Below are 56,475 nucleotides of genomic sequence, written 5' to 3' on the forward strand. Positions count from 1 at the left end.
ATGGTCGGTGTGCCCACGACGACCGGAAAGCCCTCTGCCGCCGCCGCCATGGCGCGGGCCTCGGCCAGCGCCTTGGAGCGGGTATAGGCGCCCGGCATCGCCTCGGCCGGCGGCGCCGCCGGCGCCGACGCGGCACCGATCGAGCCGGGATAGTCGAACAGGATGGATTCGGTCGAGCAGTGCAGGAACCGGCGCACCCGCGCGCTGCGCGCGGCCGCCAGCACCGTTTCCGTGCCGAGGCAGTTGACGCGATAGAAATCCTCGCGGTCCGGCATCCACATGCCCGGCAGCCCCGCCAGATGATAGACCTGATCGACGCCGGCCATCGCCTTGCCGACGGTCGCGGAGTCGAGCACCGAGCCCTCGATGTACTCCGCCTCGGCGACCAGATGCGTCGGGCTGCGCACGTCGAGCACACGCACCTCGGCGCCCCGCGCCGCCAGTGCGGCGACCAGGTGATGTCCGATGAAACCGCTGCCGCCGGTGACGAGGACTTTCATTTAGGGACGCGAGCGTTGATCACCTTGAAGCCGGTCCGATGCGAGCCGATCCTGCGACCAGTCCGGCGCGATGAGATCGGCCACCGAGGGCCGGAAGCCCAGCGCCATGTACAATTTCGCCATCACGAACATCGGTCCGAGAAAGAGATGCGCCGGATGATCCAGCAGAGACGGATTATTGCGCTCGAACAGCTTGTGGCCGACCGCCTGCGAGACGAAGCCGAAGATGATGAGCGCGGCAAACAGGGCCCACAGGGCCAAACCATGGACGTGATCTGTAATCATCATGGCCGCAGCAAGGAACAGCACCGCAAAGGCGAGGATGCCTGCTCCGAGCGCGGCATCGAGCAGCAGCCAATAGACCAGGACCGGCAGCACGAGGACGGCGCCGAGGCCGACCCGGACGCCGAACGCGTCGAAATGCCACAAGCTCAGCGGCAGCACCGCGCCGAGGAAAAGCAGGATGATTCCGAGCACATGCATCATGCCGTTGCGCGGATCGCGATGATATTCGACGTAGTCGATCATCTGGCGTCGGAACATGGCATTCATGACAGGCTCGCTCGTCGATGAGATCGACGACCGCTCAATCGGCGGCCGTAAAGACGGGGCTATACCATCAAGCGGCTGCATGGACAAACCGGCAATCTTGCCCGCCTGCGCATGGGGCCGCGCAGCTTGCGAACGGGTTCCATTCGCGTCCGCCGGTGAGAGCGCACCGCTGGACGTCGTTCATAAGGCTGTCGCGGCCGCGCGGCTCCCGGTTCATCGGAAGGACGCAAGCCTCCCCTGCATCAATTGCGGTGCTTGCGGGGTGCGGTCTGCTTGGCCGGGGCGGCCGGGGCAGGAGCGGGCGGCGGTGCCGCTTCTTCGACGGCTTTCGCGACCGTGATGATCTGGATCTGCTGGTTGACTGGGGCGGTCGGCTTGGACGGATCGAGCAGCTGCTCCTCGCCGAGGCCGACCGACTGAAGGCGCTTCACCGAGATCTTGAAGGTATTGGCCAGGATGTCGCGGATCGCGTCGGCGCGGCGCTGGCTCAGGATGACGTTGGACTCACGCTTCCCGTTGGCTTCGATGTGCCCGACGATCAGGAAGGTGTAGGGTAGCAGGTCGGAGTGCACCATGGCGTCGGCGATCCGCCCGACGGTCTGGTAGGATTCCGGCCGCACGATCGGCGTATCCACGTCGAACTGGATGTCGACGTTGAAGGCGGGAAGCGTCATCAGCTCCGGCGCGATCGGCGTCCGCTTCTGCGGCGGTGGCTCGGTGCGGCTGCGGATCTTGGAGCGTTCCTGCGTCTGCTGCTTCAGCGCCGGCAGATCCAGCGTCGGCGCGGTCTCAAAGCGGTTGAGCTGGCGCACGATGTCGTCGCGCGTCACCTCCTGCGCGCGCGCCGTGCCCGCGGTGAGCAGCATCGCGGCCATCGTCCCAAGCAGCAGTGATGTCGCGGTGCGCCGCATCAGCGATACCCCGCCTCGCCCATGGCCTGTTGGCAGCGCGGACTGACACCGCTCGCCGTCACCAGGCACGGGATCGACTTGCTGGTTTCCTTGGTGGAGCCGCCGCACAGCTTGACGATCTCACGCTGGCAGGCATTGGCGACGGTGACCCGCGCAGAAATGCGCTTCTGGATCGCCTCGAACGCCTTGAAATAGGTGGCCTTGCATTGCGGGGACACGACGTCCTGGTTGCGCGACAGGCATTCCTTGAGGCGATTGGAATCGAGATTGACGCCGCGACAATTGGCGGTGATGTCGGCGCCGCAGCTCGACGCGATCAGCCCCGCCGAGTCGCCAAAGCTCATCGTCTGCGCCGCCGAAAGCGACGGTAAACACAGCGCGACTGCAACAACGAAAAGATTGTATCCCCGGACCATGCACGCATCTCATACGACGCGAGCTGCCACGGTCAAGGCCTAACCAAGGCGAAGTGTGAAGTTCGGTTGCGGGTGAGGTTTTTGCCGCGCGCGCCACAGTGCACGCGGCCCCCTTGTCACGCCTTCTGCACGAAGCTGTCGACGACGTGCTTCTCGCCGGCCTTGTCGAAGGCGATGGTCAGCTTGTTGCCATCGATCTTGATGACGTGGCCATAGCCGAACTTCTGGTGAAACACGCGGTCATCGAGTGCGAATTCCGACGTGGTGCCGGTGGATTTCGCCACCAGCTCGCCCTCGATCGTCATCGGCCCGCGCTTGTTGCGGCCAAAGCTGCCGCCGAACGGGTCATGCCCGCCGAACGGCGATTGCGCCTCGCTGAAGCCGCCCTCCGACCCACCGCGTGCTGCGCCGGGGCGGCGCGCCTGGGCGCGCTGCCAGCCGGGAGTCGAATAGCTCGAGCCGAACGACTCGACATTGTCGAACCGCGACGGGCCATAGCCGCCGGCGCCGCCCCATCCCGAGCCGCCCTTGGATTCCGTGATTTCGACGCTGGCCGCCGGCAGTTCGTCGAGGAAGCGCGACGGGATGGTCGTGGTCCAGGTGCCGTGGATGCGACGGTTGGTCGCGAAATAGATTTTCGCGCGGCGCCGCGCCCGCGTCAGGCCGACATGCGCGAGGCGGCGCTCCTCCTCGAGGCCGGCGCGGCCCTGCTCGTCCAGGGTACGCTGGCTCGGGAACAGGCCTTCCTCCCAGCCGGGCAGAAACACGTTGTCGAATTCCAGGCCTTTGGCCGAGTGCAGGGTCATCAGCGACACCGCTTCCTCGTCGGCCGCGCCCTCGCGATCCATCACCAGCGAGATGTGCTCGAGGAAGCCGTGCAGGTTCTCGAACTCCTCCATCGAGCGGACGAGCTCTTTCAAATTGTCGAGGCGGCCGGCCGCATCGGCCGAGCGGTCCTTCTGCCACATCTCGGTGTAGCCGCTCTCGTCGAGCACGATCTCGGCGAGCTCGGTATGTGGCGTCACCTCGCGCTGGGCGCGCCAGCGCTCGAACTGCAGCAGAAGTCCGCGCAGCGAACCGCGCGCCTTCGGCTTCAACTCGTCGGTCTCGACCACCGCCCGCGCGGCCTCGAACAACGGAATGCGGCGCTTGCGGGCGTGGTCGTGCAGCATCTGCACGGTGGCATCGCCGAGCCCGCGCTTCGGCACGTTGACGATGCGCTCGAAGGCGAGATCGTCGGCCGGAGAGTTGATGACGCGCAAGTAAGCGAGCGCATCGCGGATCTCGGCGCGCTCGTAGAAGCGGGGGCCGCCGATGACGCGATAGGGCAGGCCGAGCGTGACGAAGCGGTCTTCGAACTCACGCATCTGGTAGGACGCGCGCACCAGGATCGCGACGTCGTTGAGATGCTCGCCCTTGCGCTGCAGCTCCTCGATCTCCTCGCCGATGCCGCGCGCCTCCTCTTCCGAGTCCCAGGCGCCGGTCACCGTGACCTTCTCGCCCTCGACGTCCTCGGTGTGCAGCGTCTTGCCGAGGCGGCCTTCGTTATGCGTGATCAGATGCGAGGCAGCCGCGAGAATGTGGCCCGTCGAGCGGTAGTTGCGCTCCAGGCGGATGACCTTGGCCCCTGGAAAATCGTGCTCGAAGCGCAGGATGTTGTCGACCTCGGCGCCGCGCCAGCCATAGATCGACTGGTCGTCATCACCGACGCAGCAGATGTTCTTGGGGGGAGCGCCGGAAGCTGCAACGCTTCGGTGGTCATCACCGGGCCGACGCGCAGTGTCGAGACCCGGTGATCCATCTTCTTCCGAAGACGTGATGGATTGCCGGGTCGAGCCCGGCAATGACGAGCCAGCGGAAGACGGCGCCTGCGACAGCAGCCGCAGCCACAGATATTGCGCGACGTTGGTGTCCTGATACTCGTCGACCAGGATGAACTTGAAGCGGCTCTGATACTGCCGCAGCACGTCCGGGTTCTCGCGGAACAGCCGGATGTTCTCGAGCAGCAGATCGCCGAAATCGGCGGCGTTGAGGATCTTCAGCCGCTCCTGATAGCTTGCATACAGCTTGCCGCCCTTGCCGTTGGCGAACACCGCGGCTTCGCCCGATGGCACCTGGGCCGGCGCCAGGCCGCGGTTCTTCCAGCCGTCGATCAGATTGGCGAGCATGCGCGCCGGCCAGCGCTTGTCGTCGATGTTCTCGGCCTGCAGCAGCTGCTTGAGCAGCCGGATCTGGTCGTCGACATCCAGCACGGTGAAGTTGGACTTCAGCTGCACCAGCTCGGCATGGCTGCGCAGGATGCGGCCGGCGATGGAGTGGAAGGTGCCGAGCCAGGGCATGCCCTCGACCGCCTGTCCGAGCATTTCGGCGAGGCGCGTCTTCATCTCGCGCGCGGCCTTGTTGGTGAACGTCACCGACAGGATCTCGCCGGGACGCGCGCGGCCCATGCTGAGGATGTGCGCAATGCGCGTGGTGAGCACGCGGGTCTTGCCGGTGCCCGCGCCGGCCAGCACCAGCACCGGACCGTCGAGCGTCTCGACCGCGTCGCGCTGCTCCGGATTGAGGCCCGCGAGATAACGCGCGCCGCCGCTGGCGGCAGCGCGTGCGCGCGCGGCGATGCCGCCCGGGGCGGGCTGGTGGTCAGGCGCAGGAAATCGGCTCACGCGATTGGGCTCTGTCATCAGCGAATCAGTCTCGTCCCTTTGACGGCATCATACGCCGGCATCAAGGGGTGTGCAGGAAGGAGCCCTCATAGCAGGGATTGACGGTCATATGGGGCCGTGGTCGGCGTTTTACAGCCCTAAATCGGGGCAGACCGAGGCAGTATGCCCGGCTCGCGCGAAATTGGTTCCGGCAAATCGCGAATTTTTACCGGCCGAAACCGCCGGAACCTTTGTTCCCGGCCTCGATTGTCCTGGCAACGGCGCAAGCTCCGCGTCGCTTTGAACCGCAATCGAGAGACAGAGGTCGTGTCATGTTAGGCTGGGTCGTCACCTTCCTGGTTATCGCATTGATCGCCGGCATCCTCGGCTTCGGCGGCATCGCCGGTGCGTCCATCGAGATCGCCAAGATCATCTTCTTCATCGCCATCGTGCTGTTCCTGGTGTCGGCTGTCGTGGGCCTCGCCCGCGGCCGATCCCGCGTGTAGTCGGCCTCATCCCCTGACAATGAGGTCGGCGAAGGGCGCAGTGCTTCCCAGGAGGCGCTGCGCCCTTTGCGTTTCTGATAGCTGCGCTTCTGATCAAGCGGCCGCGGTCAGCGCCACCTGGACCTTGGCGAGCGCGGGATCCAGCGCAACGGAGGCAAGGCGCGGATCGTTGGAGAGCGCGGTCAAGGTCAGCGTTTGATCCTGGACGCGAAAGATCCGGCACAGCGTCGTCGCCTCGGAGGCATCGCGCAGCATGACCGACAGCGGCGCGACATCCTGCTCGCCGCTGACCTTCTCGGCAACCAGCGACAGCCGCGTCGCCGCGGCAGCCAGACGCTCGGTGTGACGGCCGGCCGTGTTGACCGCCAGCGGCAGGCCCTCCTCGTTCGTCAACAGCACGGTCTCGAACCGGCCAACCTCGGCGATCCGGTCGAGCAGCGGCACCAATTCGCGGCGTCGGCCCGGGCGCGCGGCGAGTTGGGCGAGATCCAGCGAAATGCGCTCGCGTTCGACCAGCGGCGCCAGCACGTCCTGGATCGCGCTGCGAAGACTCGTTTCGCGCTCGCTGGCGTCGTGGCTGCTCTGCTCCTGCAACTGGTCGAGGCTCGCCGCCTGCACCTGAACCTGGCGCCGCAGATGCTCGCGCGCAACGGCGCCCTGTCGCGCACCCAACAGATAGCCCGCCGTCAGCAGCAGGATCGCCGCGCCGAGGCCGCTCACGATGGCATAGATGGTCATGGGCGCTTCGCCTCCGTCACATGATCGCAATCGTCGATGCCCGCGATGCGCAGAACCGCCTTGCGGTCGCTTGCGGCGGCCTCCGCATCACCGCGCGCGCTGCCGGCTCCGGCCGCGCGCAGCGAAATCTGCTGCGTGGGGATGCCGTCCTTCTTCAGGAGTTCTGCGACCGCCTTGGCGCGCGAATAGCTCAAGAGCACGTTCAGATCCTCGCTGCCGCTGGCATCGGCGTGTCCCTCGATCAGGATCGTCGCGTCGCCATGCCGCGTCAGCGCCTTCTGCAAGACCGCCAGTGAGCGCTTGATGTCGCCCGGATGAGGGCGGGTGCTGCCGCGCTCGAACGCGATCGCCAGCGGCGCGAAACACTCCGCGGGCGGCTTCGCGGCACTCGGTGACTCCGGGCGAGCCACCGGTGAGATCGGCGGCGCGGGCCGCTCGATCGGGATGGCCGGAGGCGACGGCACCGGCGGAGCAACGATCAGTGCGGGGAGAGGCACGGGCGTTTCTGCCGGCTTCGGCGCCGCTTCGGGGACGATCGTCTGCTGCAGCGGGACAACGGCGACGACCTGCGGCGCAGTGGGCGCCTGCTGCCACAGTGAGACCGCCATCACCGCGACAACCGTGCCGGCAAGGGCGAAGGACGCTGCGAGCCAGGCTGGCGCATCCTCGCCGGCGACGACACATGGATCGGCGCGGGTCAGCGAAAGACGGGCGGCATTCGGGGAGGGCGCCAGCATGTCAGCCTGCCGGGACCTTGAACATCGGCGTGATCAGGTCGATGCCGCATTCGAGGCCGGCGCACCAGTCGATGAACTGCTGTGACATCGCCGCATCGGGAAACAGCGCGCCGTGCTGGGGAGCGATGATCTCGATGTCGAGCGGCCGCACCATCTCCGCCCACGCCCTCATGACGCGGTTCGACACCATGTAGCGGCGGTGGAAGCCTTCCATGTAGCGGATGTGCGCCTTGAAATCGCGCGTGACGATGTAGTCCACGCCGATCGAGGCGCCGAGATCGCCGCTGTAGAGGATCTTCGAGACGGGGTCATAGAGCTGGAAATTGCCCTCGCTGTGCAGGAAATGCGCGGGCAGCGCGTAGAGCTTGCAGCCGGCTAGATCGAACACCATGCCTTGGTCGGGGATCGGCTTCAGCCGGTCGGCGACGATGTGGTCGAAGCCGAAATGCGGCACGAAGCGGGTCCACAGCGAGGAGATGTAGGCGTCGGCATCGGTCGTCATCAGCCAGCCGTTGATCGCGGCGACGATGTCGGGGTCCTGGTGCGACAGGAACAGATATTTCAGCCGTCCGCCCGAGAGCTCGCTGAAGGTCTCGCCGAGGACCTTGGAATAGACCTTGTGGCCGCCGGGATCGAGCAGCATGCCGACGCGGTCGTGAATGATCAGGTGCTGGTTCGCCTGCACCGCGAGGTCGCCGGCGCTGAAATCCTCCAGCAGGATGTTCTTGTGGACGCCGTCGTCATAGAGGACGGTATTGGCCATGAGCTACTCCCGCCGGCGCAGCGCGCCGGCTCAACTGCGGGACGAATGCGAGGACGGTGGCGCTACAGCACCTTCTGCAGCGACCGGACCGCCTCGCGCATGTCGAAGAAGGTGAGGCCGAGCTTGCTGTTCTCGTTGGTCAGCGCGAGCAGCAGCGCGCCGCGGCCGGCGCTGACCAGGACGGCGTAGCCGGACTCGCCGCGGATGATTACTTCCTGCAGATGGCTGCGGCCGAGCTCCATCGCCGCGCGGCCGCCGAGTGACAGCAATGTCGCGGTCATGCCGGCGACCCGCGTCTCCTCCATGTCGGCGGCGAGCACGCTCGCGATCATCAGTCCGTCCTCGGAGATCAGCGCGCAGGCCTCGACGCCGAAGGAGTCGCTCTGCAATTTGCGCAGGACGCGGTTGATCTCATCGAGTCGTGACATCGGCTTCTCCTCGACGGCGGAGCGGGGTGCAAACCTGGAATGAAATTGATGCTGGGTCATGGTGCTGTCTTCGCCTGATGCAATTGAAAGATCGGAAATGTCTTGTTCGGCCGCTTCGCGGCCGGTGTCGGCGTCTGCCGCGTCCGGGGTGGTGAGGGCGCGGGTTTCGAGCGTTTCCACCGCGTCGTCCAGCGCGCGTTGTTCGGCCTTGATGCGCGACCGCGAAACAGGCGGATCCATCGCCTGCAACTGCGTCACCAGCGCCTGGCGTGCCGATTGGTAGACCTCGGCCCGGCGCTCGGCGGAGGAATCCGACAGATTTTCCATCGCGCGGGACAGCAGGATGAAGTAGTCGGCGGTGGTCACGGGGACGGCCTCGCCATCCTCATGGGGTCCGTGCGCTCTGCTCAGCAGGCTTGCGAGGCGTCCCATCGCTCTCTCGTTACTCAACGCAACTAACGGTGCGTAAGTTAGGTCGGTACAAGAGGCGCCGCGAATGATCTGAATCAAATTAACTAAGATCGTGATAGAAAGACGCAGGAGCGCCGTCAAAACAGCTGCAGTCTGCCATCGAGGCGCCGCATCCGTCGCCGTTTCGCCGCAATAGCGGCGCGGCAGCTCGGCATCCGCCGCCGTTGCACCCAGAATCAGCTACGATGCGGGCCGTCCATTGCGGCGCGGGGAGGGCAATGTGAATAAACGAGACTATTTGCAGCGCGACGCGACGGCGCTCGCCGAGGCGGTGAAGGGCAGCGAGGTCAGCGCGGCCGAGCTGCTGCAGCTCGCGTTGACGCAGAACGAGCACGCCCAGCCGAACACCAACGCCCTCTGCATGCTGATGGAGCGCGAGGCCCGGGCCCAGGTGGCGAAGCCCGCGGCCGGCCCGTTCACCGGCGTGCCGTTCCTGATCAAGGACTGCGCCCAGGACTATGCGGGCCTGCCGACCGCCTATGGCAGCAAGGCGCTGTCGGGGATCGTCGCGGCCGAACATGCCTCGGTGGTCCGGCGCTATCTCGAAGCCGGCCTGGTGATCTTCGGCAAGACCAACCTGCCGGAGCTGGCGCTGAAGGGCGTCAGCGACTCCCGGGGTTTCGGCCGCGTCAGCAACCCCTGGAATGCGGCGCATACGCCCGGCGGCTCGAGCGGCGGCGCCGCCGCGGCGGTCGCCTCGGGCGTTGTGCCGATGGCCGCCGGCAATGATGGCGGCGGCTCGATCCGCATCCCCGCCGCCTGCTGCGGCCTGTTCGGGCTGAAGCCGTCGCGCGGGCTGGTCTCGTCGGGCCCGGGCTTCGGCGAATACTGGTTCGGTGCGTCCTGCGAAGGCGTGATCTCGCGCAGCGTGCGCGACACCGCGCGCGCGCTCGACGTCATCGCCGGCAGCGAGCCCGGCGATCCGTTCCTGGTGGCCGAGCCCGGCGTGGTGTTCGCCAACGTGATGGCGCGCGATCCCGGCCGGCTGCGCATCGGCTACACCAGCGCCTCGCCGATCGGCACCGAGGTTCACACTGAAGCGAAGCTCGCGGTCGAGAGCGCCGTGAAGCTGTTGCAGGGTCTCGGTCACGAGGTGGAGGAGGCGACGCCCGAGATCGATGGCGCTGCGCTCGCGACCTCGTTCCTGCATATCTATTTCGGCCAGGTTGCCGCACTCGTGGCCGACGCCCGCGCCAAGGGCGCGAAGCGCGAAGAGTTCGAGCTATTGACGCGCGTGCTGTCGACGCTCGGCGGCGCGATCTCGGCCGGCGCGCTGACCACGCAATTGCTGAAATGGAACGGCTTCGCCCGCGCGCTCGGAAAATTCCATGCGCGCTACGACCTGCTGCTGACGCCGACGCTCGCGCATCCGCCGATCCGGCACGGGCAGGGCGATCCGTCGACCGCCGAGCAGACCCTGCTCGACATGCTCGACCGCATCGGCCTGCTCGGCCTGTTGACGCGCTGGGGTGCGCTCGATGGCATGATCGACAAGATCGCCCGCGACAGCCTGCAATACGTCCCGTTCACGCAACTCGCCAATCTCACGGGAACGCCTGCGATGAGCGTGCCACTGCACTGGACCGCCGATGGCCTGCCGCTCGGCGTGCAGTTCACAGGCCGCCTCGGCGACGAGGCCCGGCTGCTGCAGCTCGCCCGCCAGCTGGAGGAGGCGCAGCCCTGGTTCGACCGGCTGCCGGAGTGGGTGATGCAGAACTGATTGCACATCCGTCGTCGGTCGTGTTCTATTTCAAGTAGATTATTTACGGCGCACGCTTTTTACGGAGCAGCACGAGGTCTTGCCAGGCAACCGAGCGATCGGCCCGTTGCGGCATCGTGAGCTGCATTTTCGACGTATTTGCTTTCAGAGGGGGAGGCCATGAGCGTCAGGGTCTATTTCGCGACCAACCGGCAACCGCTGACCTCCGAGGGATCTGATCAGATCACGGGCTTCAGCTCGGAGCTCGGTCCGGTGAATGGCCTGAACGTCCGGTATGGCCGGGCCGACATCGAGGTGGATCTGACGGCACGCACCTATGCGCTGGTGCCGGGGTCGCTGCATGTCGAGGCGGAGCAGCTGATCTTTCCGCAAGGCTCCCGCGCGGTGCTCGGCAGCGACACGATCTTCGGCGCGCTGCGCAGCGACATGCTCGCAAGGGCGCGGCCGACGATCGCCTTCATCCACGGCTTCAGCAACAGCTTCGTCGATGCGATCGAACGGGCCGGCTGGATTTCGGCCTTCTACGGGCTGAACGCCAACATGTTCGTGTTCAGCTGGCCTTCGATCGCCTCGCCGATCGGCGTGCCCTTGCCCTATGTGGACTATCAGCACGATCGCAGGACCGCGGCCGCCTCCTGCCCGGCAGTGGCGCGAACGCTGCGCCGGCTCTACGACTTTGTCGACGGGCTGCCGGAGAGCGAGCGCTGCAACCAGAGCATCCATCTGATCTGCCACAGCATGGGCGTCTACGTCTTGCGCAACGCGCTGCAGGCGCTGATGCAGCTGCCCGATCCCATTGCCGGCGCGACCGCGTCCGGCAGCGTTCCGGCCATGGTGCGCATGGGCGGGACGCAGCCGTCCCTGACCGGATTGCGCCGCACCTTCGACAAGATCGTGCTCGCCGCCGCCGACGAGGATGCCGACGCCTTCGATGATCCGGCGAAGCTGAAATATCTGCCGCGCACCGCCACCAGCGTCACGGTCTATCACTCGACCAAGGACTGGGTGCTCAACACGCTCAGCGCCGGCACGAAGTTCAACGGGCCGCGCCTTGGGAACGACGGACCCGACAACATGGGCAGCATCAGCGACAAGGTCACCGCGGTCGATTGCTCGGATGTCACCTCATTCGAGCAGGACCCGCAGCAGCACCAGTACTATCGCATCTTTCCGGTGGTCCGCGACGACATCGTCCAGGTCCTGAATGGCGTGCCGCAGAACCAGGTCACCAACCGGGAGCCGGCCGGCTCGGGCCGCTATCGGATTCTGCCGCAAGGCAGTGCCAGAGCCAGCAGGCCGCGGCGAGCCGTCGCGAAAAAGAGGGCCGCCGGCAGCTGATCACCACGCTGCCGATGCTGCCTAACCCGACTTGCGCGGCATCCCGATGGCGCGGCCGAGCCCGTCCGGACGCGGCAGCACGGCATGCGCCTGCAGCACGCGGCCGATATTGGCCTGGATGTCCTGAGGAAACGGCGCGACCTTGCGTTTGGTCATGTCGATATGCACCGACATGTTCTCCGACGTCGCCGAGATCCAGCCTTCTTCGGCATGACGCAATTCCTCGAAGGTGTGCAGCCGCTTCTCGTCGGCGGCGATCAGCCAGACCGCGATCTGCACGGGATCGCCGAGATGGATCTCGCGCAGGTACCGCACGTGGCACTCCGCGGTGAAGGTCGAGCCCTGGCGCTCCGTCATGTAGGCCGGGCCGATGCCGAGCTCGGCCCAAATCTGGTCGATCGCGCGGTCGAACATCACGTTGTAATAGGCCATGTTGAGATGGCCGTTGTAGTCGATCCATTGCGGCTCGATCTGCATGATTGACGACAGGAACGGCCCGCTCGCGGCCTGTGTGGGCACTGCATTATCGCTCATCGGCTCTTCCGTTTGCTCCCTTGACCCTTGTTGCGTCCTTTGCCACGGTCCGCCCAACTTCCGGAGGACAAAGTGGCGACGACGATCCCTCATCACGACCTGAAGCGGCCTGCGCCTGACGCGCTGAAGAGTGCCCTCGATGCGCTAGCCGCCCGCTTCGGCAACAAGCTCATCACCTCGCAGGCCGTGCGCGAGCAGCATGGCCATACCACGACCTGGCTGCCGACGCAGCCGCCGGATGGCGTGGTGCTGGCGCAGGAGACCGCCGACGTCCAGGACGTCGTCCGCATCTGTGCGCCGCTCGGCGTGCCGATCATTCCGTTCGGCACCGGCACCTCGCTGGAAGGGCAGGTCAATGCGCCCGCGGGCGGCATCTGCATCGACATGCGCGACATGAACAAGGTGCTGGAGGTGCATGCCGAGGATCTCGACTGCGTGATTCAGCCCGGCATCACCCGCAAGACGCTCAACGAATATCTCCGCGACCAGGGCCTGTTCTTCCCGATCGATCCCGGCGCCGATGCGTCGCTCGGCGGCATGGCCTCGACGCGGGCGTCCGGCACCAATGCGGTGCGCTACGGCACCATCCGCGAGAACGTGCTGGCGCTGAAGGTGGTGCGCGGCGACGGCGAGATCATCAAGACCGGCACGCGCGCCAAGAAGTCCGCCGCCGGCTATGATCTCACGCATCTGTTCATCGGCGCGGAGGGCACGCTCGGCATTATCTGCGAGATGACCATCCGGCTGCGCGGCATTCCCGAGACCATCGCCGCCGCGTCGTGCTCGTTCGAGACCGTGCGCGGCGCCTGCCAGGCGACCATCCTCGCGATCCAGACCGGCATCCCGATGGCGCGCATCGAGCTGCTCAACGCGGCGCAGGTGAAAGCGTGCAACGCCTATTCGAAGCTGACCCTGCCGGAGACGCCGCTCCTGCTCCTGGAGTTCCACGGCAGCGAGGCCGAGGTCGCCGAGCAGTCGAAGAACTTTGCCGAGATCGCGCGGGAGTGCGGCGGTGGCGACTTCGCCTGGACCACCAGGCCGGAGGACCGCACCAGGTTGTGGCAGGCGCGTCATGATGCCTACTGGTCGGTCAAGGCGATCCGGCCTGGTGTCGGCGTCGTCGCCACCGATGTGTGCGTGCCGATCTCGCGTCTCGCCGATTGCGTCGGCGAGACCGAGGAGGATCTCGCGCGGCTCAACCTGACCTCGCCGATCGTCGGCCATGTCGGCGACGGCAATTTCCATTGCTCGCTGATGTGCGACGTCGACGATGCCGACGAGATGGCCCGCGGCGAGGACTTCATGCATCGCCTCGTCGAACGCGCCCAGGCGATGGGCGGCACCTGCACCGGCGAGCACGGCATCGGCCAGGGTAAGCAGAAATATCTGAAGTCGGAGCTCGGCCAGGAAGCGCTCGATGCGATGCGCGCGGTCAAGCAGGCGCTCGACCCGCAGAACATCTTCAACCCCGGCAAGATCATCCCGGCGGCTTGATCGTCTTCATTGGAGCCGAGCACGTGCCGCAAGCGCGCTGCGCTCCCTCGCCCCGCCCTTGCGGGGAGAGGGTCGGGGTGAGGGGCAGCGGCACGGGAAGTGCTGGAGAGATCCGGACTCTCTTATTTGATCGACTGACTCCGAAGCGCGACTTGGAGTGGCCTTCACTGGCACCACCGGTGCCGTTGCCCCTCACCCCAGCCCTCTCCCCGTGAAGGACGGGGAGAGGGGGCGCAGCGCGCTCGCGGTCAAAGCTCGGCTCCAATGCAGTCTCGCATCTCCCAACAAAAAACGCCGCCGCAACTGAGTGCGGCGGCGTTGTCGTGGTCACGTCAGGCGATCAGCGGCAGACGCGGCGCGGGCCCCACGGGGTCGGGCGCACCCAGCAGGTGCGCGGGCCGTAGCCGTAGTAGCGCGGGCCGTAATAGGCGCGCGGAGCGGGACGGCAGCGGCCCCAGCGGTCGGGGAACCAGCCGGGACCGCAGCCGCCGGCGACGCGCTCCACATTGCTGTCCGGAGCGGCCGGCTGGGCCGGCAGCGTGAAGGCCTGTGCGGCCGACGCGCCCAGCAGGACGGTGGCGGCGAACAGGGCGGAGGTGAACAGATTGCGCATGTGAGTCGCGGTCCTCTCGTTGGTGACGAATCAAAGCAGTCCTTAGACGTCCTCAGACGGGTTTTGGTTTCGCAAGTTTTTCGAGATCGCGAAACCTCGCCCCATTACCACAGCGCATCAGCGAGATGCTGATCGTGCACTGCAGTTCTGCCGGTCCGATGACGCATCGCTGCAGTGTCGTCGTTGGCGTGCGGTGAGTACAGTGTATTTACGGCAAGGCACATGAACGGTGGCTGACATTGTCGCCGTCGTGCCTCGCGCACGCGGCATCATTTGCCGGCCTGCTGCGCCTTCGCATCCTTCAGCGCCGTCTTGCAGCCATCCGAGAGCTTGTCGAACTTGTCGATCATGCATTGCTTGATGCGGCCGCCGCCCGGCGAGATGCCGGCGCACAGCGTCCGCACCTCGCTGCCGCAGGCCTGCCGCACTGCGCCCGTGTTCTGGGCCTGAGCGGCGGTGATGGGAGCAACTATCAACAGCAGCGGAACCAGCTTGCGCATGAGTGACGATCCTTGTCTGTGCCGCAGCCGACGGGCCGGGCGTCGCGAAGCCGGATGTCTCGCCCGCGAACGTTGCGCATGTATGTCGATTGTCCGAGCGCGGCGTAACGGTTTGTATCAGGAGGTCACCGCCCCATCGCCGCCGAGCTTCTGCAGCGCCAGGTCCACGCTGTGGAACACGCGATCGCGCGGCAGCACGTCGTAGAGTCCGAAGCGCTCGAAGGCTTCCTGCGCGCGCAGCGATTCCAGCCGGGCGACGGCGAACACGATGCCGTCCCTGTTGCACAGCGTGATCACCTCGCGCAGCGTCTGCGCGGCGGTGAAATCGATCTCGACCATCGCGCTCGCTTCCAGAACGAGAAGCCGCGGGCTGCGGCGCTGCAGCAGGTGCTGCAGGTCGGCGCGGAAGGTCGCGGCATTGAGGAAGCTCAGCGGCGCCTGGAAGCCGATCACGGCGATGTCTGACAACTGCTCGCCCTTGATCTGCGGATGCGCCGGCCACCAGATCGTCGTCTCCGGCACGCGCTCGAAGGTGATGAGATGCGCGCGCGTGGTGCTCCAGATGCCGTGCAGCAGCGACAGCGTGATGCCGAGCGCCACGCCCTGCTCGATGGGCAGCACCACGATCGCCGCCGCGGTCGCCACGATCAGCAGGAACTCGCCCTTGGACGCGCGATAGATGCTGGCGATCTGCCCCACGCGGATGATGCGCAGCGCCACGAACAGCAGCACGCCGCCGAGCGCGGCTTCCGGCACATGCGCCAGCAGCCGGGCACCGAACAGCACCAGCAGCAGCACGATGACGGCCGCCAGCAGGCCCGCGGCCTGCGAGCGGCCGCCGGTCTCGACCACGATGCCGGTGCGCGGCGGACTGGCATTGACCGGAAACGCGCCGAACAGGCCGGCGAGCAGGCTGCCGGCGCCGGCGCCGAGAAAGTCGCGGTCGACGTCCGCCGGGTGATCGGGATCGGAGGAAAACGAGCGCGTCGTCGCCGAGGTCTGCACCATCACCACGACGGCGATCAGGAAAGCGAGCGGCACCAGCTTGGCCCATTGCTCGGGTCCGATCAGCGGAATCGACGGCATCGGCATGGCGCCCGTGACGCTGCCGATGACCTGCACGCCGTGCGCCTCCAGGCCGGCGGCGATGACGAACAGTGTCGCTGCGACGAGCGCGATCAGCGCGCCGGGAATGCGCGCGCTGATGCGCTCGCAGAGCGTGATGGTCGCGAGCACGCCGAAGCCGATCAACATCGTGGTCCCGTTGGCCTTGCCGAGTTCGCCGGCCATGGCCGCGATGCGCGCCAGCGTCGGCCCGCCCGGCGACGGCAGTCCGAGCACGCCGGGCAATTGCGAGACGATGATGTGCACGGCGATGCCGGCCAGGAAGCCGACCGTCACCGGCACCGACAGCAGGTTGGCGATGCCGCCGAGCTTGAAGCCGCCGGCCAGCACCAGCATCACGCCGACCAGCAGCGCCAGCGCCGCGGCCAGGCTGCCATAGTCGGGCGAACCGCTCGCCGCGAGCAGCGCCAGCCCGCCGGCGAAGATCGGCGTGATCGTGGAATCGGCGCCGCAGGACAGGAAGCGGTTGGCGCCGAACAGCGCGAAGCCGAGCGAGCCCGCGATGAAGGCGAAGAAGCCCGTCTCCGGCGTGAAGCCGCCGAGCTTGGCGGTCGCCATCTGCTCGGGGATGGCGATCGCGGCCAGCGTCAGTCCGGCGGCGAGATCGGCGGGCAGGGCGCTGATGCGCCAGCCCTGCAGGGATCGCAGCAAAGGCCAGAGATGAGGGACGTCGCGGCGCGGCTGCTCGGTCATGTCGATGTCTCCGGGCGCATGGCAGCGGAGCTGCTGATCGGTTCAGGCAAGGTCGCGGTCCCAGGGTGGCTGCGGCGAGAAGGCCTCGCTGACAAAATCGATGAAGGCGCGCACCTTGGCCGAGGGGGTGCGGTCCGGCAGGTACACGGCGTGCACCGCCAGCAGGTCGGACGGCGGCACGTCGAGCGTCACCGGGACCAGCCGGCCGGCGCGGAGCTCGTCACCGACGATGAAGGTGGGCTGATAGATCAGGCCCTGTCCGGCCAGCGCCGCGGCGAGCAGCGCGTCGCCATTGTTGGCGCGCAGATTGCCGCTCACGGTCACGTCGACGATCGCCTTGCCGCCCATGCGCCAGCGCGACGCGCCCGCGGCCGCCAGCGTGTAGCCGAGACAATTGTGGTGGGCGAGATCGGCGGTGATGCGCGGCGTGCCGTGCGCGGCGAGATAGGACGGCGCGGCGCAGATCATCATGCGGCACGGCGCCAGCCGGCGCGCCACCAGGGTCGAATCTTTCAGCGTGCCGATCCGGATGGCGAGATCCCAGCCTTCCTCGATCAGGTCGACCAGCCGGTCGTTGAGGCCGAGCTCGACGCTGACCAGGGGATGGCGCGCGGCGAACTCCGCGAGCAGCGGCGCGATCTGTCGCGTGCCGAAGGCGAGGGGAACGTTGAGCCGCAGCAACCCGCGTGGCTCGGCCCGATCGGCGGCAATCGCGTTCTCGGCCGCATCGAAGTCGCCGAGCACCCGTTCGGCAAACTCGAGATAGCGCCGCCCCGCTTCGGTGATGGTCAGCCGGCGGGTGGTGCGGTGAAACAGCTTGGTGCCGAGCCGGCTCTCGAGCGCGGCGAGGTGCTTGGTCACCATGGTCGGCGACATCTCGAGCATGCGCGCAGCCCCGGACAGGCTGCCGGTGGCGGCGACCCTGGACAGCACCTCCAGCCCGGTCAGGCGGTCGAGCACGACGATTTCACTCTCTGAGTGTGAACTGAATTTCCGTTGTATCGGATTATCGTCTCCTGGGAAATGATCCATAGGGGACGAAAGTCCCATTGGAGGTTTTGATGATCGATTCCCGCACCGCGCCCTATGCCGCCCTTCTTCTCCGCCTGACCCTGGGCGGCCTGTTCCTGGCCCATGCCAGCCTCAAGCTGTTCGTGTTCAGCCCGGCCGGCACCGCGAAGTTCTTCGGCAGCATCGGCCTGCCGCCCGAACTGGCCTATGTCACGATCACCGCCGAAATCCTGGCCGGGATCGCCCTGATCCTCGGCGTTGCCACCCGCTGGGTCGCTCTCGCCGCCGTGCCGATCCTGCTCGGCGCCATCTTCACCGTGCACGGTTCGGCCGGCTTCTTCTTCAACAATCCGAAGGGCGGCTGGGAATATCCGGCGTTCTGGGCCGTCGCGCTCGTGGTGCAGGCCCTGCTCGGCGACGGCGCCTACGCGCTCGGCGCTCTGCGCGGCAATCTCGCCGGCGGCCAGCTGCGCAGCGCGCATTAGCGTCAGGGGCGGTTTTGTCATCCCGGCGAATGCCGGGATCTATAACCACCGGCAGCAATGAGTTGAGCACGCTGGTCGACGGCCAGCCTGCCTCAACCTCCAGGCACGGAGTCTGGGTCCCGGCTCGAGGCCGGGACGACAGTTGTCTGTGAGGCGCGACCTGAGATACCAATCGGAGAGGAGCCAAGCCATGACCCTGCCCAGCATCTTCCTGTCGCACGGCTCGCCGATGCTGCCGCTGACGGCCTCGGCGGCGCGTGATTTCCTTTCAGGCCTCGGCAACAGCCTGCCGCGGCCGAAGGCCATCCTCGTGATTTCGGCGCATTGGGAGACCGACATCCCCGCCGTCAACGTCGTCGCCGCCAACGAGACGATCTACGATTTCTACGGCTTCCCGCCCGAGCTCTATCAGTTGCGCTATCCCGCCCCGGGCGCGCCCGATCTCGCCCGCGCCGTGGCGGAACGGCTGCAGGCTGCCGGCCTTCCGGTCGGCGTCGACCGCGAGCGCGGTCTCGATCACGGCGCCTGGGTGCCGCTGCTGCTGATGTATCCGCAGGCCGATATTCCCGTGGTGCAGCTGTCGATCCAGACCGAGCAGGGCCCGGCGCATCATCTCGCGCTCGGCCGCGCGCTGGCCGGCTTGCGCGACGAGGGCGTGCTGATCATCGGCAGCGGCAGCTTCACGCATAACCTCGGCGAGTTCCGCAAGCGCAGGCTCGACATCGACGATCCCGCGCCGTCCTGGGTGGTCGACTTCGCCGACTGGGTCCACCACGCCGCGATCGAAGGCCGCATCGACGATCTCGTCAACTACCGGACCCTTGCGCCGCATGCGCGTGACAACCACCCGACCGACGAGCACTTCCTGCCCCTGTTCGCCGCGCTCGGGGCAGCCGGTGCGAACGCCCGCGTCGAGCGCCTGCACAACAGCGCCAATTACGGCGTGCTGCGCATGGACGTCTATGCGTTCCATGGCGCCGACGAGGCGAAGGCTGCGGCGTAGACCGTCGGACTGATTAGTTGGACATCTCACTCCACGACGTCATTCCGGGGCAATGCCGCAGGCCTTGAACCCGGAATCCCGACATTGGCTTGCATCCTTCTTTAGCTCGAGTTTCCGGGTTCGATCCTCCAAACGCGACTGTGTTTGTAGGATCGCCCAGGACTATCGCATATGGCGATCGCAGTTTTGCGTTCGTTTCTCACCACGTCGTCATGGCCGGGCTTGTCCCGGCCATCCACGTCGTCCGGCGTGCTGAGAACGACGTGGATGCCCGGGACACGCCCGGGCATGACGGAGTAACTAACTTGCGGGTTCGTTTGCTGCGACGGCCTAGAATATCCATATGCGACACCCCTGGGGAATGACGAGAGGGTGTTGCTTGCCCGTCGGGTTACTATGTCGCAGCCGATTTCCCTTGTGTCGTCGGGCAAATCACCACGATCCTCTCGCACATCCCGTCTCACTGAAGGGGCGTTGCGCGCGATCGTCACGACACGCGAGGCGGGGAGCGGTGGCCGCGAGAGCTCGCAGCATGTCCTGATGGGTGTGCGGACGAACGAGCCTCTTGCGGACGTGAAGTCGCAGCGTGCTGACACCCCGATGCTGGTGTCCCGCGCAATGCGTAAGCATTGTCGCGAATGGTGGCCAACAAGCCCGGCGCACCAGGCAGACTGCGTATAAGCGTGAAGACCATCGCGCAGGGAGGGCCGGGCGTTCTCGGCCAGACCTGTGGTACCTGCCGCCTGCATTTGTTTGAGCAGGCGGGCCACGGGCGCGGCCAGCGCCCGGCCTTCCCTGCGCCCTTCTGTTTCGAGGGCGATCCATTGGCAGAGCTCGGACGCTCCCGGCGCCGCGAGGAGCGCGAGGTCATGACCGCAGCGCCCACCACACATTCGGTGTCGTCCCGGCCTTGAGCCGGGACCCATACCCACCGAATGTCATGAGACGCGTTACTGCCAGCTACGTTCCTCGTGAGATCACGCGGTATGGGTCCCGGCGCGGAGGCCGGGAAGACACCCGGGAATGAGGATAGTGCGCCGCACACATGACCTTCGAGGTAAATGACACGCCGGACGCCTGCGCAGAAAGTCCTTGACCCCTCCACACGCAAATGATGCGAAGGGTGCACCAGGGAGTGAAAACAACAACAATGCGCCTGCCGTTCTATTATGGCTGGGTCATCGTCGCCGTGACCTTCGTGACGATGGCGATCGGCGTCAATGCGCGCACCGCGTTCTCGCTGTTCTATCCGCCCATTCTCGCCGAATTCGGCTGGGACCGCGGCGTCACCGCCGGCGCGTTCTCGTTCGGCTTCGTCGCCTCCGGCATCGTCAGCCCGCTGATCGGACGGCTGATGGACCGCACCGGGCCGCGCGCGGTGATGGAACTCGGCGTCGCGCTGATGGGCGGCGGGCTGCTGCTGGCGCCGCTGACGACCCAGCCCTGGCATCTCTATCTCACCATCGGCGTGATGGTCGGCGCCGGCAGCGTCTGCCTCGGCTATTCCGGCCAATCGCTGTTCCTGCCGAACTGGTTCATCCGCCGCCGTGGGCTGGCGATCGGCATCGCGTTTGCGGGAGTCGGGATCGGCTCGATGACCCTGCTGCCCTGGGTGCAGCACATGATCGCGCAGACCAATTGGCGCACCGCCTGCACTGCGATGGGCATCGTCGTCCTGGTCGTGCTCGCGCCGATCAATCTGCTGCTGCGCAAGAAGCCGGAGGAGATGGGCCTGCGCCCCGATGGTGACGCCGCGCCGCTTGCCAATGCGGCGAAGCCCGTCTCGAACATCGTCGATGCCGCCTGGGCCGGCATCGACTGGACCTTGTCGCGCGCGCTGCGCACGTCGCGGTTCTGGTGGCTCGCGCTCGGCTACTTCTTCGGCCTCTACGTCTGGTACGCCGTCCAGGTGCATCAGACGAAGTACCTGCTGGAGATCGGCTTCAGCTCCAACGTCGCCGTGTGGGCGCTCGGCGCGGTCAGCCTGCTCGGCATTCCCGGCCAGATCGCCCTCGGCCATCTGTCCGATCGACTCGGCCGCGAGGCCGTGTGGGGTCTCGGCTGCCTTGGATTTGCGATCTGCTTCGCGGCGCTGATCGCGCTGAAGGCATCGCCGTCGCTCGTGCTGGTCTATGTCATGGTGGCGACGCAGGGCGCGCTGGGTTACGGCATCACGTCGGTGATGGGCGCGGTCGTGCTGGAGATCTTCCAGGGCGCGCAATTCGGCAGCATTTTTGGCACATTGATGTTGATCGGTCTGTGCGGTGGTGCCGCAGGCCCATGGGTCACCGGCGTGCTGTATGATCTCACGGCCAGCTACACGCCGGGCTTCGCGATCGCCTTCGTCGGCGCGTTCGTCTCGGCCGCCGCGATCTGGATCGCCGCGCCGCGCCGGGTGCGTGTCGTGGCCGGACAGTTGCACAGGTTAAAGACGGCGGTAACCGCATAATATGTGATCTGATCGACTTGCCATCGCCGCGCGGCCGTGAACCAATCGGCAAAACGCCGGGAGAGGGACCCCATGAACGAGCATGTCCAGGCCGGCAAGCCCGCGCCGCTGTTCAATCCGCTGTCGCCGGAGTTCATCCGGAATCCGTATCCATTCTATCAGCAGCTCCGTGACAACGACCCGATGCATCTGACGCCGTTCGGCTCGTACCTCGCCAGCCGGCATGCGGAGTCGAGCCTGGTGCTGCGCGACAAGCGCTTCGGCAAGGACTTCGTCGCCCGCTCGATCCGCCGTTACGGTCCGGAGATCATGAACGAGCCGGTCTTCCGCAGCATGAGCCATTGGATGCTGCAGCAGGACCCGCCCGATCATACGCGGCTGCGCGGTCTCGTCGCGAAGGCGTTCACCGCGCGTCGCGTCGAGGACATGCGGCCGCGCATTCAGGAGATCGTCGATCGCACGCTGGACGAGATCATCCCGCGCGGCAAGATGGACCTGATCGAGGATTTCGCGTTCAAGCTCCCGGTCACGGTGATCTGCGACATGCTCGGCATCCCCGAGGAGCATCGCGAGGCCTTCTACAAGAGCTCGCGCGAGGGCGGCCGGCTGCTCGATCCGGTGCCGTTGTCGAAGGCGGAGATTGCCGAGGGCAATGCCGGCAACGCGGTGTCGAAGGCCTATTTCCAGCACCTGTTCGAGCTGCGCCGGAAGAATCCGGGCGATGATCTCACCACGCAACTGCTGCAGGCGGAGGAGGACGGCGCCAAGCTGTCGCACGAGGAGCTCACCGCCAACATCATCCTGCTGTTCGGCGCGGGGCACGAGACCACCGTCAACCTGATCGGCAACGGCCTCTTGGCGCTGCATCGCAATCCCGATCAGCTCGCGTTGCTGAAGGCGCGCCCGGAGCTGATCACCAACGCGATCGAGGAGTTCCTGCGCTATGATTCCTCGGTGCAATTGACCGGGCGGGTCGCGCTCGAGGACATCGAGGATCTCGGCGGCCGTCGCATCCCGAAGGGCGAGACCGTGCTGTGCCTGCTCGGTTCGGCGAACCGTGATCCGGCGGTCTATCCCGACCATCCGGAGCAGCTCGATATCACCAGGCCCAACGTGAAGCCGCTGTCGTTCGGCGGCGGCATCCACCATTGCCTGGGGGCGCAGCTCGCCCGGATCGAGGCCGAGGTCGCGATCGGAACCCTGCTGCGGCGGCTGCCGGAGTTGAAACTGGACGACGCGGACAACCCGGACTGGCGGCCGACCTTCGTGCTGCGCGGGTTGAAGCGGCTTCCGGCGCACTGGTAACCATGTCCGTTAACGGAGTTGTGCAACGCCCCCGGAAAGACCGACAGCGCTGTGACTTCGCCATACTTAATCCTATATGATTGGGCGTTCCGGCATCGAATTTGGCGTGGCGGCGGCCGCACTGGTTATTGGACGCCGGAGCGTTGTCCTTTGAGGGAGACCCCGTGCAGACGACCCTGCTCGGCTTGGCGATTGCCTTCATCCTTGCGCTCCTTGCTGCGCTGATCGGCCCGTACTTCGTCGACTGGAACCAGTTCCGGCCGCAGTTCGAGGCCGAGGCCGGCAAGATCATCGGCGTGCCCGTGCGGGTCGCCGGTGCGCTGGACGCACGGCTGTTGCCGACGCCGACCCTGCGGCTGCGCCAGGTCACCTTCGGCGGCGCCAATCATCTGGGCAAGCTGCGCGCCGACAAGCTCGACGTCGAGTTCAGCCTCGGCGACCTGATGCGCGGGGAGTGGCGGGCGAACGAGCTGACCATCGGCGGCATGGCCGCCGATCTCGGCCTCGACGCCAAGGGCCAGGTCGACCTCCCGGCCGCCTCCGGCCGCTTCAACCTGGCCGCGCTCGCGATCGACCGCTTCAACCTGACCGGCCGCGTCGCCCTGCACGACGCCGCCAGCCGTTCCACCCTGGAGCTCACCGACATCGTCTTCTCCGGCGACGTCCGTTCGCTCGCCGGCTCGCTTCGTGGCGACGGCGCAGTGTCGATCCGGGGCGGCCGCTATCCGTTCCGGGTGTCGTCCAGCCAGGACAAGGACTTGAGCGGCCTGCGTGTCCACCTCAACATCGACCCGGGCGAACGCCCGGTCGTGGCCGACATCGAGGGCCTGATCAGCTTCCCGAACCGCGCGCCCAAATTTGAGGGCGCGTTGACGCTGTCGTCACCACTGAAGGAGCAGGGCGACAAGGACAAGCCGGCCGCGGGGGCCAAGGAGCCTTCCAACAAGGAGCCCGCCGCGAAGCAGGCTCAGCAGACGAAGACCACGCCGTTCGATCAGGCCGGCGGGACCCCGTGGCGCATCGCCACCAAGATCGTCGGCGATCCTGCCTCGGCCAAGCTCGACCAGATCGAGGTCACCTTCGGCCAGGAGGATCGCTCGCTGAAATTCACCGGCGGCGGCGAGGCTCGTTTCGGGGCGGCGCCGACGCTCAAGGCGTCACTGTCCGCGCGGCAGCTCGATGCCGACAAGCTGCTCGCCGGCGGCGAGGAGGTGAAGGACCGGCGGGCGATCGCGCCGGCGCGGGTGCTGCCGGCGCTGCGCAATTGGATCGCGCAGCTGCCCACCCTGCCGCTCCCGGCCAATGTGCAGTTCACGACCGAGCAGATCATGCTCTCCGGCCGTCCGGTGCAGAACTTCACCGCCGACCTTCACAACGAGACCACGGCCTGGAGCCTGGAGAAGGTCGATTTGCGCGCGCCGGGCTCCACCCGGCTGACCTTCCGCACCATCGGCATCTCGACCTCGGTGACCTCAGGCTTCACCGGCGCGCTCGACCTGGAATCGGCCGAGCCGGACGCGCTGGTGGCCTGGCTGCAGGGACGTAGCGACACCAGCTACCGAACGCAGCGTCCGCTGCGCGTCCGCGGCGATCTCAACGTCGCGCCGGAACGGGTCGCGATCGACAGCCTCAAGGCCGATATCGACGGTGGCTCGGTCGACGGCCGCGTCGCTCTGATCAATCGTCCCGGCGGCGCCGGCTCGCGCTTCGAGGCGGCGCTGAAGGGCGACCGGCTGGATCTCGATGCGGCCATGGCGGTGACGCGCTCGCTCGTCGGCGTGACCGGCGAATGGCCGGCCGAGGCCAGCGTGGCGCTGGATGTCGGCCGCGCCAAGCTCAGCGGCCAGGAGCTGCGTCCGCTGGCGGCGCGCTTCTCCTACGATCCGAAGACCATCGCCATCGATCAGATCAAGTTCGGCCAGAGCGGCGGTGTGACGACCGAGGGCTCGGGCCGCTTCGATCGCACTGACGCGACCGGGCGTCTGATCGTGACGTCGATGGCGGCGTCGCTGAAGGAGATCACCGCGCTGGCGCAGCCCTTTGCGCCGCAGATCACGGCGCGCTTCGATGCGCTCGCCACGCCTGCGGGGGCCGCGCGGCTGAAGCTGACCTTGGATCTGGCAAAGGATCCGGCGAATGCCGATCGCAGCCAGGCCAAGGCCGTGCTCGATCTCGACGCGCCGCAGTTGAAGGGCTCCGCGACACTGACGGCCAAGCCGCAGGCGGCAGCGCTGCGCAGTTTCGAGGTCGATGCGATCGACCGGACGGAATTGGGCCTCGAGGGCAGGTTGTCGTCGGAGCAGGGAGCTGCGGTGCTGGCGCTGCTCGGGCTCGACCGCATCGCGGCCGTCGGCAGCGGCCCGGCTGATTTCCAGGCCAGCGTGACCGGCAGCTGGCGCGCGCCGCTGCGGATGAATGCCAAGCTGTCGGGGAGCGGCCTCGACGGCGACGCGCAGGGCATCGTCGAGCCCTGGGGCGACAACACCAAGGCCAACGTCAATCTGCGTCTGCGCAGCGCCAATCTGGCGCCGCTGCTCGGCCTGAAGCCGCAGGACAATGCGGCCCAGAACATCAGGCTGTTCGGCCGCCTCGGCTTCTCCGGCAACCGGCTGACGCTCGACGACATCGACAGCACCGTCAGCGGCGCGCGGCTGCGCGGCCGGCTCGCGGCGACGTTCGACGACGACAAGCAGATCGAGGGCGAGCTCGGCCTCGACACGCTCGACGTGCCGCAGGTGTTTTCGGTGCTGGTCGGCGCGGCTGGGCGCGAGCCCGCGGAGCCGCTCGGGGCCGGTCTCGTCAAGGGCTGGCGCGGACGGGTATCGTTCCAGGCGCTCAGCGGCGCCGTGCTGAGCGGCGCCGATCTGCGCCCCCTGGGCGGCGCGATCAGGAGCGACGGCCAGTCACTGACGATCGAGAACCTCAAGGGCAAGCTCGGCGGCGGCGAGGTCATCGCCACCGTCGAGGCGCGCCCCAATGCCAATGGCCTCGTGCTCAACGGGCGCGTCGAGCTTTCCGGCGTCGACGGCAACGCATTGCGCTATCGCAATCTGAAGATGCCCGCCGGCAAGGTCTCGGCGCAGATGACGCTGGCCGCCGAGGGCCGCAGCGTGCAGGGTCTGGTCAATGCGCTCTCCGGCAACGGCACCGTGACGCTGGACAATGCCGCCATTCCGAATCTTGACCCCAAGGCGTTCGATGTCGCGCTGCGCGCGGCGGACGCGGGACAGCTCGGCGATGACGGCAAGCTGCGGCAGGTGGTCGAACCGGCGCTGGCCTCCGGCAATCTGTCGGTGCCGTCGGCGCAGATCCCCTTCATCATCCGCGACGGCCGGGTGCGCGTCGGCGCGACGACATTGGAGGCGCAAGGCGCGCGCGCCATCGTGTCCGGCGGCTTCGACATTCCGGCCGATCAGGCCGACATTCGCGCCAGCCTGAGCTCCAATACCGTCGGCAATGCCAACAGCCGGCCCGAGCTGCAGCTGTTCGTGGTCGGCACGCCCGATGCGCTGACGCGCGCGCTGGACGTCACCTCGCTGTCGTCCTGGCTCGCGGTGCGCGCGATCGATCGCGAGACGCGACGGCTGGATGCCATCGCGCGCGGCGAGGTGCCGCCGGCCTATCCGTCGTCGACGGCCTCGCTCCCCGGCGCGGGTGATGCCAATGCGGCCGTGCCGGCGACACCGGATGTGCCGCTGCCCGGGCGCGATCCGCGTCGCGACCCGCGCGCCAAGCTTGGCGGTCCGCGCGCCGCCGTGCCGCCCCTGACGGCGCCGCAATCCGCGCCCGCGGCGGCACCGCCGGCCTCCGCTCCGCAGGGGACGAGCGTGCCCCCCGTGGCGGCGAGCCAGTCTCAGCTCGCGCCGCTGCCGCCGCCCGTCGAGGTCAAGCCGGCCCCGGGCGTGCTGCCGCCGCGCCCGCGGCCGGTGCCGCGTCCGCCGATGTCGCTGACGCCGCCGGGCAGCCCGTGATCTCCGGCCTGCGGGAGCCGCGCCGATGATGACGCTGCGCCAGGTCGAAGTCATCCGCGCGGTGATGGTGACCGGCACCATCAACGGCGCCGCGCGGCTGCTGAAGGTTTCCGCGCCAGGCGTCAGCCGGCTGGTGAAATACACCGAGCGCTCGCTCGGCATCCGTTTCTTTCAGCGCCAGAACGGACGCTACTTCCCGACCCCCGAGGCGCAGAACATCTTCGAGCAGATCAACAGCGTCTACGAGAAGGTCGACGACCTCAGCTACATCATCTCCAATATCGGCCGCGGCGCGCTGTCCGAGCTCCGCGTCGGCTCCGTCCCAAGCATTTCCCAGGTGATGGTGCCGCGCGCGATCGAAGGCGTCCGCCGCCGCTACCCAGACTTGGGCATCGACATCAACATCCTCAAGATCGAGGAGGCGATCGACTACCTGATGCTGGGCAAGGGCGAGTGCGTGGCGATGAGCTACCGGCTCGATCATTCGGGCCTCGAATTCATGCCGCTGGCCTCGGGCGAGCTGTTCTGCATCGTGCCTCCGGGCCATGAGCTTGCCGGCCGCAAGCAGGTGTCGGCGGCGGAGATGACGCGCTATCCGCTGATCGGCATCGATCCGAACGATCCTTACGGCCGCATCATGGCCGAGATCTTCGCGCGCAACAAACTGAGTTACAACATCTCGATCAAGGCACGCTTCGGCACGACGGTGTGCGCGCTGGTGAAAGCCGGACTCGGCATCGCCGTGATCGACCAGTTCACCGTCGCTCATGGCGGCTATCCCGGCATCGAGCTGATCAGGATCGCCGAGCCGACGCGCTTCGATACCTACATCGCGGTCAAGCGCGGCACGCCGCTGTCGCTTTACGCGGAGCATTTCATCGACTGCCTGCGCACGGAGATGCGCGCGCTCGAGCCGGGCCGCCGGCCGGCGGGGAAGCCTGCGAAAGCCGCCGCCGGCAAAAGATAACATGATGTTAGGTTCGGCGGATATTTGGGTAATTGTGTTAGGCGCGGGACGCGCTATCGTCCGCTCCGTCATTCATCGCTCCCGCGGCGATCGCGCGAGCAGCAGCAGAGACTGAAGCGAACGTGCCCGATCTTTCCGCGCTCAAAGCCCGCAAATTCCTGACCGGCTTGATCGGTGCCCCGATCGCGCATTCGGCCTCTCCCGCCATGCACGAGCATGCCGCGGCGGTGCTCGGGGTGCGCTGTCATTACCAGCTGATCGAGGTCGCCGGCGCCGACCGCGCAGGCCTCGAGATGCTGCTGCAGGGCGTGCGTCGGATGGGCTTCGCCGGTGTCAACGTGACCTATCCCTACAAGGAGGCCGTCGTCGAACTGCTCGACGAACTCGCGCCGAAAGCGGCGGCGATGGGCGCCGTCAATACCGTCGTGGTGCGCGATGGCCGGCTGATCGGCCACAACACCGATACCACTGGCTTCGAACGCGCCGTGGCGCCGCTCGTCAGCCAGACCAGCCGCGGCGTGGTGGCGCTGATCGGCGCAGGCGGGGTTGGCAAGGCGATCGCCTTCGCACTTGCGAACCTCGGCGTTGCCGGCCTGCGCATCTACGATACTGATCGCGTCCGCGTCGAGAAGCTCGCGAGCCTGCTGCCGGCTGGCACGATCGCGACAGTCGTCGGCAGCGTCGAAGAGGCGCTGCAGGGTGCCGTTGGCGTCGTCAACGGCACTCCGATCGGGATGCTGCCGAACCGCGGTACGCCGGTGCCGGATCACTTGCTGCGCCCCGATCTATGGGTTGCAGATGCCGTCTATTCACCGTTGTGGACGCCGCTCCTGAAGGCCGCGAAGGCAAGAGGAGCTCAGGTCCTGCTTGGGCGCGAACTCGCGATCTATCAGGCTGCCGACGCCTTCGAGCTGTTCACCGGGCTGGCGCCGTCAACCGAAGCAATGGGCGCGGCCTTCGACAATCACATGGCGGAGAGATATCAGGCGGTTGACGCCGCCTGAGCTGGCCGCCAATACGCGGCGGAACAATTCGTTCAAGCAAGAAACGCAAACAAGCGTTGCGAAGCAGAGGAGGAAACAACGTGAAATCGATCATCCTGGCTGGCCTGTGCTCGGCCGTGCTGCTGTCCGGAGCCGCCTACGCGCAGTCCGGCGCTCCCATCAAGATCGCCAACGTCGCCGAGCTTTCCGGCGGTGGCGCCACCGTGGGCAACAACTGGAAGAACGGCATCGACCTCGCCGTCGAGGAGATCAACGCCAAGGGCGGCATCCTCGGCCGCAAGATCGAGGTCAGCCATGCGGACTCGCAATCGAACCCCGGTGTGGCGCGTGCGCAGGTGCAGAAGGCGCTCGACAACGAACCCTACGTGCTGCTCGGGCCCGGCTATTCCGGCTCGGTCAAGGTGACGGCTCCGCTGGCGGCGGAAGCCGGGATTGCGCAGATCATGGGCGGCGAGGCGGCCGAGCTGACGCAGGCCGGCAACAAGTTCCTGTTCCGGACGTCGTTCGGCCAGCAGTCCTCAATGCCGAAGGTCGCGAAGTACATCAACGACGAGCTGAAGGCGAAGTCGGTCGCGGTCGTCTGGGTCAACAACGATTTCGGCCGTGGCGGACGCGACGTCATCACCAAGGAGTTCAACCGTCTCGGCATCAAGGTCGCAGCTGATCTCTCGACCGAAGCCGGCCAGGCCGACTTCGCGGCCGACGTCAGCAAGATCAAGGCCGCGGCGCCGGACGCGGTCTTCATCTACGTCAACGAGGAAGAGAGCGCGCGCATCCTCAAGGAGATCAAGCGCCAGGGCGTGACCGCGCCGCTGATCGGCGAGACCACGCTGGTCGGCCAGAAGGTCATCGAGCTCGCCGGCGACGCCGCCAACGGCGCCCGCGGCCATGTCGGCCTCACCACCGACGCGCCGGTCGAGGCCGTCAAGGCGTTCCGCGACCGCTTCGTCAAGAAGTACAACTACGTGCCCGACCACAACGGCCTCAAGGGCTATCTTGCGATCTACATGGTCAAGGCGACGACCGAGAAGATGGGCAAGGTCGACTCCAAGGGCTTTGCCGATGCTCTGCATGGCTTCACCATCAAGACCTCGGCCGAGCCGAACATCCTGATGGACGTCACCTTCGACCAGAACGGCGACATCGATCGCCAGGGCTTCCTGGTCGAGGTCGTCGAAGGCAAGCAGGTCGTGAAGCAGGTGCTGCCGAAGCTCAACTAGGGACAGCGGTGGATCGGCGGTGCGGGTGGGGATGCCTGCGCCGCCGTCAACCAAAGGGCTCACGGGGAAACCATGTCCAATCTGCTCGACCTGATCGTGGCGGGACTCGCCACCGGCGCCATCTACGCGCTCGTTGCCCTCGGCTTCACCTTGCTGTGGCAGACCTCGCAGACCATCAACTTCGCCCAAGGCGAGTTCGTGATGCTGCCGGCCTTCCTGATGCTCGCGGTGATGCATGTCGGCGCACCGTTCTGGCTGGCGGTGCTCGTCGGCATCCTGCTCTCCGCGCTGCTGCTCGGGTTGGGCTTCAAGTTGCTGCTGGTCGATCCGATGCTGCGCCATGGCGTGCTGCCGCTGGCGATCGCCACCATGGCGCTGGCGATCGGGATCAAGGAGGCGGTGAAGCAGTTCTTCAGCGCCGAGGCCTCGCCATTTCCGTCGATCGTGCCGGTCGGTGATGTCACGATCCTCGGCCGCGCGATCTCGCTGCAGAGCCTCGGCGTGCTCGCGGTCGCGATCCTGGCCGTCGTTGGTCTCACAACGCTCTTGAACCGCACCTCGCTTGGCCACCAGATGCAGGCCGCGGCCCAGAACCCGACCGTGGCGCGCATCATCGGCGTGCCGGTCGAGCGCATGATCCTGCTGACTTTCCTGATCAACGCCGTGCTGGTGGCGCTGGCGTCCCTGTTGATCACGCCGATCTATCTGGCGAAGTTTTCCAGCGGCGAGGTGCTGGGGCAGGCGGCCTTCATCGCCGCAATCGTCGGCGGCTTCAACCAGGTGCGCGGCGCCATCGCCGGAGGCCTCCTGATCGGCGTCGTCGACAACCTCGCCGCCGCCTATGTCTCGACGCAGTATCGCGCGGCCGTTCCGATGATGCTGTTGATCCTGGTGATCCTGTTCCGGCCGCAGGGCCTGCTCGGCCGGGCCGAGGAGCGCACGGTATGAGCAAGCACAGCAGACTGCTCCTCGCCGCTCTGGCCGTCGTGGTCATCGCCGGCCTCATCATCATCCCGATGAACTTCAACCGATACGGTCTCTACATCCTGAGCCAGTGGGCGGTGATGACGATCGCCGCGATGGGACTCAACCTGACGCTCGGCTATGCCGGCCAGGTGTCGCTGGCGCAGGGTGCCTTCGTCGGCATCGGCGCCTATGGCGCGGCGATCCTGACCACCCATGGCTGGCCGCTGATCGCGGCGCTCGGGTTAGTCGTCGTCATCTGCTTCATCGTCGGCTGGCTGCTCGGCTATCCCGCGCTGCGCGTGCAACATCATTATCTCGCCTTCGTGACGCTCGCCTTCTCAACCTTGATGTTCCTGGTGTTCCGCAACGAGAGCTGGCTGACCAACGGCATCTACGGCATCAGTAACATTCCGCGTCCCGAGGTCCTCGGGTTCCCGACCCGCAAGCCGCTGCCGTTCTACTATCTGTGCCTCGGCTCGCTCGGTCTGGTGACGCTCGCGATGTGGTGGCTGATCCGCTCGCCCTGGGGCCGTGCCTTCATGGCGCTCCGTGAGAACCCGATCCGGGCGCAGTCGCTCGGCATCGACACCCGGCGCTATACGCTGATGGCGTTCGCCATCGGCTCCGTGCTCGGCGGCATCGCCGGCGTACTCTATGCGCCGCTGACGCAATATGTCGATCCCGTGCCGTTCAACCTGCAGCTCTCGCTGGATCTCCTGATGATGGTGATCGTCGGCGGCTCCGGCTTCATGCTCGGACCGTTCCTCGGCGCCATGATCGCCGTGCTGCTGCCGGAGTGGCTGCGCGTCGCCGAGGGCTACTACCTGATGCTCTACGCGATCGCGGTGATCGCGCTGCTCATCTATTCGCCGACCGGCATTCTCGGCATTCTCGACCGTTATCTCAGCTCTCGCCGGACGCAGGCGGCATCTGCGCTGCGCGCGGCGGCGCAATCCAAGCTGGAGGCGGCGCAATGACTGCAGTCCTCGACGTTCGTGACGTCAAGAAGAGCTTCGGCGGCATCACCGCCGTCGACGGCGTCAGCTTCGACGTGCAGGAGGGCGAGATCCTCGGCCTGATCGGCCCCAACGGCTGCGGCAAGTCGACCCTGTTCAACTGCATTCTCGGCCAGCTCGTGCCGAGCGCGGGCGAAGTGCGGGTCGACGGCAAGCTCGTCACCGGGCAGCGGCCAGCGGAGCTCAACCGCCTGGGCGTCAGCCGTACCTTCCAGCTGCTCCAGGTGTTCCCGAAACTGTCGGTCCGCGACAATCTCGTTCTTGCGGGACAGGAGCATCGCGGCAGCATGCTGTCGCGCCTGTTCGGACCGTCGGACGCCGGCCTCACACCGACGGCCGATCAGATGATCGGCTTCTTCAAGCTGGAGCACCTCGCCAACGAGCCGGCCGGCGGCCTGTCCTATGGCCAGCAGAAGCTGCTCGATGCCGCCATGGCCTTCATGGGCGGCCCGCGCCTCGTGCTGCTCGACGAGCCCGCGGGCGGCGTCAATCCGACCATGCTCGGCGATCTCAAGGAGCGGCTGATCGCGATCAACCGCGAGCGCCGCGCCACCTTCGTCGTGATCGAGCACAACATGGAGTTCGTCATGTCGCTGTGCTCGCGCGTCATGGTGATGGCGGAGGGCAAGGTGCTGGCGATCGGCAAGCCCGACGAGATCAGGGCCAATCCGGCCGTGATCGAAGCCTATCTCGGCCACTGAGGGGAGGCGCGCGTGAGCGACACCATTCTCGACGTCCAGAATCTCGTCGGAGGCTACGGCAAGATGACGATCCTCAACGGCACGACCTTCTCGGTGCCGAAGGGATCGATCACTACGGTGATCGGCCCGAACGGCGCCGGCAAGTCGACCGTGTTCAAGGCGATCTTCGGCCTTTTGAAGCTGCGCGAAGGCAAGGTCATCTTCAAGGGCCGCGACGTCACCGGCTTGAGCCAGCGCGCGCTGCTCGGTGCCGGCATCTGCTACATCCCGCAGGGACGCAACATTTTCGGCGAGCTGTCGGTGCGTCACAATATCGAGCTCGGCGGCGTGGCCGCGCCGGCGAATATCGATCTCCCGGCCCGGGTCGAAGCGGCGCTCGACGTCTTTCCGGTGCTGCGCAAGAAGGCCGACCGGCAGGCCTCGACATTGTCCGGCGGCGAGCAGAAGCAGTTGGAGATCGCGCGCGGGCTGCTGCTGGAGCCGCAGCTCGTGCTGATTGACGAACCATCGATCGGGCTGTCGCCGCTGATGGTGCAGCAGACCTTCGACATGCTCAAGCAGCTGCGCGACCGCGGCGTCTCCGTGTTGCTCATCGAGCAGAACGCGCGCTCGGCGCTGGAGATCTCGGACTACGGCATCGTGCTCGAACTCGGCCGCACCCGCATCGTCGACAAGGCTGATCGCGTGCTCGCCGATCCACGCATCGGACAATTGTTCCTGGGCGGCGCGATGGAGGAGACAGCGGCATGAACAAGCGCTCGATCGCAACGGTCTCCATCTCAGGCGCGCTCGACGAGAAGCTCAAGGCCATCGCTGCCGCGGGCTTCGATGAGGTCGAGATCTTCGAGAACGATCTCGTCGCCTTCGGGATGCGGCCGCGCGAGATCGGGCAGATGTGCCGCGATCTCGGGCTCACGATCTGCGCCTACCAGCCGTTCCGCGATTTCGAGGGCATGCCGGAGCCGCAGCGCGCGCGCAATTTCATCCGCGCCGAGCGCAAGTTCGACCTGATGCAGGAACTCGGCACCGACCTGCTGCTGATCTGCAGCAGCGTCTCGCCGGCCTCGCTCGGCGGCATCGACCGCGCCGCCGCCGATTTCCACGAGCTCGGCGAGCACGCGGCGAAGCGCGGCCTGCGGGTCGGCTACGAGGCGCTGGCCTGGGGCCGTCATGTCCATGACTACCGCGATGCCTGGGAGATCGTGCGCCGGGCCGATCACAAGGCGATCGGCGTCATCCTCGACAGTTTTCACGCGCTGGCGCCGGCGCTGCCGACCAACGCGATCCGTGCCATTCCCGGCGACAAGATCTTCCTGGTGCAACTCGCTGACGCGCCGAAGCTCGAGCTCGACGTGCTGTCCTGGAGCCGCCACTTCCGCAGCTTTCCGGGGCAGGGCGATCTGCCGGTCGGCGAGTTCATGGAAGCCGTCGCCGCGACCGGCTATTCTGGGCCGCTGTCGCTCGAAATCTTCAACGATCAGTTCCGCGCCGGCTCGGCGCCGCGCACCGCGCTCGACGGCATGCGCTCGTTGCTCCTGCTGCAGGACGATCTCGTTGGGAAGATGCCAGCCGCGGCGGAGCCGCGGTTCGAGCCCCGCGTCAAGAGCCACGGCATCGGCTTCGTCGAGTTTGCCGTCAGCGAGGACAAGGCGGGTTCGCTTGCGAATTTGTTTGGCCAGCTGGGCTTTCGCAAGACCGGGCAGCATCGCAGCAAGGCGGTGCAGCGCTGGTCGCAAGGCGCCATCGAGCTCGTGATCAATTTCGAGCCCGCGAGCTTTGCGCATTCGCATTACGTCACGCATGGGCCCGGCGTCTGCGCACTTGCGCTGGATGTCGACAGCGCCGATCGCGCCATGGCGCGGGCGCAGTCGTTGAAGACGCGGACCTTCACGCAACCGGTCGGGCCGGGGGAACTCGAAATCCCGGCGATCCATGGCGTCGGCGGCAGCCTCTTGTATTTCCTCGACACGCATGGCCGTCACTGGGACGTCGACTTCGAAGCCGTCGCCAGTGACAAGGCGACCGACCGTCTCTTGGCGGTCGATCACATTGCTCAGTCGATGCCGCACGAGGAAATGCTGTCCTGGCTGCTGTTCTACGCCGGGCTGATCGACTTCTCGCGCCTGCCGCAGATGGAAATCGCCGATCCCAGAGGCCTCGTGCAGAGCCAGGCGATCGTCAACGGCGATCGCAGCCTGCGCTTCATCCTCAACGGCTCCACCGCGACCCGCACGCTGTCGTCGCGCTTCATCTCTGAGTTCTTCGGCTCCGGGGTGCAGCACATTGCGTTTGCCTGCGACGACATCTTCGCGTCCGTGGCTGAGATGCGCGCCCGCGGCGCGGGCTTCCTCGACATCCCGGATAATTACTACGACGATCTCGAAGCCAAATACGACCTTCCGCCCGAGACCATCGCGGCGTTGCGCGCCAACGAAATCCTCTACGACCGCGACGGCGACGCCGAGTTCTTCCAGGTCTACACCCACATCTTCGAAGAGCGCTTCTTCTTCGAGATCGTGCAACGGCGCAACTACCAGGGCTTCGGCGCGCCCAATGCCGCGATCCGCCTCGCGGCGCAGGCGCGCGAGGTACGGCCCGATACGATGCCGCGGCTGTAGCTCACGGCTCCGGGCTGATGCCCGGCAGCCGTGCGATCTCCTCGGCGAGATAGTCGATCAGCAGCCGCACGCGCGCGATCCCGGCGCGCTCCGGCACGATCAGCATGTTGAGGGGAGTCGACGGCAGACGGTGGTCGGGCAGAATGACCGTCAGCCTGCCGGCCGCGATGAGGTCGTCGACCAGCCAGGCATGGCTGCCGCCGATGCCGCGACCGGCCAGCACGGCCTCGCGAACGCCCAGCCCGTGATTGGTGCGGAAGCAGCCCCTGAACGGCACCTCGTGGCGAGCGCCGTCGGGTCCGATGACCACGAGCACCTCGCTCCCTGCGACATTGGTCATGCGGATGCCGTCGTGGCCAATCAGCTCCTGCGGCGTGCGTGGTGTGCCGCGTCGCGCCAAATAATCGGGCGAGGCGACCAGAAGCCGGTGCGAGTAGCCGAGCGATCGCAGCTTCAAGGAGCTGTCTGTGAGCGGCGCCAGGCGCAGCGCGATGTCGATGCCTTCGCGCACGAGGTCGATGCGCTCGTCGGTCAGGTTGAGATCGATCGCGATGTCCGGATAGCGATCCTGGAAGGCGAAGGCGAGCCGGGTGATGTGAAGGATGCCGAACGCCGCCGTGCATGAGATGCGGATGGTGCCGGCGGCCGCGCCCTGGGTGCCGCGGGCCTCGTCGCGGGCCTGTTCGATCTGGCGCAGGATCTGGACGCAGCGCGCGTAGTAGCGGCGCCCCTCGTCGGTCAGGGTCACACGCCGCGTGGTGCGGCTGAGCAGCGGCACGCCGACGGCGTCCTCCAGCTCCTGGAGGTGACGCGAGACGGTGGATTGGCCAATCCCTAGCTCGCGGGCCACGCCCGACAGGCTCCCGCGCTCCGCCACGCGGACGAAGCTGCGCATGTTGACCAGGCTGACGTCCGATTTATCCATTAAATGGCATAATCTTATCGATCCACACCGTATAGTGGATGAGTGGCTGCGGGTCTATGTCTTGGCCGGTTCCAGCAAAGGATCGACACCATGAACGTCCTGCTCGTTTTCGCCCACCCTGAACCGCGCTCCCTGAACGGCGCCCTGCGCGACGTCGCCGTCGCAGAGCTCAAGGCCCAGGGCCATGAGGTCCGGGTTTCGGATCTTTACGCGATGGGTTGGAAATCCGCCGCCGACCGCGCTGACTTCCCGCATTTGCCGCCCGATGCCCGCCTGAACGTTGCCACTGCGTCAGGCGAAGCCTTCAAGACCCATACGCTCACCGACGACGTCAGAGTCGAGCAGGACAAGCTGCTCTGGGCCGACGCCGTCCTCCTGCAGTTTCCGCTGTGGTGGTTCACGATGCCCGCGATCCTCAAAGGCTGGGTCGACCGGGTCTATTCCTACGGCTTCACCTATGGCGTCGGCGAGCACAGCGACAAGCGCTGGGGCAACCGCTATGGCGAGGGCGTCTTTGCCGGCAAGCGCGCGATGCTGGTCGTCACCACGGGCGGCTGGGAGGAGCACTATTCGGCGCGCGGCATCAACGGGCCGATCGACGACCTGCTGTTTCCGATCAACCACGGCATCCTGTTCTATCCCGGCTTCGACGTGCTGCCGGCCTTCGTGGCGCACAAGGTGAACCGGCTCGACGAAACGGGCTTTGCTGATGTCGCCGAGCGGCTGCGCGGCCGGCTACAGACGCTCTTCACCGATCAGCCGATCCCGTACCGGCGGCAGAACCACGGCGACTATCTGATCCCGTCGATGCAGCTGCGGCCAGAACTCGGCACGTCCGACGCGCGCGGCTTCGCGCTGCATGTCGATGATCGGCACTAACGTCCGATGGCGCGGGCTCAGCCCGCGCCCATCGCCACGGCGATGTGATAGGTCGCGAACGCCGCCGCATAGGCGAGGGCGAACATGTAGAAGAACGTCACGGCCATCCAGCGCCAGCTGCCGGTCTCGCGCCGGATCACCGCAAGCGTCGAGGCGCATTGCGGAGCGAAGATGTACCAGGCGAGCAGCGCCAGCGCCGTGGCGAGGCTCCATTTGGTCGCGAGCACCTGGCCGATCTGCTCGGCCGCTTCCTTGCCGCCTTCGATCGCATAGACGGTGCCGAGCGCGGCGACGGCGACCTCGCGGGCGGCCATGCCGGGCACCAGCGCCACCGCGATCTGCCAGTTGAAGCCGACCGGCGTGAGCAGGGGAGCGAGCGCCTGGCCGATCATTGCCGCGAGGCTGTAATTGATCGAAGGTTCGGTCGCGCCCTCCGGCGGCTGCGGGAACGAGGCCAGAAACCAGATCAGCACCATCATCGCGAAGATCGTGGTGCCGGCGCGCTGCAGGAACATCTTGGCGCGGGTGTAGATGCCGATCGCGATGCCGCGCAGCCGCGGCAGCTTGTAGTCCGGCAGCTCCAGCATGAACGGCGCCGGCTGGTAGTCGCGCATCATGAAGAACTTGACCAGGAACGACACCAGGAGCGCGCTGATGATGCCCGCCGCATACAGCCCGAACATCACGAGCCCCTGCAGATTGAACAGACCCCAGACCTTGGTCGGCGGGATGAAGGCCGAGATGATCAGCGTATAGACCGGAATCCGCGCCGAGCAGGTCATCAGCGGCGCGATCAGGATGGTGGTGAGACGGTCGCGGCGGTTGTCGATCACGCGCGTCGCCATGATGCCGGGGATGGCGCAGGCGAAGCTCGACAGCAGCGGGATGAAGGCGCGGCCGTGCAGGCCGGCGCCACCCATGATGCGATCCATCAGGAACGCGGCGCGCGCCATGTAGCCGAAATCTTCCAAGAGCAGGATGAACAGGAAGATGATGATGATCTGCGGCAGGAAGACGATGACGCTGCCGACACCGGAGATCACGCCGTTCTGCAGGAAGCTCTGCAGCAGGCCTTCCGGCAACTGGTCATGGACGAGCCCGCCGAGCGCGTCGAACGCCGCAGACAGAAGCTGCATCAACGGCTGCGCCCAGGCGAACACGGCCTGGAACATGATGAAGAGGATCGCGAACAGGATGAACAGGCCGCCGACCGGATGCAGCGCGACCGCGTCGATGCGGCCGGTCCAGGTGTCCGGGCGCTCCGGCAGGCTGACGGTGGAGGCGATGATGCGGTCGGCCTCGCGCTGGGTGGCGCGCAGCTCCGGCACGGTCAGGGGCCGCCAGGTGTTCGCGCGCTCCGTGCTGGCGGCCGCCGCCTGGGACAGCAGCTTGTCGGTGAGCTGCAGAAGGTCGTCGGTGCCGCCCTTGCGGACCGCAATCGAGGTCACGACCGGGACGCCCAGCGCCTGCGACAGAGCGGCCACGTCGACCGTGACGCCGCGCCGCTTGGCGATGTCGAACATGTTGAGCACGAGCGCCAGGGGGCGGCCCGTGCTCTTGAGCTCGAGCAGCAGGCGGATCGTCAACCGCAGGTTGGTGGAATCGGCGACGCACAAGACCAGGTCGGGCAGAACCTCGCCCGTGGCGCGTCCAAGCACGAAATCCCGGGTGATTTCCTCGTCAGGGCTGCGACCGCGCAGCGAATAGGTGCCGGGCAGGTCGACCAATGAGACCTGACGGCCCTGCGGCGTCACGAAGGCGCCCTCTTTGCGCTCGACCGTGACTCCGGGATAGTTCGCGACCTTCTGACGGCTTCCCGTCAGCGCGTTGAATAGGGAGGTCTTGCCACTGTTGGGTGTCCCCACCAGGGCCAGATGCAGCAGAGGGCTTTCCATGACGACGCTTTCCGCGGCCTATGCCACGATGACGGCCATGGCCTCGCGCCGGCGGACCGCGACGGTGATGTTGTCGACACGGACGGCAATTGGGTCGCGCCCGACGATCCCCTCATGAAGGATCTCGACTCGAGCGCCCTCGACGAAGCCGAGCTCGATCAGCCGGCTTTCCAACTCGGTGTCCGGCAGCGACGACTTGGCGCCACCGGCAGCAAGATGCTGGATGGTTCCGGTATAGCCACGCCGGGCCAGACCGAGCGGCAGAGGCGGCCGTGTATCGCAGATTTCGCTCATAGCCTGTATTTTCAATCGCGTGCCAAGAGGTCAAGCGCGGCATGCACAATGCCGCCGCTTCTTAGAGCGATTTTAAACAGACTGAGCCGACCGGCCTCTGATCTGCCTCAAGGAGCGGCTGCGGAGGCCGTGTGCCGGCTGTCCACGCTGCCCTTCGGCTCGATGCCCGACGAAGCCGCGGCGCGGCTCTTGAAGTGGTCGAGCACGAACAGGCGGATCGCCGACGACAGGTTGCCCTGCTGGCGATTGTTGTCGATCTCTCCGACCAGCTCGGACAGGGTCATGTTACGGAGACCCGAAATCTCCTTCATGCCGTTCCAGAAGGCCTCTTCCAGGCTGACGCTGGTCTTGTGACCTGCGACCACGATAGAACGTTTTACGACGGGCGACTTCATCACGCGTCCTCGCCATTGATACGATGTTGATCGAGTAATTCGTTCGCGCGCTTGTCGCGTTGGGCGTCAGTTGCGCGTTCGGACTTCGTCCTGCCGAAGCGAGCGCGGTTGCCTTCGGCGACCTTCGCTGCCTGATCGCGCTCGACGCGCTTTCTGAATCGCTTCAGGTTGATGACGTCCCCCATGCTTGCTCCAATCATTTATGGCATCGAATATCGCGAGGAGAGCATGCGCCCTGCGCAGATGAGCCTGCGCGTTCTCCAGACAATCACGTTATCGCCCCCTGATAGTTCGATAGCCATTCGCATCGTTGCGAGCTGGTTGTGTACTCACCAAACGCAGCAGAACTTGTAGTCGAGACTATCCTTTAGGGGTTAACAGCGAGAATTGCATCACCCCCCGTAGTACTACGGGACTACCGTCAAGATCGTCCGGGGCGCGTCATCTGCTCTGGCTGCACGAGGCGGTCAAATTCATCTGCGGAAACGAAGCCGAGTCGCGTCGCTTCTTCTTTCAAAGTCGTGCCGCGCTGATGCGCCGTCTTCGCCACTTTGGCGGCGTTGTCGTAGCCGATCTTCGGCGCCAGCGCCGTGACCAGCATCAAAGAGCGCTCCATAAGCTCGCGAATCCGCATTTCGTCGGCTTGAATGCCGATCACGCAATGTTCGCGGAATGAACGTGCGGCGTCACCTAGTAATTGTATGGACTGCATCATGCAATGTGAGAGCAATGGTTTGTAGACGTTCAATTCGAAATGGCCCTGGCTTCCGGCCATGGTGATGGCCGTATGATTCCCGAACACCTGACAGCACACCATGGTCAGCGCTTCGCACTGAGTCGGGTTCACCTTTCCGGGCATGATCGAGGAGCCGGGCTCGTTTTCGGGGAGAATCAGTTCGCCTAGCCCCGAGCGCGGGCCGGACCCGAGAAAGCGGATGTCGTTCGCGATCTTGAACAGGCCGGCGGCGGCCGCGTTGAGCGCTCCATGCGCGAACACATAGGCGTCGTTGGATGCCAGCGCCTCGAACTTGTTGGCCGCGGAGGTGAACGGCAGGCCGGTGATGGCAGCGACATGCCTCGCGAACAGGGCGGCGAATTTCGGATCGGCATTGAGACCGGTGCCGACAGCCGTGCCGCCCTGGGCCAGCGGCAAGAGGTCGCGCGCCGCAATCTCGATCCTGGCGATGGCGCTCTCGACCTGGGCGGCGTAGCCGGAGAATTCCTGACCGAGAGTCAGCGGCGTGGCATCCTGCGTATGGGTGCGGCCGATCTTGACGATGCCTGCGAACGCCTCCTGCTTGGCGCGCAGGCTCGCCAGCAGCTCCGACAGGGCTGGCACGAGATGTCCCGCGATCGCACGGGCGGCCGCGATGTGCATGGCGGTGGGAAAGCAGTCGTTGGACGACTGGCTCATGTTGACGTGATCATTCGGATGCACGGGCTTCTTGGTCCCGCGCTCGCCGCCCATGAGCTCGCTGGCGCGATTGGCGATCACTTCGTTGAGGTTCATGTTGCTCTGGGTGCCGGAGCCGGTCTGCCAGACAACGAGCGGAAAATGATCGTCGAGCTTGCCGTCGATGATCTCCTGCGCCGCCTGGACGATGGCCTCGGCCATGCGCGGCTCGAGCAGGCCGAGCTCCTGGTTGGTCTTGGCTGCCGCCATCTTGACCAGCGCCAGCGCGCGCACGACGCCCATCGGCATGCGGTCGTGACCGATCCGGAAGTTCTGGCGGCTGCGCTCGGTCTGCGCGCCCCAATAGCGGTCGGCGGCGACCTCGATCGGACCGAAGCTGTCGGTCTCGGTGCGCGTCGGTGAATTAGCTGAATGTGCCATGAAGCATGCCCATGATTGGTCACGAACCGGCGCTGGCCGGTTCAAGCATGCTCAATCTAGTGATCCGCCGGCCGTTCCGCGCGCGGCGAATCCGCCTATTTCTTGCGGAAGCGGTCCAGCCGGACGACCTCGGCGCCTTCGCCTGGCGCAGCCGGCGGCTGCGGCGTGTCGTCGGTGGGCTCGGCTGCGGGTCCGGGCAGCGGCGCAACGACCGCCGACGGGGCAGGTGCCGCGGGCAGCTTCGGCGCGGCCGGCGTCTCCGCGATGGCTTCCGACGGCTCGAACTGCAGTCCGAACTGCACCGACGGATCGAAGAAGCTCTTGATGGCGTGGAACGGCACGACCAGCCGCTCCGGAATGCCGCCGAACGACAGGCCGACCTCGAACCGATCCTCGGTGACGACGAGATCCCAGAACTGGTGTTGCAGGATGATCGTCATCTCCTCAGGGTATTGCGCCAGCAGCCGTGGCGAGATCTTCACGCCCTCGGCCTTGGAGACGAAGGTGATGAAGAAATGATGCTCGCCGGGAAGCCCGTGGGCTGCGGCATCGCTCAACACCCGGCGCAGCACCCCGCGCAGCGCGTCGCGTGCCAGCACATCGTATCGAATATGATCCGTCGCCATGATCGGTCCTGTATCGTGATCGGCCGCGCCCGAATGGTCCGATCGCCGCGCCTCTCCGGCAGCGGCATCCGCGACTCGTACCCGGCCAATCGTACCCCGCATTGGTGCCGAGGTCAGCAGCCCATGCGAATCCGCAGCCAGATATGGGAACGCCTAGAAGCTGGCGGAAGTCCGGTCAACGCAGGAATGGACGGCACGGTTGCCAAAAACCTGGGGACGGCGTCGCCGGGGCAGGGAGGCCGAAGAAAAATGAAAGTGGAGGCTTCTGTTGCCAGGTGCCTCCGAACCCCGCCTAACGGAGCTTAACCCGTTAGGACTTTAAGGTGGTCTTTCAAACTGCGTTACGCAGCCTGAGCAACCGGAGCAAAGTTGTCGTTGGCAACTATTGCAGTAGCCCGATAACGGCGGAACAATACCGGGAAAAAGCTCGCCCTTTACGCCCTCGTCGATCCTATTTCGCCCCCGCCGAAACCCGTCGAACGGACGGGCTTTGGTGGAGGCGCCGGGTACCGCCCCCGGGTCCGAATGGTTTATTTCGACGGCGATTTATTTCCATAGCCGGCAAGCCGGCACACCCAATATAGGCTGCCTGCTGCCCGCTGCACAGGGTCGAAAAGGCGCAGCCCGCGACAAAAATGTGGGTCGTTGCGGGGAACCTTTCGATCGCGCTTGGCAGCCCCAAATTTGTGCCTCTAGATGGCCGGATGCCCTCCGATCCCGCGGTCTCCGTCTCGCCTGCCGACACACTCAAAGAGCCGCCCAGTCTCCGTACCCTGTTCTTCGCATTCGCAAAAATGTCGCTGTCGGGATTCGGCGGCGTGCTGGTGTTTGCGCGGCGAGCGATCGTCGACGAGCACCGCTGGATGACGGCTGAGGAATTCAACGAGACCTTCGCGCTCTGCCATTTCATGCCGGGGCCGAACATCGTCAATCTCGCCATGGTGTTCGGCGCGCGGCTGCGCGGCATCGCCGGCGGGATCACCGCCTTCGCCGGCCTGCTGCTGCCGCCGATGCTGCTGATCACCTGTCTGGCGGCGGTGTATGATCATTTCGAGCACGCGGACGTCCTGCGACGGGGACTCGCCGGCGTGTCCTGCGCGGCGGTCGGTCTGCTGGCGTCGGTGGTGTTTCGCATGCTGTTGCCGCTCCTGAAGAAGCGCGACCTGCTGGGGCTTGCGGTGATGGCCGCCGTTTTCGTCGCCATCGGAGTGACGCGGTTACCGCTCCAGGAGGTGCTGCTGGTCGCGGTGCCGCTCAGCATCCTCGTCACCTTTGCCAAGGCGCGATGGGTGCGATGAGCGGCGACGACAATCCGCTGGCCCAGCTGTTCTGGACCTTCGCGCTGATCTCGCTGTTTGCCGTCGGCGGCGCAGTGGCCGCGATTCCGGAGTTGCACCGCGTTGCCGTCGACGTCCGTCACTGGATGACGGACAAGCAGTTCGCCGATGTATTCGCGCTGTCGCAATTGTCGCCGGGGCCGAACGTCCTGATCGTCGCGTTGATCGGCTATTCTGTCGCAGGCGTGGCGGGTGCCGCAGTCGCGACGATCGCGATGTGCGGCCCGACCGCCGTGCTGTCCTATCTCGTCAGCCGCTGGCTCGGGAACGCGCGTGACGCGCGCTGGCCTGCGATGCTCCAGGCCGCGCTCGTACCGCTGTCGATCGGCCTGATGGCGGCGAGCACGTGGATCCTGGCGCAGGCCTCCGACGACAATTGGCGGGCCGTGGCGCTGACGATCGCCGCCGCCGTGGTGGCATCGTCGACACGACTCAATCCGCTCTGGCTGTTGGCTGCGGGCGGCTGCCTTGGTTTTGCTGGCCTTCTCTAGGGAAAGTCGCTAGGCAACATGAAGATGTCCGGCGGGGACTGATCCGGACCGCTGCGCGAGAACAATGACGGCCGCCAAGGCCGATCGGGGAGGACGAGGGACATGGCCGATACGACGGGCCAGCTGTCGGGCGGGGCGGCGACGGTGCCATCCGCGCGCAGCACGACTGGCGCATTGATCATTCTGGTCCTCGCCTTCGCTCCGCAAATCATCGAAATGCTGATCGGGTTCGCCGGCTTCTTTCTGCCGGTCTCCGGCCGCGGTCCGATCCAGGCGCTGACGGCCCACGCCTCGGCGCTGGGCGCTGCTCTTCCCAGCCTGGCGCAGCAATATGCCGCAGGCGGAAAGACCTCGCTCGGCTCCGACAATCTGCTGGCCCTCATCTACACCTATCCGCTGCTCGCGGTGGCGCTGTTCACCCTCCTGGTCCGTCCGCGCGCGCCGCAGGACTATTTCGGCGGCGTCGTGCTGATGGCGATCGCGCTGTTCGCGCTGTGGGCCTCGAGCGACCTTCAGGGCATGCGCGGCTTCTCGTTCGGGGCCGGCACCGCGCCGCGCATGTTCGGACTGCTGCTGCTCGCACTGGGGGCGGCGGTGGCCGCGATCGGCGCCTTGACGCCGGGCCCGCAGCTCGCGGCCTATCACTGGCGCGGACCGCTGTTCGTGTCGCTCGCGATCCTGACCTTCGCTGTCTCCATTCGTCCGCTCGGCCTGTTGATTGCGGGTCTCGCGAGCTTCCTGATCGCGGCGATCGGGAGTCCCGAGACGCGCTGGCGTGAGACGCTGATCGTGGGCGTCTGCCTGACCGGTGGATGCGCGGTGCTGTTCCCCTACATCCTGGGGCTGCCGATGCCGCTTTGGCCGCGTTTCCTGCTGCAGTGAGGGCGTGATGGACCTGTTTGCAAATCTCGCTCACGGTTTTGCTGTCGCGCTGTCGCCGATCAATCTCCTGATGTGCCTGATCGGCGCACTGGTGGGGACGCTCGTCGGCGTCCTGCCGGGCATCGGCACCATCGCCACCGTGGCGATGCTGCTGCCGATCACCTTTGGTCTTCCGCCGGTGGGCGCGCTAATCATGCTGGCCGGCATCTATTACGGCGCGCAATATGGCGGCTCGACCACGTCGATCCTGGTCAATATTCCCGGTGAGGCCACGTCAGTGGTCACCGCGCTCGACGGCTTTCAGATGGCGAAGCAGGGCCGCGCCGGTCCGGCCCTGGCCATCGCTGCGATCGGTTCGTTCTTCGCCGGCTGCGTCGCCACTGTGCTGATCGCGATCCTCGGCGCGCCGCTCACCAAGCTCGCGCTCGCATTCGGCCCGGCCGAGTACTTTTCACTGATGGTGCTCGGCCTGATCTTCGCGGTCGTGCTGGCGAAGGGCTCGGTGCTCAAGGCGATCGCGATGATCGTGCTCGGCCTGCTGCTGTCGATGGTCGGCTCCGACATCGAGACTGGCGTCTCACGGATGGCCTTCAACATTCCCGAGCTCGCCGACGGACTCGGCTTCGCCACCGTCGCGATGGGCGTCTTCGGCTTCGCCGAGATCATCCGCAACCTCGATGCCGGCGCGGAGATGGACCGCGACCTCGTGCAGAAGAAGATCACGGGCCTGATGCCGACGCGCAAGGATCTCAGCGATTCCACGCCGGCGATCCTGCGCGGCACGGTGCTCGGCTCGATCCTCGGCATCCTGCCGGGCGGCGGCGCCGTGATCGCGTCGTTCGCGGCCTATACGCTCGAGAAGAAGCTGGCGAAGGATCCGTCCCGGTTCGGCCGCGGTGCGATCGAAGGTGTCGCGGCACCGGAGAGCGCCAACAACGCGGCGGCGCAGACCTCCTTCATTCCGCTGCTGACCCTCGGCATCCCGCCAAATGCGGTGATGGCGCTGATGGTGGGCGCGATGACCATTCACGGCATCGTGCCGGGTCCGCAAGTGATGCAGAAGCAGCCTGATCTGGTCTGGGGCATGATCGCCTCGATGTGGATCGGCAATCTGATGCTGATCATCATCAATCTGCCCATGGTCGGCATCTGGGTGCGGCTGCTGCGCGTGCCGTACCGGCTGATGTTCCCCTCGATCGTGATCTTCTGCGCGATCGGCATCTACTCGGTGAACAATTCGCCAGTCGATGTCGTGCTCGCCGGCGCCTTCGGCCTCGTCGGCTATTGGCTGATCAAGCACGATTTCGAGCCGGCGCCGCTGCTGCTCGGCATGGTGCTTGGGCCGCTGATGGAGGAGAATCTGCGCCGAGCGCTCTTGATCTCGCGCGGCGACTGGTCGGTGTTCCTGACCCGGCCGCTGTCCGCCGTGCTGCTCGCGATCGCCGCGGGTCTCTTGGTGCTGGCGGTCTTGCCGACGCTGCGCCGCAAGCGCGACGAGGTGTTCGTCGAAAGCGAAGGCTGACCTGCGGCGGCACGCCGCAGGCGGAAGTCGAATCGACCTCGGACAAGACGCTGTGATGTAGCTATCACGAGCGAAAGGCCCGCAGCTGAGCGGGCCCCGAGGGAGGAATTCGATGAGCTGGTGCAGTCGTGCACTTTCGATCGGTTGGCTGGCGGCCATCGCCGGCGTCGTTGCCGGGCTCGGGGTGTCCACGACACCCGCCAAGGCGCAGAACTATCCGGCGCGCAGCATCACGATGATCGTACCGTTCGCGGCCGGCGGCCCGACCGACGTGATCGCGCGCATCGTCACCGCGCACATGGCGCAGACGCTGGGCCAGAGCATCATCATCGAGAACGTCGTCGGCGCCGGCGGCACCACTGCCACGACGCGCGCGGCGCGCGCCGCGAATGACGGCTACACGCTGATCACCGGCCATATGGGCACTCATGCCGCCGCGGTGCCGCTCTATCCCAAGCTCGCCTATCATCCGGAGAAGGATTTCGAGCCGGTGGCTCTGCTCGCGGGCACGCCGATCCTGATCCTGGCGCGCAAGGATTTCGCGCCAAAGGACACCAAGGAGTTCGTCGACTACATCAAGGCCAACAGCGAGAAGGTCAACGCCGCTCATGCCGGCGTCGGCTCGGTGTCGCATGTCTCGTGCGAACTCCTGAACTCGATCCTCGACGTCAAGCCGGTCGGCGTGCCCTTCAACGGCACGGGTCCCGCGATGAACGCGCTGGTCGCCGGTCAGGTCGACTACATGTGCGACCAGATCGTCAATGCCGTGCCGCAGATCAACGCCGGCACCATCAAGGCCTATGCGATCGCGACGCCGGAGCGCAATCCGGCGCTGCCGAACGTCCCGACCACCACGGAGGCGGGGTTACCGAAGTTCCAGGCCCAGGCCTGGAACGCGATCTTCGCGCCCAAGGGCACGCCGCCTGCGATCGTCGCCAAGCTCAACGCGGCCGCCGCCAAGGCCCTCGAGGACGAGGGCGTGCGCAAGCGCCTGCTCGAGCTCGGCAGCGTCATTCCGGCACCGGCGGACCGGACCCCGGAGGCGCTGGGGGCGCTGGTGAAGGGCGAAGTCGTCAAATGGAGCGCTGTGCTGAAGCCGGCGACCTAGCCTTCAGGCCGATGGCCAGGGCAGAGGGCGGGACCGCAGGGTTCCGCCCCTTGTCATTCGGGGCGCGGCGGCCGACATTTTTCAGGGTATAATCGGCAACCGGGCCGAGTCGAGGCTAGGGTCCGGCGATCCCCGCCGTTAAATTCGCCGCCTTCCGCGAAAGGCCGCCAGCGCGCACCATGCACCAGTATCACGACCTGCTCGAACGCATCCTGTCCGACGGCGCCGAGAAGCACGACCGCACCGGCACCGGCACCTATTCCGTGTTCGGCCACCAAATGCGCTTCAACCTCGCCGCCGGCTTTCCATTGGTCACGACCAAGCGGCTGCCGCTGAAGGCGATCGTGCATGAGCTGTTGTGGTTCCTGAAGGGCGACACCAACATCAAATATCTGCACGACCACGGCGTCACCATCTGGGACGAGTGGGCCGACGCCAATGGCGATCTCGGTCCGGTCTATGGCTACCAATGGCGATCCTGGCCGACGCCGGACGGCGGGCATATCGACCAGATCAGCCATGTCATCGACATGATCAAGCGCAATCCGGATTCGCGCCGGCTGATCGTCACGGCGTGGAATCCGGCCGACGTCGAGAAGATGGCGCTGCCGCCGTGCCACTGCCTGTTCCAGTTCTACGTCGTCAACGGCAAGCTGTCGTGCCAGCTCTACCAGCGCTCGGCCGACGTCTTCCTCGGTGTGCCCTTCAACATCGCCTCCTATGCGTTGCTGACGATGATGGTGGCGCAGGTGACAGGATTGAAGCCGGGCGAGTTCGTGCACTCCTTCGGCGACGTGCATCTTTATTCCAACCACGTCGAGCAGGCGCGCCTGCAACTGACCCGGGCGCCCCGGCCGCTGCCGACCATGACACTCAATCCCGACGTGAAGGACATCTTCGCCTTCCGCTACGAGGATTTCGCGCTCGCCGGCTACGACCCGCATCCGCACATCAAGGCCGAGGTCGCGGTCTGACGCATGCCGCTGACAATCCGTCCTGCCCGGCCTGACGACATCGGCACCGTGCTCGCGCTGATCCGCGAACTCGCTGACTACGAGAAGCTCGCGCATGAGGTCGTGGCGACTGAGGCCGATATCGCCGGCGCGCTGTTCTGCGACCACCCGAAGCTGTTCTGCGATCTCGCGGAATGGAACGGCAGCGTCGCGGGCTTCGCGGTGTGGTTCGTCAATTTCTCGACCTTTGCCGGCAGGCCCGGCATCTATCTCGAAGACCTGTTCGTACGTCCGGTGTTCCGCCGCAACGGCATCGGCCAGGCGCTGCTCGGCCATCTCGCCAAGACCTGCGTGGAGCGCGATTACGCGCGGCTGCAATGGTCCGTGCTCGACTGGAACGCGCCGTCGATCACCTTCTACAAGTCGCTCGGCGCCGAGCTGATGGACGACTGGACCCTGTGCAAGGTGACGGGGGCGTCGCTGGCGCAGCTTGCGGAGAAGGCGCCGTGATCGAGATCGTGTTCGTCGTCGCCATGGCCGAGAACCGCGTGATCGGCGCTGATGGCGCGATCCCGTGGCGGCAGAAGAGCGACATGCGGCGCTTCAAGGCGATGACCATGGGCCGGCCGATCGTGATGGGGCGCAAGACCTTCTTGTCGTTCCCACGCCGGCCGCTGCCGGGCCGCACCAACATCGTCATCACCCGCGACACAGCGTTTCGCGCACCCGGCGCGATCGTGACCCACGGCATCAACGAAGCGCTCACCATCGCGCGGGGTGATGCGCTGCGGCGTTCAGCCGCGGAGATTGCGATCGTCGGCGGCGCCGAGATCTATGCGGCGACGATGCCGGTCGCCGACCGGCTGGAGATCACGGAGGTGCACGCGACCCCTCCGGGCGATACGCTGTTTCCGGTCATCGATCCCGCCCAATGGACCGAGGTGGCGCGGGAGCGTCATCCTTCGGGGCCCGACGATCAGGCCGAATTCTCCTATGTGACCTATCGCCGGATCCGCTGATCGTGCGAGGCTGCGGGGCGCTGCGGCTGCCGCATCAAGACCATCCGTTAATGATGACGTCGCGTTATCAGGTCGTATGGCGGTTTCGGGGGCGCGGCAAACGGGCGCTTCCGGCCCTGTTTACATTGACAAAACCCGGTTCGGGCTTAGCTGGAGCGCTACGTTGTAAGGGGCGGGCCCGTCCCTTATAACCCGGCCGCCGACGGGGGCCGGCGTTTGGGCAGTATCAGCCTCTCGGAGGAGATCGATCGATGGCGTGGAAGAATCAGGGCGGAGGCCCGTGGGGTCAGGGTCCCAAGGGGCCCTGGGGCTCGGGACCGCAACCGGTCGGTCCAAGGCCGCCCGACCTGGAAGATCTTCTGCGGCGCGGCCAGGATCGGCTGCAGCAGTTCGTGCCGGGCGGCGGCTTCGGCACCGCGGGCATCCTCCTGATCGTGCTCGGCGCGATCGTCATCTGGTTGGCCTCCGGCATCTACCGCGTACAGTCCGAGGAGCTCGGCGTCGTGCTGCGCTTCGGCAAGTATGTCCGCGATGAGCAGCCCGGCCTGCGTTATCACCTGCCTTACCCGATCGAGACCGTGCTGCTGCCCAAGGCGCTGCGCGTCAACTCGATCTCCATCGGCATCACCGCCGGTGATGACGGCCGGCGTGGCGGCCGCGGTGGTCGCGACGTGCCCGAGGAGAGCCTGATGCTGACCGGCGACGAGAACATCGTCGACGTCGACGTCACCGTGCTCTGGCGCATCAAGCCGAAGGGCGCCGCCGACTTCCTGTTCAACATCCAGAACCCGGAAGGCACCGTGAAGGCGGTGGCCGAGAGCGCGATGCGCGAGGTGATCGGCCGCTCCAACATCCAGCCGATCCTGACCGGCGCCCGTACCGTGATCGAGCAGAACGTGCAGGAGCTGATGCAGAAGACGCTCGATAATTACGGCTCGGGCATCCAGATCACCCAGGTGCAGATGCAGAAGGTCGATCCGCCGGCCCAGGTCATCGAGGCCTTCCGCGACGTCCAGGCGGCCCGCGCCGACCTCGAGCGTCTGCAGAACGAGGCCCAGACCTACGCCAACAAGGTCGTTCCCGATGCGCGCGGCCGCGCCGCGCAGATCCTGCAGGTCGCCGAAGGCTACAAGGAGCAGGCGATCGCCGAGGCCAAGGGCCAGAGCGCGCGCTTCCTGAAGGTCTATGACGAGTACAAGAAGGCTCCCGAAGTGACCCGTGAACGGATCTATCTCGAGACCATGGAGCGCGTGCTCGGCGGCTCGGAGAAGCTCGTGCTCGACAGCGGCGCCTCCGGCGGACCCGTGCCGCTGCTGCCGCTCGGCGATCTCGCGCCGCGCCGTCAGGCGCCGGCCGCTCAGCAGGGAGGCGTCCGATGAGGTCCCCCGTTGCAGGCATCGTCGCGCTGATCGCGGTGCTCGTTATCGTCGTCGTCGGCTACAGCTCGCTGTTCACCGTGGCCCAGACCGAGCAGGCGCTGGTGGTGCGGTTCGGCAAGCCGGTCGACGTCGTCACCCAGCCCGGCCTGAACTTCAAAGCGCCGTTCATCGACAACGTGATCTCGATCGACAAGCGCATCCTCGACCTCGAGAACCCCTCGCAGGAGGTGATCGCGTTCGACCAGAAGCGTCTCGTGGTTGACGCCTTCGCGCGCTACAAGATCAAGAACGCGTTGCAGTTCTACCAGAGTGTCGGCTCGATCCAGACCGCTAACGTCCAGCTCGGCACCTTGCTCAACGCGGCGCTGCGCCGCGTGCTCGGCGAGGTCACCTTCACGCAGGTCGTGCGCGACGAACGCGAGGGCCTGATGCGCAAGATCCGCGATCAGCTCGACAAGGAGGCCGACGCCTACGGCATCCAGGTGGTCGACGTCCGCATCCGGCGCGCGGACCTGCCTGAGGCCAACAGCCAGGCCGTCTACAAGCGCATGATGACCGAGCGGCAGCGCGAGGCCGAGGAGTTCCGCGCGCTCGGCGGCCAGAAGGCCCAGGAGATCCGGTCCAAGGCCGATCGCGAGGCGACTGTCATCGTCGCCGAGGCGAACTCGCAGGCCGAGCAGACCCGGGGCGCCGGCGACGCCGAGCGCAACCGGCTGTTTGCCGAGGCCTACGGCAAGGACCGCGACTTCTTCGCCTTCTACCGCTCGATGACGGCGTATGAGAACGGCCTGAAGTCTGGCGACACCCGCTTCCTGCTGCGGCCCGATTCGGAGTTCTTCCGCTACTTCTCCAACCCCACGGGGAAGTCGGGTGCGGAGACGCCATCGACCGCTGCCAGCAGCTCGACCGCGGCTGCTGCGGTGCCGGCTCCCAAGCCGTGATGGTCTTGGCTGCGGCCGATCCGGGCGAATAAGAGTTGACACGGACGGGGCGAAGCCGTTGCTTCGCCCCGCTTGATATCAAGAAGGTCGAATGGGAGGTCCGGGTCCGATGAGGTCCATTGCTTTTTCCGATTTCCTCATCGGATTGGGTATCCTGTTCGTGCTCGAAGGCCTGATGTTCGCGGCCAGTCCGGACTGGATGCGGCGGGCGATGAAGACGGCGATGGCCACGCCCGACAATGTGCTGCGCGCCGTCGGCATCGGCTCGGCGGTCGCGGGCCTCGTCCTGATCTGGGTGATCCGGCGGCCGATCTGAGCGGCCGAAGGGCGGCCGGTCCGCTCCCGTCCCCGGCAGACAGGAACGCCGGCCGGGCCCGGTCATTGCCGTTCGCCGCCCGGCCAACGCCATTGTGAGGCGATGGCTGCGCCATTTTGCCGTATTAGGTCGCCCTCAATGATGAATTCGGTGGTCCGATCCGGCGTGCTTGCGTCGTCGCCCGGTTCCGGCGCACTGTACCGTTGAATTCGCCGCTTTTTCTGGAGATCCGCCCGATGACCGCAACGCTTGCTTTCAGCCGTCGCCTGCGTCCCGTCCTGGCTGCGGCCGTCCTCGCCGCCGGCTGGGCGCTGGCGCCGATGCCGGCGTCGGCGCGCGGTCCGGAGGGGATCGCCGACGTCGCCGAGAAGGTGATCGACGCCGTCGTCAACATCTCGACCTCGCAGACCGTTGAGGCCAAGGGCGGTGGCTCCTCCGAGGGCCGCAACGCCAATCCGCAGGTGCCGCCGGGCTCGCCGTTCGAGGAGTTCTTCGACGACTTCTTCAAGAACCGCCGCGGCGGTCCGGGCGGGCGGGGTGGCGCCGACAACTCGCCGCGCCGCACCAACTCGCTCGGCTCCGGCTTCATCGTCGACGACTCGGGCGTGGTCGTCACCAACAACCACGTCATCGCCGATGCCGACGAGATCAACGTGATCCTCAACGACGGCACCAAGATCAAGGCCGAGCTGGTCGGCGTCGACAAGAAGACCGACCTTGCGGTGCTCAAGTTCAAGCCGCCGCGGCAGCTCACGGTCGTCAAGTTCGGCGACTCCGACAAGCTGCGGCTCGGCGACTGGGTGGTCGCGATCGGCAACCCGTTCAGCCTGGGCGGCACCGTCACCGCCGGCATCGTCTCGGCCAAGAACCGCGACATCTCGTCGGGGCCCTATGACAGCTACATCCAGACCGACGCCGCCATCAACCGCGGCAATTCCGGCGGTCCGCTGTTCAACCTCGATGGCGAAGTCATCGGCGTCAACACGCTGATCATCTCGCCGTCGGGCGGCTCGATCGGCATCGGCTTCGCCGTGCCGTCCAAGACGGTTGCCGGCGTCGTCGATCAGCTCCGCCAGTTCGGCGAGCTGCGCCGCGGCTGGCTCGGCGTGCGCATACAGGGCGTCACCGATGAGATCGCCGAGAGCCTCAACATCAAGCCCGCCCGCGGCGCGCTGGTCGCCGGCGTCGACGACAAGGGCCCGGCCAAGCCGGCCGGCATCGAGCCCGGCGACGTTGTCGTCAAGTTCGACGGCCGCGACATCAAGGAGCCGAAGGACCTGTCGCGTATCGTCGCCGATACGGCTGTCGGCAAGGAGGTCGACGTCGTCGTGATCCGCAAGGGCCAGGAGCAGACGTTGAAGGTCAAGCTCGGCCGGCTCGAGGACAATGAGAAGGTGCAGCAGGCCGCGATCAAGAAGGACGAGCCGGCCGAGAAGCCGGTGACCCAGAAGGCGCTCGGGCTCGATCTCGCCGCGTTGTCGAAGGACCTGCGGACGCGCTACAAGATCAAGGACAGCGTCAAAGGCGTCGTCGTCACCGGCGTCGACCAGTCCTCCGATGCCGCCGAGAAGCGGCTGTCGGCCGGCGACGTCATCGTCGAGGTCGCGCAGGAGGCGGTCACCTCCGGCGCCGACATCAAGAAGCGCGTCGATCAGTTGAAGAAGGACGGCAAGAAGTCGGTCCTGCTGCTGGTGTCGAACGCCGACGGCGAGCTGCGGTTCGTGGCGCTGAGCTTGCAGTAAGGGCGCAGTCGTTCGTTCCGGACACGGCTGCGTAGGGTGGGCAAAGGCGCGCCCACGCTGCGCGCGTGATGCGCCGAGCCAGCTCGCGCCGTGCCCACCATTGCCGTCCGCGATCGCGGAGAGACGGTGGGCACGCGTCCGCCCCTTCGGGCGTCCGCTTTGCCCACCCTGCGGCGCTCAAACTCCGCTGTCGTCCCGGCCTTGAGCCGGGACCCATACCCCCAGGGAGCGGTTTGGGGCAGGCGGGTTATTGGCATTTTGCCCATCACATCCGCTGCGGCGTATGGGTCCCGGCTCAAGGCCGGCACGACGATTGAGGAAACATCCGATTCACATCTCAAACAGCGCAGGCGAAGTTATCAGTTGGACGACATGCGATCGCATTCTCGCGGCTGATATCGCCCGAGGTCTGCCATCGCTCGTCCCTCGCGAACATGCAGAGGGCGCAGGGAATGCCGGGTGACAGCCTCACCCATGGCCCGCCTGCGGAAAAAAATGCAGGCGGCAGGTACCACAGGCAAAGCCGGAACACGCCGGCATTCCCTGCGCGATGGTCTTCACGCTTATACGCAGTCTCCCTGGTGCGCCGGGCTTGTTGGCCACCATGCCGCGACAAGGCTTGCGCCTTGCACGGGTGATACCAGCATCGGGGTATCAGGACGCTGCGACTTCACGTCCGCAGCCAAGCCGTTCGTCGGCGCGTCCGAAGACACGCTGCGGCTCGGTCGCGGCCATCGCATCCCCGCCTCGCGTGTCGTGACGATCGCGCGCAACGCCCCTCTGCGATGAGGCGGGATGCGCGGAGATAAGCATGATTTCCGAAAAATAGCAAGCTGATTATTTTTAGCAGAATGACGTTGCCGCCAGGCGTCTGATGGGCCCTGGTGCAGGCGGCTGTGCACAGCCGGAGAGGCCGCGCCACTCCGCGAGGCGGAGCGCGCGGCCTGTCTCATGGACGTGTCGCGGAGCTGCGATCAGTTGCGCGCGTTGCCGATGGTGGCCGGCGCGAGGGCCGCGCTGCGGCGGTGGGGCGTGAGAACCGCGAGCTGCAGCGGCGTGGCGGGCATGCCCGCGCGGGTGAGATCGGCAACCGGGGCCTGCTCTTCGGCGCCGGAGGCGCCAACGACGGCGAGCTGATGCGGCGTAGCTGGGATCGAGGCGACTTCGAAGGTCGGACGCTCGTCCGCGAAAGCGGCGCCGGCGGCGAGCGAAACCGCGAGAACAGCCGCGGTGGCGAAGGTCTTGGTCAAGGTCATCGAGGGGTCCTTTGGATACGAGGATCGATTGCGTCACGCGCAACCGTGGTTCGTTTCCTTGGACGCTCCCTCAAGACGTTTTCGCTTTTAGGTTATACGCGGGGTGTTTGACAATTCATTGATTGTTGATGGAAGCGAAAAGGCAGCTTGGTACCAGTATTCATGCGATCGTCGAATGAGGTGATCTGCGATCTGAAACGACGCGGCATGGTGTTGCGTGGGCGCGCGCTGAAATGAAATAAAACTCTACGGTTGCAGCAAGTGATGTCGCAAGCGCTCGGCAGACCGCATGCGACTCGTCTAATGGGCCTGCGACTTTAGGCGTTGGATGTGGCTCCACCATTGCGAGCGCGGCGGTGACTGCCCAGCTCGCTCGACGACCAACAGTGTCGTCCCGGCCTTGAGCCGGGACCCATACTCCGCGGCCGTCGCAATGAGCGCTATGTCAACTACGCGCTTGCCTCGAACTATACCCTGTGGCTCTGGGTCCCGGCTCAAGGCCGGGACGACGGCGGAGTTTGCCGCTGCCGCATACGCAATCTCGCATCAGGTCAGTGCGCAACCACCACCTCCCCGTCCTTGCGAGCGCAGCGAAGCAATCCAGGGCTGCGCGAGGACTCTGGATTGCTTCGCTACGCTCGCAATGACGGTTTGGGCAAGCAGCTCGCGTCACTCTCCGCCGTCATCGTCCGCGAAGGCGGACGATCCAGTACGCTGGGACGGTCGTGATCGACCCGAGGCGCCGCGGCGTACTGGATGCCCGCCCGCGCGGGCATGACACCGAGTTTTTGCCGCACATGCTTTGCCGTAGCCAGCATGAGCGCAGCGACATGCGGGTCTCACGAAAGATGCAGGAGACCCTGGGTCGCTGCGCTCGCAATGACGGTGGAAGGGGCGCGGCGTCCTCGCTTGCGCTTATTGGTATCAATCCACGAACTGATCGCGCGTGTAGCCTTGGGCGTAGAGCAGGGCGGTGAGGTCGCCGTGGTCGATGCGGGCGGAGGCGGCGGCGGAGACGGCGGGCTTGGCGTGATAGGCGACGCCGAGGCCGGCCGCCTCGATCATGCCGAGGTCGTTGGCGCCGTCGCCGACCGCGAGCGTGTCGATCTCGTCGACGTCGAACGACTCGCGCAGCTCGACCAAGGTGGCGAGCTTGGCGTCGCGGCCGATGATCGGCTCGCGCACCTCGCCGGTCAGCTTGCCGGCGTCGATGACGAGCTCGTTGGCGCGGTTCTCCTGGAAGCCGATCTTGGCCGCGACCGCATTGGTGAACAGCGTGAAGCC

53 protein-coding genes and 1 other RNA gene (2 of these 54 running past the window's edge) are annotated in these 56,475 nt (G+C 66.3%); 30 read left to right on the forward strand and 24 right to left on the reverse strand.

The annotated features are described in order from the left end of the window. From ACQR1L_RS25560 to ACQR1L_RS25580, 5 genes are all read right to left on the reverse strand, one after another. Positions 1-500, reverse strand: partial view of an NAD-dependent epimerase/dehydratase family protein gene (locus ACQR1L_RS25560; protein ID WP_434860680.1) — the beginning only. The gene continues 526 nt to the left of window position 1, outside the view; only the first 500 of its 1,026 coding nucleotides appear in the window; it begins with the start codon at positions 498-500; the stop codon falls past the left edge of the window. Further along, a complete protein-coding gene (locus tag ACQR1L_RS25565; RefSeq protein ID WP_434860681.1) occupies positions 501-1,052 on the reverse strand; it encodes an Mpo1-like protein in 552 nt (183 codons plus the stop codon). A gap of 242 nt (positions 1,053-1,294) precedes the next feature. Next, positions 1,295-1,963 carry an OmpA family protein gene (locus tag ACQR1L_RS25570; RefSeq protein WP_434860682.1) on the reverse strand — a complete coding sequence of 223 codons (669 nt, stop codon included), beginning with the start codon at positions 1,961-1,963 and terminating at the stop codon, positions 1,295-1,297. Then, positions 1,963-2,379 carry a hypothetical protein gene (locus ACQR1L_RS25575; protein ID WP_434860683.1) on the reverse strand — a complete coding sequence of 139 codons (417 nt, stop codon included), beginning with the start codon at positions 2,377-2,379 and terminating at the stop codon, positions 1,963-1,965. Before ACQR1L_RS25575 ends, ACQR1L_RS25570 begins: the two co-directional genes overlap by 1 nt. A 116-nt stretch (positions 2,380-2,495) precedes the next feature. Then, a complete protein-coding gene (locus ACQR1L_RS25580; RefSeq protein WP_434860684.1) occupies positions 2,496-5,060 on the reverse strand; it encodes an ATP-dependent helicase in 2,565 nt (854 codons plus the stop codon). A gap of 293 nt (positions 5,061-5,353) precedes the next feature. Here ACQR1L_RS25580 and ACQR1L_RS25585 point away from each other — a divergent pair, with 293 nt between their 5' ends. Beyond that, positions 5,354-5,527 carry a DUF1328 domain-containing protein gene (locus ACQR1L_RS25585; protein ID WP_006614063.1) on the forward strand — a complete coding sequence of 58 codons (174 nt, stop codon included), beginning with the start codon at positions 5,354-5,356 and terminating at the stop codon, positions 5,525-5,527. Between the two features lie 93 nt (positions 5,528-5,620). Here ACQR1L_RS25585 and ACQR1L_RS25590 read toward each other — a convergent pair whose 3' ends face one another. From ACQR1L_RS25590 to ACQR1L_RS25605, 4 genes are all read right to left on the reverse strand, one after another. Further along, on the reverse strand, positions 5,621-6,265 hold the full coding sequence (locus ACQR1L_RS25590) for a hypothetical protein (protein ID WP_434860685.1): 645 nt from the start codon (positions 6,263-6,265) through the stop codon (positions 5,621-5,623). After that, positions 6,262-7,002: an OmpA family protein gene (locus ACQR1L_RS25595; protein ID WP_434860686.1), complete on the reverse strand. Its 741-nt coding sequence runs from the start codon at positions 7,000-7,002 to the stop codon at positions 6,262-6,264. The genes ACQR1L_RS25590 and ACQR1L_RS25595 overlap by 4 nt, the downstream gene beginning before the upstream one ends. Position 7,003: 1 nt before the next feature. Continuing rightward, on the reverse strand, positions 7,004-7,765 hold the full coding sequence (locus tag ACQR1L_RS25600; RefSeq protein WP_434860687.1) for an MBL fold metallo-hydrolase: 762 nt from the start codon (positions 7,763-7,765) through the stop codon (positions 7,004-7,006). A gap of 62 nt (positions 7,766-7,827) precedes the next feature. After that, positions 7,828-8,625, reverse strand: coding sequence for a roadblock/LC7 domain-containing protein (locus tag ACQR1L_RS25605; RefSeq protein ID WP_434860750.1), 798 nt, complete (start codon positions 8,623-8,625; stop codon positions 7,828-7,830). A gap of 259 nt (positions 8,626-8,884) precedes the next feature. Between ACQR1L_RS25605 and ACQR1L_RS25610 the strand changes: the two genes are divergently transcribed. Together ACQR1L_RS25610 and ACQR1L_RS25615 are read left to right on the forward strand one after the other, a co-directional pair. Continuing rightward, a complete protein-coding gene (locus tag ACQR1L_RS25610) occupies positions 8,885-10,384 on the forward strand; it encodes an amidase (RefSeq protein ID WP_434860688.1) in 1,500 nt (499 codons plus the stop codon). A gap of 159 nt (positions 10,385-10,543) precedes the next feature. Further along, positions 10,544-11,722: an alpha/beta hydrolase gene (locus tag ACQR1L_RS25615; RefSeq protein WP_434860689.1), complete on the forward strand. Its 1,179-nt coding sequence runs from the start codon at positions 10,544-10,546 to the stop codon at positions 11,720-11,722. Between the two features lie 21 nt (positions 11,723-11,743). Here the strand turns inward: ACQR1L_RS25615 and ACQR1L_RS25620 are convergent, their stop codons facing one another. After that, positions 11,744-12,256 (reverse strand): thioesterase family protein, encoded by a 513-nt coding sequence (locus ACQR1L_RS25620; RefSeq protein WP_434860690.1) that lies wholly within the window; start codon positions 12,254-12,256, stop codon positions 11,744-11,746. Between the two features lie 72 nt (positions 12,257-12,328). Between ACQR1L_RS25620 and ACQR1L_RS25625 the strand changes: the two genes are divergently transcribed. Beyond that, on the forward strand, positions 12,329-13,750 hold the full coding sequence (locus ACQR1L_RS25625) for an FAD-binding oxidoreductase (protein WP_434860691.1): 1,422 nt from the start codon (positions 12,329-12,331) through the stop codon (positions 13,748-13,750). A gap of 340 nt (positions 13,751-14,090) precedes the next feature. Here the strand turns inward: ACQR1L_RS25625 and ACQR1L_RS25630 are convergent, their stop codons facing one another. The 4 genes from ACQR1L_RS25630 to ACQR1L_RS25645 all read right to left on the reverse strand — a co-directional run bounded on the left by ACQR1L_RS25630 (position 14,091) and on the right by ACQR1L_RS25645 (position 17,641). After that, a complete protein-coding gene (locus ACQR1L_RS25630) occupies positions 14,091-14,363 on the reverse strand; it encodes a GCG_CRPN prefix-to-repeats domain-containing protein (protein ID WP_434860692.1) in 273 nt (90 codons plus the stop codon). Positions 14,364-14,632: 269 nt separating this feature from the next. Then, positions 14,633-14,863 carry a hypothetical protein gene (locus ACQR1L_RS25635; RefSeq protein WP_434860693.1) on the reverse strand — a complete coding sequence of 77 codons (231 nt, stop codon included), beginning with the start codon at positions 14,861-14,863 and terminating at the stop codon, positions 14,633-14,635. 117 nt (positions 14,864-14,980) lie between these two features. Beyond that, positions 14,981-16,681, reverse strand: a complete 1,701-nt coding sequence (locus tag ACQR1L_RS25640; RefSeq protein WP_434860694.1) for a SulP family inorganic anion transporter — start codon at positions 16,679-16,681, stop codon at positions 14,981-14,983. Positions 16,682-16,723: 42 nt separating this feature from the next. Beyond that, the gene (locus tag ACQR1L_RS25645; RefSeq protein ID WP_434860695.1) at positions 16,724-17,641 is read right to left on the reverse strand and encodes a LysR family transcriptional regulator; all 918 of its coding nucleotides are present in this window, start codon (positions 17,639-17,641) and stop codon (positions 16,724-16,726) included. A 101-nt stretch (positions 17,642-17,742) separates the two neighbouring features. On the opposite strand from ACQR1L_RS25645, the gene ACQR1L_RS25650 reads away from it, so the two are divergent. The 13 genes from ACQR1L_RS25650 (at position 17,743) to ACQR1L_RS25710 (ending at position 35,397) form a co-directional block, all read left to right on the forward strand. Then, positions 17,743-18,177 carry a DoxX family protein gene (locus tag ACQR1L_RS25650; protein ID WP_434860696.1) on the forward strand — a complete coding sequence of 145 codons (435 nt, stop codon included), beginning with the start codon at positions 17,743-17,745 and terminating at the stop codon, positions 18,175-18,177. 190 nt (positions 18,178-18,367) lie between these two features. Further along, the gene (locus ACQR1L_RS25655; RefSeq protein ID WP_434860697.1) at positions 18,368-19,180 is read left to right on the forward strand and encodes a DODA-type extradiol aromatic ring-opening family dioxygenase; all 813 of its coding nucleotides are present in this window, start codon (positions 18,368-18,370) and stop codon (positions 19,178-19,180) included. A gap of 1,150 nt (positions 19,181-20,330) precedes the next feature. Continuing rightward, the gene (locus tag ACQR1L_RS25660) at positions 20,331-21,629 is read left to right on the forward strand and encodes an MFS transporter (protein ID WP_434860698.1); all 1,299 of its coding nucleotides are present in this window, start codon (positions 20,331-20,333) and stop codon (positions 21,627-21,629) included. 72 nt (positions 21,630-21,701) lie between these two features. Further along, a complete protein-coding gene (locus ACQR1L_RS25665; RefSeq protein ID WP_434860699.1) occupies positions 21,702-22,934 on the forward strand; it encodes a cytochrome P450 in 1,233 nt (410 codons plus the stop codon). Positions 22,935-23,098: 164 nt separating this feature from the next. Continuing rightward, the gene (locus ACQR1L_RS25670) at positions 23,099-26,905 is read left to right on the forward strand and encodes an AsmA family protein (protein ID WP_434860700.1); all 3,807 of its coding nucleotides are present in this window, start codon (positions 23,099-23,101) and stop codon (positions 26,903-26,905) included. 25 nt (positions 26,906-26,930) lie between these two features. Continuing rightward, complete coding sequence (locus tag ACQR1L_RS25675) at positions 26,931-27,872, forward strand: LysR family transcriptional regulator (RefSeq protein WP_434860701.1); 942 nt, start codon at positions 26,931-26,933, stop codon at positions 27,870-27,872. Between the two features lie 122 nt (positions 27,873-27,994). Next, the gene (locus tag ACQR1L_RS25680; protein ID WP_434860702.1) at positions 27,995-28,876 is read left to right on the forward strand and encodes a shikimate dehydrogenase; all 882 of its coding nucleotides are present in this window, start codon (positions 27,995-27,997) and stop codon (positions 28,874-28,876) included. An 80-nt stretch (positions 28,877-28,956) separates the two neighbouring features. Continuing rightward, entirely contained in the window at positions 28,957-30,096 is a 1,140-nt protein-coding gene (locus ACQR1L_RS25685) for an ABC transporter substrate-binding protein (RefSeq protein WP_434860703.1), read from the forward strand. Between the two features lie 72 nt (positions 30,097-30,168). Continuing rightward, positions 30,169-31,044, forward strand: coding sequence for a branched-chain amino acid ABC transporter permease (locus ACQR1L_RS25690; protein ID WP_434860704.1), 876 nt, complete (start codon positions 30,169-30,171; stop codon positions 31,042-31,044). After that, positions 31,041-32,039, forward strand: coding sequence for a branched-chain amino acid ABC transporter permease (locus tag ACQR1L_RS25695; RefSeq protein WP_434860705.1), 999 nt, complete (start codon positions 31,041-31,043; stop codon positions 32,037-32,039). The genes ACQR1L_RS25690 and ACQR1L_RS25695 overlap by 4 nt, the downstream gene beginning before the upstream one ends. Then, on the forward strand, positions 32,036-32,779 hold the full coding sequence (locus ACQR1L_RS25700) for an ABC transporter ATP-binding protein (protein ID WP_434860706.1): 744 nt from the start codon (positions 32,036-32,038) through the stop codon (positions 32,777-32,779). The genes ACQR1L_RS25695 and ACQR1L_RS25700 overlap by 4 nt, the downstream gene beginning before the upstream one ends. 12 nt (positions 32,780-32,791) lie before the next feature. Beyond that, positions 32,792-33,529 (forward strand): ABC transporter ATP-binding protein, encoded by a 738-nt coding sequence (locus ACQR1L_RS25705; RefSeq protein WP_434860707.1) that lies wholly within the window; start codon positions 32,792-32,794, stop codon positions 33,527-33,529. Further along, positions 33,526-35,397 carry a bifunctional sugar phosphate isomerase/epimerase/4-hydroxyphenylpyruvate dioxygenase family protein gene (locus tag ACQR1L_RS25710; protein WP_434860708.1) on the forward strand — a complete coding sequence of 624 codons (1,872 nt, stop codon included), beginning with the start codon at positions 33,526-33,528 and terminating at the stop codon, positions 35,395-35,397. Before ACQR1L_RS25705 ends, ACQR1L_RS25710 begins: the two co-directional genes overlap by 4 nt. A gap of 1 nt (position 35,398) precedes the next feature. Here ACQR1L_RS25710 and ACQR1L_RS25715 read toward each other — a convergent pair whose 3' ends face one another. After that, complete coding sequence (locus tag ACQR1L_RS25715) at positions 35,399-36,322, reverse strand: LysR family transcriptional regulator (RefSeq protein WP_434860709.1); 924 nt, start codon at positions 36,320-36,322, stop codon at positions 35,399-35,401. 90 nt (positions 36,323-36,412) lie between these two features. Between ACQR1L_RS25715 and ACQR1L_RS25720 the strand changes: the two genes are divergently transcribed. Then, positions 36,413-37,201, forward strand: a complete 789-nt coding sequence (locus ACQR1L_RS25720; RefSeq protein ID WP_434860710.1) for an NAD(P)H-dependent oxidoreductase — start codon at positions 36,413-36,415, stop codon at positions 37,199-37,201. A 17-nt stretch (positions 37,202-37,218) separates the two neighbouring features. Here the strand turns inward: ACQR1L_RS25720 and feoB are convergent, their stop codons facing one another. The 7 genes from feoB to ssrA all read right to left on the reverse strand — a co-directional run bounded on the left by feoB (position 37,219) and on the right by ssrA (position 42,855). Beyond that, positions 37,219-39,096, reverse strand: a complete 1,878-nt coding sequence (feoB, locus tag ACQR1L_RS25725) for a ferrous iron transporter B (protein ID WP_434860711.1) — start codon at positions 39,094-39,096, stop codon at positions 37,219-37,221. Positions 39,097-39,114: 18 nt separating this feature from the next. Further along, positions 39,115-39,390: a FeoA family protein gene (locus ACQR1L_RS25730; RefSeq protein ID WP_434860712.1), complete on the reverse strand. Its 276-nt coding sequence runs from the start codon at positions 39,388-39,390 to the stop codon at positions 39,115-39,117. Between the two features lie 107 nt (positions 39,391-39,497). Then, the gene (locus tag ACQR1L_RS25735) at positions 39,498-39,785 is read right to left on the reverse strand and encodes a ribbon-helix-helix domain-containing protein (RefSeq protein ID WP_434860713.1); all 288 of its coding nucleotides are present in this window, start codon (positions 39,783-39,785) and stop codon (positions 39,498-39,500) included. After that, positions 39,785-39,970, reverse strand: a complete 186-nt coding sequence (locus tag ACQR1L_RS25740; RefSeq protein ID WP_434860714.1) for a DUF4169 family protein — start codon at positions 39,968-39,970, stop codon at positions 39,785-39,787. Before ACQR1L_RS25740 ends, ACQR1L_RS25735 begins: the two co-directional genes overlap by 1 nt. A 236-nt stretch (positions 39,971-40,206) precedes the next feature. Next, a complete protein-coding gene (fumC, locus tag ACQR1L_RS25745) occupies positions 40,207-41,619 on the reverse strand; it encodes a class II fumarate hydratase (protein ID WP_434860715.1) in 1,413 nt (470 codons plus the stop codon). 95 nt (positions 41,620-41,714) lie between these two features. Continuing rightward, entirely contained in the window at positions 41,715-42,245 is a 531-nt protein-coding gene (locus tag ACQR1L_RS25750; protein WP_434860716.1) for an SspB family protein, read from the reverse strand. Between the two features lie 254 nt (positions 42,246-42,499). Further along, positions 42,500-42,855: a transfer-messenger RNA gene (gene ssrA / locus ACQR1L_RS25755) on the reverse strand. Between the two features lie 94 nt (positions 42,856-42,949). On the opposite strand from ssrA, the gene ACQR1L_RS25760 reads away from it, so the two are divergent. The 12 genes from ACQR1L_RS25760 (at position 42,950) to ACQR1L_RS25815 (ending at position 53,935) form a co-directional block, all read left to right on the forward strand. Beyond that, a complete protein-coding gene (locus ACQR1L_RS25760; protein WP_434860717.1) occupies positions 42,950-43,543 on the forward strand; it encodes a chromate transporter in 594 nt (197 codons plus the stop codon). Further along, the gene (locus tag ACQR1L_RS25765) at positions 43,540-44,073 is read left to right on the forward strand and encodes a chromate transporter (RefSeq protein ID WP_434860718.1); all 534 of its coding nucleotides are present in this window, start codon (positions 43,540-43,542) and stop codon (positions 44,071-44,073) included. Before ACQR1L_RS25760 ends, ACQR1L_RS25765 begins: the two co-directional genes overlap by 4 nt. Positions 44,074-44,175: 102 nt before the next feature. Further along, on the forward strand, positions 44,176-44,955 hold the full coding sequence (locus ACQR1L_RS25770; RefSeq protein WP_434860719.1) for a tripartite tricarboxylate transporter TctB family protein: 780 nt from the start codon (positions 44,176-44,178) through the stop codon (positions 44,953-44,955). 7 nt (positions 44,956-44,962) lie between these two features. After that, positions 44,963-46,477 (forward strand): tripartite tricarboxylate transporter permease, encoded by a 1,515-nt coding sequence (locus ACQR1L_RS25775; RefSeq protein ID WP_434860720.1) that lies wholly within the window; start codon positions 44,963-44,965, stop codon positions 46,475-46,477. A gap of 112 nt (positions 46,478-46,589) precedes the next feature. Further along, positions 46,590-47,585, forward strand: a complete 996-nt coding sequence (locus ACQR1L_RS25780; RefSeq protein WP_434860721.1) for a tripartite tricarboxylate transporter substrate-binding protein — start codon at positions 46,590-46,592, stop codon at positions 47,583-47,585. 179 nt (positions 47,586-47,764) lie between these two features. Next, on the forward strand, positions 47,765-48,559 hold the full coding sequence (locus ACQR1L_RS25785) for a thymidylate synthase (protein WP_434860722.1): 795 nt from the start codon (positions 47,765-47,767) through the stop codon (positions 48,557-48,559). A 3-nt stretch (positions 48,560-48,562) separates the two neighbouring features. Next, the gene (locus tag ACQR1L_RS25790) at positions 48,563-49,048 is read left to right on the forward strand and encodes a GNAT family N-acetyltransferase (RefSeq protein ID WP_434860723.1); all 486 of its coding nucleotides are present in this window, start codon (positions 48,563-48,565) and stop codon (positions 49,046-49,048) included. After that, entirely contained in the window at positions 49,045-49,557 is a 513-nt protein-coding gene (locus tag ACQR1L_RS25795) for a dihydrofolate reductase (RefSeq protein ID WP_434860724.1), read from the forward strand. The genes ACQR1L_RS25790 and ACQR1L_RS25795 overlap by 4 nt, the downstream gene beginning before the upstream one ends. Positions 49,558-49,808: 251 nt before the next feature. Next, a complete protein-coding gene (gene hflK, locus ACQR1L_RS25800; RefSeq protein ID WP_434860725.1) occupies positions 49,809-50,936 on the forward strand; it encodes an FtsH protease activity modulator HflK in 1,128 nt (375 codons plus the stop codon). Then, positions 50,933-51,877 (forward strand): protease modulator HflC, encoded by a 945-nt coding sequence (gene hflC / locus ACQR1L_RS25805; protein ID WP_434860726.1) that lies wholly within the window; start codon positions 50,933-50,935, stop codon positions 51,875-51,877. Before hflK ends, hflC begins: the two co-directional genes overlap by 4 nt. 109 nt (positions 51,878-51,986) lie before the next feature. Next, positions 51,987-52,193, forward strand: a complete 207-nt coding sequence (locus tag ACQR1L_RS25810; protein ID WP_006615035.1) for a DUF2065 domain-containing protein — start codon at positions 51,987-51,989, stop codon at positions 52,191-52,193. Between the two features lie 236 nt (positions 52,194-52,429). Continuing rightward, a complete protein-coding gene (locus ACQR1L_RS25815) occupies positions 52,430-53,935 on the forward strand; it encodes a Do family serine endopeptidase (protein ID WP_434860727.1) in 1,506 nt (501 codons plus the stop codon). Positions 53,936-54,909: 974 nt separating this feature from the next. Here the strand turns inward: ACQR1L_RS25815 and ACQR1L_RS25820 are convergent. Then, on the reverse strand, positions 54,910-55,191 hold the full coding sequence (locus ACQR1L_RS25820; RefSeq protein ID WP_434860728.1) for a hypothetical protein: 282 nt from the start codon (positions 55,189-55,191) through the stop codon (positions 54,910-54,912). 924 nt (positions 55,192-56,115) lie between these two features. After that, on the reverse strand, positions 56,116-56,475 hold the final stretch of the coding sequence (gene serB, locus ACQR1L_RS25825) for a phosphoserine phosphatase SerB (RefSeq protein WP_434860729.1). Its footprint extends 531 nt past the window's final position; the window shows 360 of its 891 coding nt (coding positions 532-891); its start codon lies off the right edge, out of view; the stop codon is at positions 56,116-56,118.

This window comes from Bradyrhizobium sp. HKCCYLR20261, assembly GCF_051168435.1.
Classification (GTDB): Bacteria; Pseudomonadota; Alphaproteobacteria; order Rhizobiales; family Xanthobacteraceae; genus Bradyrhizobium.

Bases quoted from the DNA above. Each gene is read 5' to 3' on its own strand.
- ACQR1L_RS25565 (WP_434860681.1), bottom strand. From the start codon at position 1,052: ATGAATGCCATGTTCCGACGCCAGATGATCGACTACGTCGAATATCAT.
- ACQR1L_RS25570 (WP_434860682.1), bottom strand. From the start codon at position 1,963: ATGCGGCGCACCGCGACATCACTGCTGCTTGGGACGATGGCCGCGATG.
- ACQR1L_RS25575 (WP_434860683.1), bottom strand. From the start codon at position 2,379: ATGGTCCGGGGATACAATCTTTTCGTTGTTGCAGTCGCGCTGTGTTTA.
- ACQR1L_RS25580 (WP_434860684.1), bottom strand. From the start codon at position 5,060: ATGACAGAGCCCAATCGCGTGAGCCGATTTCCTGCGCCTGACCACCAG.
- ACQR1L_RS25585 (WP_006614063.1), top strand. From the start codon at position 5,354: ATGTTAGGCTGGGTCGTCACCTTCCTGGTTATCGCATTGATCGCCGGC.
- ACQR1L_RS25590 (WP_434860685.1), bottom strand. From the start codon at position 6,265: ATGACCATCTATGCCATCGTGAGCGGCCTCGGCGCGGCGATCCTGCTG.
- ACQR1L_RS25595 (WP_434860686.1), bottom strand. From the start codon at position 7,002: ATGCTGGCGCCCTCCCCGAATGCCGCCCGTCTTTCGCTGACCCGCGCC.
- ACQR1L_RS25600 (WP_434860687.1), bottom strand. From the start codon at position 7,765: ATGGCCAATACCGTCCTCTATGACGACGGCGTCCACAAGAACATCCTG.
- ACQR1L_RS25605 (WP_434860750.1), bottom strand. From the start codon at position 8,625: ATGGGACGCCTCGCAAGCCTGCTGAGCAGAGCGCACGGACCCCATGAG.
- ACQR1L_RS25615 (WP_434860689.1), top strand. From the start codon at position 10,544: ATGAGCGTCAGGGTCTATTTCGCGACCAACCGGCAACCGCTGACCTCC.
- ACQR1L_RS25620 (WP_434860690.1), bottom strand. From the start codon at position 12,256: ATGAGCGATAATGCAGTGCCCACACAGGCCGCGAGCGGGCCGTTCCTG.
- ACQR1L_RS25630 (WP_434860692.1), bottom strand. From the start codon at position 14,363: ATGCGCAATCTGTTCACCTCCGCCCTGTTCGCCGCCACCGTCCTGCTG.
- ACQR1L_RS25635 (WP_434860693.1), bottom strand. From the start codon at position 14,863: ATGCGCAAGCTGGTTCCGCTGCTGTTGATAGTTGCTCCCATCACCGCC.
- ACQR1L_RS25640 (WP_434860694.1), bottom strand. From the start codon at position 16,681: ATGACCGAGCAGCCGCGCCGCGACGTCCCTCATCTCTGGCCTTTGCTG.
- ACQR1L_RS25650 (WP_434860696.1), top strand. From the start codon at position 17,743: ATGATCGATTCCCGCACCGCGCCCTATGCCGCCCTTCTTCTCCGCCTG.
- ACQR1L_RS25655 (WP_434860697.1), top strand. From the start codon at position 18,368: ATGACCCTGCCCAGCATCTTCCTGTCGCACGGCTCGCCGATGCTGCCG.
- ACQR1L_RS25660 (WP_434860698.1), top strand. From the start codon at position 20,331: ATGCGCCTGCCGTTCTATTATGGCTGGGTCATCGTCGCCGTGACCTTC.
- ACQR1L_RS25665 (WP_434860699.1), top strand. From the start codon at position 21,702: ATGAACGAGCATGTCCAGGCCGGCAAGCCCGCGCCGCTGTTCAATCCG.
- ACQR1L_RS25675 (WP_434860701.1), top strand. From the start codon at position 26,931: ATGATGACGCTGCGCCAGGTCGAAGTCATCCGCGCGGTGATGGTGACC.
- ACQR1L_RS25690 (WP_434860704.1), top strand. From the start codon at position 30,169: ATGTCCAATCTGCTCGACCTGATCGTGGCGGGACTCGCCACCGGCGCC.
- ACQR1L_RS25695 (WP_434860705.1), top strand. From the start codon at position 31,041: ATGAGCAAGCACAGCAGACTGCTCCTCGCCGCTCTGGCCGTCGTGGTC.
- ACQR1L_RS25700 (WP_434860706.1), top strand. From the start codon at position 32,036: ATGACTGCAGTCCTCGACGTTCGTGACGTCAAGAAGAGCTTCGGCGGC.
- ACQR1L_RS25710 (WP_434860708.1), top strand. From the start codon at position 33,526: ATGAACAAGCGCTCGATCGCAACGGTCTCCATCTCAGGCGCGCTCGAC.
- ACQR1L_RS25715 (WP_434860709.1), bottom strand. From the start codon at position 36,322: ATGGATAAATCGGACGTCAGCCTGGTCAACATGCGCAGCTTCGTCCGC.
- ACQR1L_RS25720 (WP_434860710.1), top strand. From the start codon at position 36,413: ATGAACGTCCTGCTCGTTTTCGCCCACCCTGAACCGCGCTCCCTGAAC.
- feoB (WP_434860711.1), bottom strand. From the start codon at position 39,096: ATGGAAAGCCCTCTGCTGCATCTGGCCCTGGTGGGGACACCCAACAGT.
- ACQR1L_RS25730 (WP_434860712.1), bottom strand. From the start codon at position 39,390: ATGAGCGAAATCTGCGATACACGGCCGCCTCTGCCGCTCGGTCTGGCC.
- ACQR1L_RS25735 (WP_434860713.1), bottom strand. From the start codon at position 39,785: ATGAAGTCGCCCGTCGTAAAACGTTCTATCGTGGTCGCAGGTCACAAG.
- ACQR1L_RS25740 (WP_434860714.1), bottom strand. From the start codon at position 39,970: ATGGGGGACGTCATCAACCTGAAGCGATTCAGAAAGCGCGTCGAGCGC.
- fumC (WP_434860715.1), bottom strand. From the start codon at position 41,619: ATGGCACATTCAGCTAATTCACCGACGCGCACCGAGACCGACAGCTTC.
- ACQR1L_RS25750 (WP_434860716.1), bottom strand. From the start codon at position 42,245: ATGGCGACGGATCATATTCGATACGATGTGCTGGCACGCGACGCGCTG.
- ACQR1L_RS25760 (WP_434860717.1), top strand. From the start codon at position 42,950: ATGCCCTCCGATCCCGCGGTCTCCGTCTCGCCTGCCGACACACTCAAA.
- ACQR1L_RS25765 (WP_434860718.1), top strand. From the start codon at position 43,540: ATGAGCGGCGACGACAATCCGCTGGCCCAGCTGTTCTGGACCTTCGCG.
- ACQR1L_RS25770 (WP_434860719.1), top strand. From the start codon at position 44,176: ATGGCCGATACGACGGGCCAGCTGTCGGGCGGGGCGGCGACGGTGCCA.
- ACQR1L_RS25775 (WP_434860720.1), top strand. From the start codon at position 44,963: ATGGACCTGTTTGCAAATCTCGCTCACGGTTTTGCTGTCGCGCTGTCG.
- ACQR1L_RS25780 (WP_434860721.1), top strand. From the start codon at position 46,590: ATGAGCTGGTGCAGTCGTGCACTTTCGATCGGTTGGCTGGCGGCCATC.
- ACQR1L_RS25785 (WP_434860722.1), top strand. From the start codon at position 47,765: ATGCACCAGTATCACGACCTGCTCGAACGCATCCTGTCCGACGGCGCC.
- ACQR1L_RS25790 (WP_434860723.1), top strand. From the start codon at position 48,563: ATGCCGCTGACAATCCGTCCTGCCCGGCCTGACGACATCGGCACCGTG.
- hflK (WP_434860725.1), top strand. From the start codon at position 49,809: ATGGCGTGGAAGAATCAGGGCGGAGGCCCGTGGGGTCAGGGTCCCAAG.
- hflC (WP_434860726.1), top strand. From the start codon at position 50,933: ATGAGGTCCCCCGTTGCAGGCATCGTCGCGCTGATCGCGGTGCTCGTT.
- ACQR1L_RS25810 (WP_006615035.1), top strand. From the start codon at position 51,987: ATGAGGTCCATTGCTTTTTCCGATTTCCTCATCGGATTGGGTATCCTG.
- ACQR1L_RS25815 (WP_434860727.1), top strand. From the start codon at position 52,430: ATGACCGCAACGCTTGCTTTCAGCCGTCGCCTGCGTCCCGTCCTGGCT.
- ACQR1L_RS25820 (WP_434860728.1), bottom strand. From the start codon at position 55,191: ATGACCTTGACCAAGACCTTCGCCACCGCGGCTGTTCTCGCGGTTTCG.